44 protein-coding genes and 1 pseudogene are annotated in these 47,573 nt (G+C 64.3%); 19 read left to right on the top strand and 26 right to left on the bottom strand.

Annotated features, from left to right (window positions below; translation table 11 throughout):
* Positions 1-196: pseudogene (locus GCN78_RS06105) on the bottom strand (IS1595 family transposase); the annotation flags it as partial.
* Between the two features lie 94 nt (positions 197-290).
* The gene (locus GCN78_RS06100) at positions 291-911 is read right to left on the bottom strand and encodes a hypothetical protein (protein WP_226939497.1); all 621 of its coding nucleotides are present in this window, start codon (positions 909-911) and stop codon (positions 291-293) included.
* A 709-nt stretch (positions 912-1,620) separates the two neighbouring features.
* On the opposite strand from GCN78_RS06100, the gene GCN78_RS06095 reads away from it, so the two are divergent.
* The 12 genes from GCN78_RS06095 to GCN78_RS06040 all read left to right on the top strand — a co-directional run bounded on the left by GCN78_RS06095 (position 1,621) and on the right by GCN78_RS06040 (position 14,289).
* The gene (locus GCN78_RS06095; protein WP_152250879.1) at positions 1,621-4,152 is read left to right on the top strand and encodes a M4 family metallopeptidase; all 2,532 of its coding nucleotides are present in this window, start codon (positions 1,621-1,623) and stop codon (positions 4,150-4,152) included.
* A gap of 243 nt (positions 4,153-4,395) precedes the next feature.
* Positions 4,396-5,589, top strand: a complete 1,194-nt coding sequence (locus GCN78_RS06090; protein ID WP_152250878.1) for a type II secretion system F family protein — start codon at positions 4,396-4,398, stop codon at positions 5,587-5,589.
* Between the two features lie 10 nt (positions 5,590-5,599).
* Positions 5,600-7,297, top strand: a complete 1,698-nt coding sequence (locus GCN78_RS06085; RefSeq protein WP_152250877.1) for a GspE/PulE family protein — start codon at positions 5,600-5,602, stop codon at positions 7,295-7,297.
* Positions 7,284-8,072: a hypothetical protein gene (locus GCN78_RS06080; protein WP_152250876.1), complete on the top strand. Its 789-nt coding sequence runs from the start codon at positions 7,284-7,286 to the stop codon at positions 8,070-8,072. Before GCN78_RS06085 ends, GCN78_RS06080 begins: the two co-directional genes overlap by 14 nt.
* A complete protein-coding gene (locus tag GCN78_RS06075; protein WP_152250875.1) occupies positions 8,063-8,605 on the top strand; it encodes a hypothetical protein in 543 nt (180 codons plus the stop codon). The genes GCN78_RS06080 and GCN78_RS06075 overlap by 10 nt, the downstream gene beginning before the upstream one ends.
* A complete protein-coding gene (gene pilO, locus GCN78_RS06070) occupies positions 8,593-9,213 on the top strand; it encodes a type 4a pilus biogenesis protein PilO (RefSeq protein ID WP_152250874.1) in 621 nt (206 codons plus the stop codon). The genes GCN78_RS06075 and pilO overlap by 13 nt, the downstream gene beginning before the upstream one ends.
* Positions 9,210-9,749, top strand: coding sequence for a hypothetical protein (locus GCN78_RS06065; protein WP_152250873.1), 540 nt, complete (start codon positions 9,210-9,212; stop codon positions 9,747-9,749). The genes pilO and GCN78_RS06065 overlap by 4 nt, the downstream gene beginning before the upstream one ends.
* Before the next feature lie 17 nt (positions 9,750-9,766).
* Positions 9,767-11,641, top strand: a complete 1,875-nt coding sequence (locus GCN78_RS06060) for a secretin and TonB N-terminal domain-containing protein (protein ID WP_152250872.1) — start codon at positions 9,767-9,769, stop codon at positions 11,639-11,641.
* Complete coding sequence (locus tag GCN78_RS06055; RefSeq protein WP_152250871.1) at positions 11,638-12,108, top strand: type II secretion system protein; 471 nt, start codon at positions 11,638-11,640, stop codon at positions 12,106-12,108. Before GCN78_RS06060 ends, GCN78_RS06055 begins: the two co-directional genes overlap by 4 nt.
* A gap of 5 nt (positions 12,109-12,113) precedes the next feature.
* Positions 12,114-12,497 (top strand): type IV pilin protein, encoded by a 384-nt coding sequence (locus GCN78_RS06050; RefSeq protein ID WP_226939492.1) that lies wholly within the window; start codon positions 12,114-12,116, stop codon positions 12,495-12,497.
* Positions 12,484-13,020, top strand: a complete 537-nt coding sequence (locus GCN78_RS06045) for a type II secretion system protein (protein WP_226939491.1) — start codon at positions 12,484-12,486, stop codon at positions 13,018-13,020. Before GCN78_RS06050 ends, GCN78_RS06045 begins: the two co-directional genes overlap by 14 nt.
* A gap of 45 nt (positions 13,021-13,065) precedes the next feature.
* Positions 13,066-14,289 (top strand): M24 family metallopeptidase, encoded by a 1,224-nt coding sequence (locus tag GCN78_RS06040; protein ID WP_152250869.1) that lies wholly within the window; start codon positions 13,066-13,068, stop codon positions 14,287-14,289.
* Here the strand turns inward: GCN78_RS06040 and GCN78_RS06035 are convergent.
* From GCN78_RS06035 to paaA, 21 genes are all read right to left on the bottom strand, one after another.
* A complete protein-coding gene (locus tag GCN78_RS06035; protein WP_152250868.1) occupies positions 14,286-15,866 on the bottom strand; it encodes a methyl-accepting chemotaxis protein in 1,581 nt (526 codons plus the stop codon). The two genes, GCN78_RS06040 and GCN78_RS06035, sit on opposite strands and share 4 nt — an antisense overlap.
* 61 nt (positions 15,867-15,927) lie before the next feature.
* Entirely contained in the window at positions 15,928-16,335 is a 408-nt protein-coding gene (locus GCN78_RS06030; RefSeq protein ID WP_152250867.1) for a type 2 periplasmic-binding domain-containing protein, read from the bottom strand.
* 10 nt (positions 16,336-16,345) lie between these two features.
* Positions 16,346-17,608: a hypothetical protein gene (locus tag GCN78_RS06025; RefSeq protein ID WP_152250866.1), complete on the bottom strand. Its 1,263-nt coding sequence runs from the start codon at positions 17,606-17,608 to the stop codon at positions 16,346-16,348.
* 357 nt (positions 17,609-17,965) lie between these two features.
* Positions 17,966-19,441, bottom strand: a complete 1,476-nt coding sequence (iaaH, locus tag GCN78_RS06020; RefSeq protein WP_152250865.1) for an indoleacetamide hydrolase — start codon at positions 19,439-19,441, stop codon at positions 17,966-17,968.
* Between the two features lie 79 nt (positions 19,442-19,520).
* The gene (gene paaZ, locus GCN78_RS06015; protein ID WP_152250864.1) at positions 19,521-21,572 is read right to left on the bottom strand and encodes a phenylacetic acid degradation bifunctional protein PaaZ; all 2,052 of its coding nucleotides are present in this window, start codon (positions 21,570-21,572) and stop codon (positions 19,521-19,523) included.
* Positions 21,573-21,667: 95 nt separating this feature from the next.
* Positions 21,668-22,282: a phenylacetic acid degradation protein PaaY gene (gene paaY / locus GCN78_RS06010; protein ID WP_077408581.1), complete on the bottom strand. Its 615-nt coding sequence runs from the start codon at positions 22,280-22,282 to the stop codon at positions 21,668-21,670.
* 10 nt (positions 22,283-22,292) lie between these two features.
* Positions 22,293-23,024 carry an ABC transporter ATP-binding protein gene (locus tag GCN78_RS06005; RefSeq protein WP_152250863.1) on the bottom strand — a complete coding sequence of 244 codons (732 nt, stop codon included), beginning with the start codon at positions 23,022-23,024 and terminating at the stop codon, positions 22,293-22,295.
* Entirely contained in the window at positions 23,021-23,776 is a 756-nt protein-coding gene (locus GCN78_RS06000; protein WP_070254576.1) for an ABC transporter ATP-binding protein, read from the bottom strand. The genes GCN78_RS06005 and GCN78_RS06000 overlap by 4 nt, the downstream gene beginning before the upstream one ends.
* 1 nt (position 23,777) lies before the next feature.
* Positions 23,778-24,761, bottom strand: a complete 984-nt coding sequence (locus tag GCN78_RS05995; protein ID WP_152250862.1) for a branched-chain amino acid ABC transporter permease — start codon at positions 24,759-24,761, stop codon at positions 23,778-23,780.
* On the bottom strand, positions 24,758-25,636 hold the full coding sequence (locus GCN78_RS05990) for a branched-chain amino acid ABC transporter permease (protein ID WP_152250861.1): 879 nt from the start codon (positions 25,634-25,636) through the stop codon (positions 24,758-24,760). The genes GCN78_RS05995 and GCN78_RS05990 overlap by 4 nt, the downstream gene beginning before the upstream one ends.
* 73 nt (positions 25,637-25,709) lie before the next feature.
* Positions 25,710-26,861, bottom strand: coding sequence for an ABC transporter substrate-binding protein (locus GCN78_RS05985; RefSeq protein WP_152250860.1), 1,152 nt, complete (start codon positions 26,859-26,861; stop codon positions 25,710-25,712).
* Positions 26,862-26,955: 94 nt separating this feature from the next.
* Positions 26,956-28,161: a 3-oxoadipyl-CoA thiolase gene (pcaF, locus tag GCN78_RS05980; protein WP_152250859.1), complete on the bottom strand. Its 1,206-nt coding sequence runs from the start codon at positions 28,159-28,161 to the stop codon at positions 26,956-26,958.
* A gap of 22 nt (positions 28,162-28,183) precedes the next feature.
* Positions 28,184-29,512 (bottom strand): phenylacetate--CoA ligase PaaK, encoded by a 1,329-nt coding sequence (paaK, locus tag GCN78_RS05975; RefSeq protein ID WP_152250911.1) that lies wholly within the window; start codon positions 29,510-29,512, stop codon positions 28,184-28,186.
* A gap of 67 nt (positions 29,513-29,579) precedes the next feature.
* On the bottom strand, positions 29,580-30,026 hold the full coding sequence (paaI, locus tag GCN78_RS05970) for a hydroxyphenylacetyl-CoA thioesterase PaaI (protein WP_152250858.1): 447 nt from the start codon (positions 30,024-30,026) through the stop codon (positions 29,580-29,582).
* Positions 30,019-31,584 carry a 3-hydroxyacyl-CoA dehydrogenase PaaH gene (paaH, locus tag GCN78_RS05965; RefSeq protein WP_152250857.1) on the bottom strand — a complete coding sequence of 522 codons (1,566 nt, stop codon included), beginning with the start codon at positions 31,582-31,584 and terminating at the stop codon, positions 30,019-30,021. The genes paaI and paaH overlap by 8 nt, the downstream gene beginning before the upstream one ends.
* A 1-nt stretch (position 31,585) precedes the next feature.
* Positions 31,586-32,377 (bottom strand): 2-(1,2-epoxy-1,2-dihydrophenyl)acetyl-CoA isomerase PaaG, encoded by a 792-nt coding sequence (paaG, locus tag GCN78_RS05960; protein ID WP_152250856.1) that lies wholly within the window; start codon positions 32,375-32,377, stop codon positions 31,586-31,588.
* Positions 32,378-32,428: 51 nt separating this feature from the next.
* On the bottom strand, positions 32,429-33,508 hold the full coding sequence (gene paaE, locus GCN78_RS05955; protein ID WP_152250855.1) for a 1,2-phenylacetyl-CoA epoxidase subunit PaaE: 1,080 nt from the start codon (positions 33,506-33,508) through the stop codon (positions 32,429-32,431).
* 40 nt (positions 33,509-33,548) lie between these two features.
* Positions 33,549-34,094 carry a 1,2-phenylacetyl-CoA epoxidase subunit PaaD gene (paaD, locus tag GCN78_RS05950; RefSeq protein WP_152250854.1) on the bottom strand — a complete coding sequence of 182 codons (546 nt, stop codon included), beginning with the start codon at positions 34,092-34,094 and terminating at the stop codon, positions 33,549-33,551.
* A complete protein-coding gene (gene paaC / locus GCN78_RS05945; protein ID WP_152250853.1) occupies positions 34,094-34,846 on the bottom strand; it encodes a 1,2-phenylacetyl-CoA epoxidase subunit PaaC in 753 nt (250 codons plus the stop codon). Before paaC ends, paaD begins: the two co-directional genes overlap by 1 nt.
* 14 nt (positions 34,847-34,860) lie before the next feature.
* Complete coding sequence (gene paaB, locus GCN78_RS05940) at positions 34,861-35,145, bottom strand: 1,2-phenylacetyl-CoA epoxidase subunit PaaB (protein ID WP_034746356.1); 285 nt, start codon at positions 35,143-35,145, stop codon at positions 34,861-34,863.
* A gap of 30 nt (positions 35,146-35,175) precedes the next feature.
* Positions 35,176-36,165 carry a 1,2-phenylacetyl-CoA epoxidase subunit PaaA gene (gene paaA, locus GCN78_RS05935; protein WP_152250852.1) on the bottom strand — a complete coding sequence of 330 codons (990 nt, stop codon included), beginning with the start codon at positions 36,163-36,165 and terminating at the stop codon, positions 35,176-35,178.
* 267 nt (positions 36,166-36,432) lie between these two features.
* On the opposite strand from paaA, the gene paaX reads away from it, so the two are divergent.
* On the top strand, positions 36,433-37,362 hold the full coding sequence (gene paaX, locus GCN78_RS05930; RefSeq protein ID WP_152250851.1) for a phenylacetic acid degradation operon negative regulatory protein PaaX: 930 nt from the start codon (positions 36,433-36,435) through the stop codon (positions 37,360-37,362).
* Between the two features lie 111 nt (positions 37,363-37,473).
* Here paaX and GCN78_RS05925 read toward each other — a convergent pair whose 3' ends face one another.
* Complete coding sequence (locus tag GCN78_RS05925) at positions 37,474-37,728, bottom strand: hypothetical protein (protein ID WP_077408596.1); 255 nt, start codon at positions 37,726-37,728, stop codon at positions 37,474-37,476.
* Between the two features lie 141 nt (positions 37,729-37,869).
* On the opposite strand from GCN78_RS05925, the gene GCN78_RS05920 reads away from it, so the two are divergent.
* The 3 genes from GCN78_RS05920 (at position 37,870) to GCN78_RS05910 (ending at position 42,443) form a co-directional block, all read left to right on the top strand.
* Positions 37,870-38,994 (top strand): M14 family metallopeptidase, encoded by a 1,125-nt coding sequence (locus GCN78_RS05920; RefSeq protein ID WP_034746346.1) that lies wholly within the window; start codon positions 37,870-37,872, stop codon positions 38,992-38,994.
* A 367-nt stretch (positions 38,995-39,361) separates the two neighbouring features.
* Entirely contained in the window at positions 39,362-41,059 is a 1,698-nt protein-coding gene (locus GCN78_RS29965) for a methyl-accepting chemotaxis protein (RefSeq protein ID WP_152250850.1), read from the top strand.
* Between the two features lie 265 nt (positions 41,060-41,324).
* Positions 41,325-42,443 carry a cytochrome-c peroxidase gene (locus tag GCN78_RS05910; RefSeq protein ID WP_226939489.1) on the top strand — a complete coding sequence of 373 codons (1,119 nt, stop codon included), beginning with the start codon at positions 41,325-41,327 and terminating at the stop codon, positions 42,441-42,443.
* A gap of 39 nt (positions 42,444-42,482) precedes the next feature.
* On the opposite strand, the gene pmbA is transcribed toward GCN78_RS05910, so the two are convergent.
* Positions 42,483-43,835 (bottom strand): metalloprotease PmbA, encoded by a 1,353-nt coding sequence (pmbA, locus tag GCN78_RS05905; protein ID WP_152250848.1) that lies wholly within the window; start codon positions 43,833-43,835, stop codon positions 42,483-42,485.
* Positions 43,836-43,927: 92 nt separating this feature from the next.
* Here pmbA and yjgA point away from each other — a divergent pair, with 92 nt between their 5' ends.
* The 3 genes from yjgA to GCN78_RS05890 all read left to right on the top strand — a co-directional run bounded on the left by yjgA (position 43,928) and on the right by GCN78_RS05890 (position 45,913).
* The gene (gene yjgA, locus GCN78_RS05900; RefSeq protein ID WP_152250847.1) at positions 43,928-44,527 is read left to right on the top strand and encodes a ribosome biogenesis factor YjgA; all 600 of its coding nucleotides are present in this window, start codon (positions 43,928-43,930) and stop codon (positions 44,525-44,527) included.
* Between the two features lie 88 nt (positions 44,528-44,615).
* Positions 44,616-45,248 (top strand): molybdopterin adenylyltransferase, encoded by a 633-nt coding sequence (mog, locus tag GCN78_RS05895; protein WP_152250846.1) that lies wholly within the window; start codon positions 44,616-44,618, stop codon positions 45,246-45,248.
* Positions 45,245-45,913 (top strand): alpha/beta hydrolase, encoded by a 669-nt coding sequence (locus GCN78_RS05890; RefSeq protein ID WP_152250845.1) that lies wholly within the window; start codon positions 45,245-45,247, stop codon positions 45,911-45,913. The genes mog and GCN78_RS05890 overlap by 4 nt, the downstream gene beginning before the upstream one ends.
* A 56-nt stretch (positions 45,914-45,969) precedes the next feature.
* Here GCN78_RS05890 and GCN78_RS05885 read toward each other — a convergent pair whose 3' ends face one another.
* Complete coding sequence (locus tag GCN78_RS05885; protein ID WP_226939488.1) at positions 45,970-47,529, bottom strand: S1C family serine protease; 1,560 nt, start codon at positions 47,527-47,529, stop codon at positions 45,970-45,972.
* Positions 47,530-47,573 lie beyond the last annotated feature (44 nt).

Here is a 47,573-nt window from a genome sequence, read left to right as displayed (position 1 = left end):
GCGCATGGCCATGCCGGTGCAGGTGGGGCGAGTGGCAGGCTGGGCAGGCCAAGCGCGAATGCGCCACACCCTCCAGCAGCGCGACGGTCGCGTCGTGTGGCGTGTTGCCACGCAGCAGGGCCATGCCCGCCTGCCGCTGGCGCCGGTTCAACTGCGCAAACTGGGCGATAAAGCTGATCCATTCGGCTGGCTGCATGATCGGCTCCCTGTTTGATGGGTATGCAGAGTCATACAGCACCGTCATGGGAAGATTCCGGCATTTCCCCTATTTTACGAGGACAGAGCCTTTTTCATTGCGCGACGATGGTCGACAATACGGAAAAGGCCGCCCCCGTCTGCGACGCCTCCAGCAGCAAGGTCAGCTCCGTATACGTGCAGATGATGTTGATCAGGTTGATGCGCTCCCAGGCCAGGCGCTTGAGGATGGCGTGATACACGCCCGGCGTATAGCAGGTTTCGGCCGCCAGGTGCAGGGTCACGGCCGTCACCCGTTCCAGGCGCGCCAGTTCCTGCTCGCTGCCAAAGACTTCTTCCACCAGTGCATGCAGGCTGCGGCTGCAGATCACCATCACCTCGTTGACGCCGCGCGTGATCGTGATGAAGGTACCGCGCTGGGGCGCGGCCAGCGCCAGCAGCTGGCGCTGGCAGGCATACGTCTGGTCGGAGTAACGGTAGGTGAAAATCATCAGCTCGCTGCGCGTGCTCAATTCTCCCGCGCGGTGCGCCAGCACGATCTCGCCGCTCTTCTGTTGCGGCATCCGTTCGGCCAGTCGGCGCAGCGCCATCACCACGGCGGCCTGCCCCACGGGTTTCCATAAGTCGCTCTGCAATTGCGGCTGCAGCTGGCGCGCCAGTTCCGACAAGTTCAGCAAGCCCCGGCCCAATCCCTCGCTGAGAAAGGCCGATTCCATCACGATCTGTTCCACTTTGGTCGCTATCGAAAGCATAGTTCGTCGGGCCGGTGATTCCGGTGCACGCACCAGGAGCCGGCAACCCTTCCTGAAAAAAGGATGCGCTGCGCTATCGGCCGCGCCAGGCGGCGCGGTCGGACTCACTGAAAAAAATCCCCTCGTAGGGGAAGGGCCGGGTAACGGCGGCTAGGAAGGCGGATGCAGCATGAGGGCCGTCCCAGAAGGGAAATGACTGAAACCAACAGCAGAAAACAGAACTGACGTCATGTGAAACTCCCGATTTTTTTCCCGATGCGCTGTATCTGGACGCGGTCATTGCCGCGTGCGCTTTTTTTGTCTGCGCGCGGCCCGCTGGGGACAATGCGAAGAGCTAGTGTAGATCGCAACATTCAGAAAAGGCAACAGTGTTTTTCCAACAGAACACGCCATTTTGAGCACTAGTCCAAAACAAAAGTTGCAGCTTGTGATAGATCAAACTTTCCAATGATGCGGCGCCGATAAATGTTCAATTCTTAACAAAAATTCGCCTGGTGACCCATTTATTGAATTTTTTGACATGGCGATCTCGACAAGTTTAGTGTCCCCCTACCCGGCGTCATGCCACCACAAAACGGCAGGCTATCCGCCCGCCGCCAGGCACGCCGGGGTGGCCATCAGGCATTGCGGCCAGCTCATTCACCATTTCCTTAACCGATACCATGGAGCAGAAATGAATTTACGTTTGACGATAGTTGCCGCATCCATCGCCGCCCTGCCGCTGATGGCCACCACGGCCAATGCCGCCACGCCGCTGCCACAGACTTTGATGGCCGCCCCGGTCACCCTGGCATCTCCACAAGAGAACGCCAGCCTGGTCAACAAGCTGGCTGCGCAGGCGCGCAGCCGCGGCCTGAATACCGAACATGGCTTTGCCGTCGGCGCCCAGCATCCGGGCGTCAGCGGCACGCGCGTGAGCCGCGTACAGCACACCTACAAGGGCTTGCCCGTCTTCGGCTCCGAGACAGTAGTGGTCAGCAACAGCGCCGGCGACATCGTCAGCGAATCCGTGTCGGACCGCGCGTCCGGCCTCGGTAGCGGTGGCGTCAATGCCGTCACCCGCAGCGCCACCACCGATATCGACACCACGCCGGCCGTCAGCGCCGCCGCCGCCATCGCCGCTGCTGTGAAAAGCATCGGCGTGCCGGCCGTCGACCATGTGCCGCCGCACGCGCAGCTGCTGATCTACCCCGTGATGAAAACGGTGCGCGTGGCCGGCGCCGAGAACAAGTCGGAAGCCGCGCTGAACGCCCTCGACGTGCAGGACGTGGTCGACCACTACGAGCTGGCCTACCTGGTGCAGACCCGCATGATCAGCGGCAGCAAGCCGGTCTACTACGACACCGTCGTCAGCGCCAGGGATGGCCGCATCCTGCGCCAGTGGAAAGCCCTGAAAACCGTCGCCGGCATCGGCAACAGCCAGTACAACGGCCAGGTGCCGCTCAACACCACGCTCACGGGCAGCACCTACACCATGAAGGACCCCAGCCGCGGCACCGGCGGAAGCTTCGGCGGCATGGCCATCACGAACGCCAACCACGGCACCAGCTCGGGCAGCGTGTACAGCAGCACCAGCAATACCTGGGGCGATGGTCAGCAATACATCAGCGGCGGCAGCACCACCAACGCCAACGGCCAGACGGCGGCCGTGAACGCGATGTGGGGCTTGATGAACACCTACGACACGCACAAGAATGTGCTGGGCTGGTCCAGCCTGGACGGCAACAACACGGCCACCCACATCGCCGCCCACGTCAACACGGCCTACGACAACGCCTATTACGACAGCAGCTGCAAGTGCATGTACATCGGCGACGGCGGCAGCTCGTTCAACAACCTCGGCTCCATCGACGTGATCGGCCATGAAATGGGCCACGGCATCACGGACGCCACCTCGGGCCTGATCTACTCGCAGGAGTCGGGCGGCTTGAACGAATCGAGCTCGGACATCGCCGGCGAAATGGTGGAAGCCTATGCGCGCGCCGGCGGCACGGGCACCAGCATCCCCAACACGGGTAACGATTGGATGACGGGCAAGGAAATCGCCAAGAATGGCCAGCCGCTGCGCTGGCTGTACAAGCCGAGCAAGGATGGCAGCAGCCCGAATGCGTGGAGCAGCACCATCAAGAACCTCGACGTCCACTACAGCAGCGGTCCGAACAACCGCATGTTCTACTTCCTGTCGCAAGGCTCGAATTCCACGTCCAGCAGCGACTACTACAGCTCCTACCTGAACAAGAGCCCGCTGGCCATGACCGGTATCGGCAGCGACAAGGCTTACCGCATCTGGTTCAAGGCCGCCACCACCAAGTTCACCTCGTCGACCAACTACGCCGACGCGCGCAACAAGGTGCTGCAGGCAGCCGAGGAACTGTATGGCGTGGGCAGCGCCGAAGCGACGGCCGTCAAGCGCGCGTATGCGGCCATCAACGTCGGTACTGACGTCGATGAATCGACCACGGGCGGCGCGGTGACCATCACCAGCCAGCCGGCCAGCATCACCGTCGCACCGGGCGCCACCGCCTCGTTCGCCGTGGGCGCGGGCGGCGGCACGGCACCGTACACCTACAAGTGGTACCGCAACGGCGCCGTGATCAGCGGCGCCACGTCGCCCGCCTACAGCTTCACCACGGTGGCGGCCGACAACGGCGCCGTCTTCAAGGCCACGGTGACGGATTCATCCTCGCCCGCCGTGACGGCCACGTCGAACAACGCCACGCTGACGGTGGGCACGAGTAGCGCCACGGAACGCGTGACGAACGGCGGCTTCGAGTCCGGCGCCACGGGCTGGGGCGGCACCACGGGCGCCATCGGCACCTTCACGGGGCAAACCGCGTACGAAGGCACGCAGTACGCCTGGCTGGGCGGCAATGGCGCCACGGCCAGCGAATCGCTGACGCAAAGCGTGGCCATTCCGGCCGCCGCCACCTCGGCCAGCTTGAGCTTCGCGCTGCATATCGACACGGCTGAAACGGGCAATACCGTGTACGACAAGCTGGTCGTCACCGTGAAGAACAGCGCCGGCACGGTGCTGGGCACCCTGGCCTCGTACTCGAACGTGAACAAGGCGGCCGGCTACCAGATCCGCACCTTCGACCTGATCGCCTACAAGGGCCAGACCGTGCAGATCTCGTTTGCCGCCACCGAGGACGCCTCGCTGCAAACCTCGTTCGTGATCGACAAGGTCAGCCTGGTCACCCAGTAAGCGCTTGAACCTGCGGGCAAGCCATCGATTCACGGCTTGTCCGCACAGCACGATTGATTTCCCGGCAATTCCAGTCTACCCTGAGGCAGTGATTGCATCTTGCCTGCTGCCGGTACCCGCGACGAATTGAACTTTTTTTGGATTGTTCCTGACCGATGCCTACTTCGACCTTGTCCGCACGCGCTTTCCCCCATTCCAGCCTGTCCATTTTTACGCCTGCCACCATGCTCGCCTGACGCGGCCATGCAGTTCCACCTCCAGGTGCAGGGCCCGGCGGGCAGCCAGGCGCTGTCCATCGACGCCGCCAGCGAGGCCGAGGCGATCCGCGCCGCCGTGCGCGGCGGCTGGCGCGTGCTGGCCGTCGACGCTGGCGCCGCGCAGGAGGCGGGTACCGCGCCGCGTCCCGGCAAGCAGGGCTTGCCCCTGCTGCAATTCAGCCAGGAGTTGCTGGCCCTGCTCGAGGCGGGCCTGAACCTGGGCGAGGCCATGGCCACCCTGCACAACAAGGAAACGCGCGCGGCCGCCAAGGCCACCTTGGCCGCCATCGTGCTCACCCTGCAGCAAGGACAGAGCTTTTCCGACACCCTGGCCGGTTTTCCAGACATCTTCCCCGACATCTACATCGCCACCGTGCATGCGGCCGAACGCTCGGGCAACCTGCCCGAGGCGCTGGCGCGCTTCGTCGGCTACCAGCTGCAATTCGACGCCATCCGCAAAAAACTCATTTCCGCCGCCATCTACCCGTGCATGCTGCTCGTCGTCGGCGGCCTGGTGACGCTGTTCCTGCTCGGCTACGTGGTGCCGAAATTCAGCGTCGTCTACGAAAGCTCGGGCCGCGAGATTCCCTGGATGTCGCAGATGTTGCTCGGCTTTGGCCAGACCCTGGCCGCGCATCCGCTGCTGTGCGCCACGGCGCTCGCCGCCGCCGTCGGCGCCGTGGTCTTCGGCATCGCCAATGCCGGCGCGCGCCAGGCCCTGGTCTTGCGCCTCTTGCGCCTGCCCGTGCTGGCCGGGAAGGCGGCGGAGTTCCGCCTGGCCCGCTTCTACCGGGCTCTCAGCCTGCTGCTGCATGCCGGTATCCCGCTGCACAAGGCGCTGGCCATGGTGGCCCCCATGCTGCTGCCGGCGCAGCAGGAGCAGCTGGCGCAGGCGCGCCGCGCGGTGCAGGAGGGCATGCCGTTTTCCACCGCGCTGGAACAGGCCGGCATGGCCACGCCGGTGGCGCAATCGCTGCTGAAAGTAGGAGAGAACACGGGCCGCCTGGGCGACATGCTGGAACGCTCGGCCAAGTTCCACGACGAGGAATTCGCCCGCTGGGTGGACTGGGCCTCGCGCCTGCTCGAGCCGCTCTTGATGACCATCATCGGCGTCGTCATCGGCGGCGTGGTGGTGCTGATGTACATGCCGATCTTTGAACTGGCCGGGAGCTTATCTTGAAGTTCATGTCATGAACGCGCGCGACGAAGAACGCACCATCCTCGATGCGGCCATGCTGCGCCGGGCCCACGCCAGCGCGCTGAAACAGGGCCGTCCACAGATGGCCGTGCTGCAGGAAACGGCGGCCCTGCCGCCCGAAGTCTTTTTGCGCCAGCTGGCCACCCTGTTCCGCTATCCGGCGTGGACGATGGCCGAGCTGCAGGCTGCCTTGCCCGCCTTTGCCCTGCTGCCCTACACGGATTGCGCGCAGCGCGACTGCGTGCTGCTGCAGCCGGGCGTGCCCGGCGCGCCGCCCGTGCTCGTCGTCGGCAACCCGTTTGCAGAAGACTTGCTGCAGTGGGCCGACTTCGCCCTATCCACCCCATTCACGGTGGCGCTGGCGCACCCGGACGACCTGGCCGCCTATCTGCTGCAGCAGGAAAGCGTGCAGCAGGCGATGCAGGAGATGCAGCATGGCGATGACGTGCCGGGACTCGACCAGAGCATCGAGGACATCTCCCTGATCCGCATCAGCGAGGACAGCAGCCCCGTGGTCAAACTGGTCAACTCCACCATCTACGACGCCCTGAAATTCCAGGCCAGCGACATACACCTCGAATGCGACGTGGCCAGCCTGGTTATCAAATACCGCGTCGACGGCGTGCTGGTGCAGGCGGGCCAGGTGCAGGGGCTGGCGATGGCCGAACAGATCATCTCGCGCATCAAGGTGATGGCCGACCTCGATATCGCCGAGCGCCGCATCCCGCAGGATGGCCGCTTCAAGGTGCGCGTAAAAGGTGCGGAGATCGATTTCCGCGTCTCCATCATGCCGAATATCTTTGGCGAGGACGCGGTGCTGCGCCTGCTGGACCGGCGCGCGCTGACGGAGGCGGCGCAGACGCTGCGCCTGGAAAGCCTGGGCCTGAACGAGGACGCCATCGAGCAGATCCGCCGCCTGGCCGCCAAGCCGCACGGCATGCTGCTGGTGACGGGCCCCACCGGTTCCGGCAAAACCACCACCCTGTACGCGGCCATCACGGAGATCAACACTGGACGCGACAAGATCGTCACCATCGAAGACCCCGTCGAGTACCGCCTGCCGCGCGTGCTGCAGATACCCGTCAACGAAAAGAAGGGGCTGACGTTCGCGCGCGGCCTGCGCTCCATCCTGCGCCACGATCCCGACAAGATCATGATCGGCGAAATCCGCGACGATGAAACGGCACAGATCGCCGTGCAGGCCGCGCTGACGGGCCACCTGGTGTTTACCACCGTGCACGCGAACAACGTCTTCGACGTGGTCGGCCGCTTCCTGCACATGGGCGTCGATGCCTACAGCTTTGCGGCCGCCCTGAACGGCATCGTGGCGCAGCGCCTGCTGCGCCTCAATTGCGCCCACTGCGCCGTCGATGCCAGCGCCGAGGTGCTGGCCGATGCGCAGCAGCTGCGCGACAGCGGCCTGGCCCTGCACCAGGTGCAGGACTGGCAATTCATGGCCGGCAAGGGCTGCGGCCATTGCCGCGGCACCGGCTACAAGGGCCGCAAGGCTGTCGCCGAGGTGCTGATGCTCAGCGACGCCATGCGCGAAATGATCTGCACGCGCGCACCCCTGAGCCAGATGAAGGAAGAAGCGGCGCGCAACGGCTTTCGCCTGGCGCGCGAGGCGGGCCTGGACCTGGTGCGGCGCGGCGAAACCACTTTAGCGGAGCTCAATCGTGTCACTTATTGAACGTGTCAGCCGCGCCACCGTGTGCCTGCACCTGGCGCCGCACGGAATGGACGGCGTGCTGCGCCGCGCCGGCCGTCCCGTGGCCGGCAGCGCCTTCCACCTGCCGATCCTGAACCCCGACGCCAGCTGGGAAGTGGCGCTGGCCAGCTTGCGCGGCTGGCTGGAACAGCACAATGAAAAAAAACTGCCGCTGGCCGTCAGCCTGGCCAGCCGCTGGTGCGCCATGCTGATGGTGCCGTGGAGCGGCGCCCTGCTCGAGCGGAACAGCGCACAGCGCTTCCTGCATAGCCAGTTCGCTGCCGTGTATGGCGATGGTGCGCGCGCCTGGCGCCTGGCCGCCGACGACGCGCCGTATGGCAAGCCGCGCCTGGCCTGCGGCATCGATGCGGCCCTGCTGCAAGACGTGCAGGAGGCGGCGGCCGCGCATGGCCGGCGCATCCTCTCCATCGAACCCATCGTCGGGCCGGCCTGGCGCAGCATCGCCGGCGGCAAGCCTGCCGCCTTCGCCCTGGTGGAAGCGGGACGGCTGCTGCTGGCAACGACGAGCGGCGGGCGCATTTCGGCCCTGCACAGCCAATCCTGCGGCGCCGCCTGGGGCGACGAACTGGATCGGGCGTGGCGGCGCTGGAACTTGCGCGCGCCGCAGCTCGACGCCATCGAACACGTGGCGCTGCTCGACTTGAGCGGCGTGCCGCAGGACGATCTGTCCGGACGCTTCCAGCCCCTTCCGGTGGCCGGCGCCGCCCACCTGATGCGGGAGGCCGCATGGGCCTGAGCCGCATCGACTTCGCGTCCCCCGGCGCGGCGCAAACCTTCAGCGGCTGGCGCCTCGCCCTGTGCCTGGCGGGCGGCTTGATGCTGCTGCCGGCCGCCGGGTACTGGCTGGTACAGGCGCAGGAGACACGGCGCCTGGAAGCGCAACTGGCGCAGCTGCAGCCCGCGCGCACCGTGCGCGCCCCCCTTTCGGCGAGCCAGCAGCGCGAACGCGACCTCGAACTGAAACAGGTGGCCGCCGCCGTGCGCCAGCTTAACTTGCCCGTCACGCGCCTGGTCAGGACGGTACAGCCGCCGCGCGACGTGCGCATCGCCCTGCTGGGGCTGGACCTGAATGCGCAGCAGGGACAGGATGGCGCCAGCGTCCTGAAGATCGCCGCCGAAGCGGAAACGCCGCAGGACATGCTCAATTACCTGGCCTTCCTGAACCAGCAGCCCATGTTCGGCTCCGTGTATCTGCTCAAGCACGAGATGAACGCCAACGCGCCCGAACACCCGTACCGTTTTCAGCTGGAGGCGCAATGGCGGCAATAAAACCCGTGTTCAAAGCCGGCGCGCCCGTGGCCCGTCCACGCCTGCAGCTGCGCATGCCGCCGCGCCTGCGGTGGGAAGCGCAACGGCTATGGCGTACCCTGGGCTGGCCCTGCGCCATCGGCGCGGCCTGTCTGGCGCTGGCCGCCTTCGCCCTGCGGCAGGGCGATGCGCTGGCCGCACGCCAGCAGCAACTGGCGGCGCAACTGGCCGCAGCGGCCAGACAGTCGGCGCTGCCGCCAGCGGTCGTCACGCTCGATGCCGATGCGGACAGCCTGGCCGCCTTTCACGCCTACCTGCCCGCGCATGACAGCATTCCCGACCAGTTGAAGGCATTGCTGGAGGTGGCGCAAAAGAGCGGCGTCACCCTGGCCAAGGCCGACTACAAACCGCAGGAAGACGGCAACACGGCCTTTTTGCGCTACCAGATCACCCTGCCCGTGAAGGCCGAGTACGCGCAGCTGCAAGCCTTTATCGTCGACGCCCTGCAGGCGCTGCCCACCCTGACGCTCGACTCCGTGCTCTTCAAGCGCGAACAGATCGAAGCGGGCGAGATCGACGCGCGCATCCAGTTCATCCTGCTGGTGAAAAAGGCGGAGGTGCGCCGATGAAAAAAGCCGTACTGGGAGGCGCCGCCGTGGCGACCTTGCTGGCCGCCCTCTTCGCCCCCGAGGACGAAGGCAGCATCGTTGGCCCGGCCACGGCCACGCCGCGCCAGGTGGAGCGGGTGGCGGTCGCGCCTCTCGCCGCAGCCACTGCCGCTGCGCCAGCCCATCGCGCGTTGACCATCGAACCGCGCCGGGCGCTCGAGGACGACGAAGCGGCCACCCTGTTCGCCAAGCAAAGCTGGCAGCCGGAGACGCCGAAAAAGATCATGCTCAACCAGCAGGCGGCCCAGGCCGCGCTGCCCGCCGCCCGCGTCGATGCGAACGCGCCGCCACCGCTGCCCTTTCAATTCCTCGGCCGTTTCGTCGACGAAGGCAAGGCGGCCTACTTCCTGCAGGCGGGCGAACGCAACGTGGTGGCGCGCCCCGGCGACACGCTGGAAGAGCGCTACCGCTTCGACGGCGTGGTGCAGGGCGCCCTGCAATTTACCTATCTGCCGCTCAACCTGAAACAGACACTCGCCGTAGGGGACCTCAATTGAAACGACGCGCCGCACGTATGTCACGCACTGTCATCGCCCTGCTGCCGATGCTGTCCCTGCTGGCCGCCTGCGCCGGCAACCAGGCCTACAACGATGGCCAGGCCATGCTGGGCGCCGGCCGCACGGAACAGGGCCTGGCCCTGCTGGAACAGGCGGCGCAGGCCGAACCGACCAACGCCAAGTACCGCATCGCCGTCACCAACGGCAGGATGCGCGCGCTGAACAAGCTGAATGGCGCTGCGGAAGCGCTACGCCAGCAGGGCAAGCTGCCCGAAGCGCAAGCGCTGTACCAGCAGGCGCTGGCGTTGGACGCCAGCAACGACGTGGCGCAGCGGGGCATGGCCGGCGTAGCGCAGGAGGAACGGCACAGCAAGCTGGTGCAGGAAGCGCAGGCCAGCTACCAGCGCGGTGGCGAAGCGAATATCGCGCAGGCGCAGGAAGCCTTGCGCCAGGTGCTGCAGGAACGCCCCGCGCAGCGCGAGGCGCTGGCCCTGAAAAGCCGCATCGGCGACGCGCAGGCCAGCGCCCGGCCGGCCGGCGGCAAGCTGGCGGCCGCCTACCGCAAACCCGTGACGCTGGAATTTCGCGATGCGCCGCTGCGCTCCGTGTTTGACTTCATCAGCAAGGTGTCGGGCCTGAACTTCGTCTTCGACAAGGAAGTCGACCCGGCCCTGCGCGCCACCATTTCCGTGCGCGACACCAGCATCGAGGAAGCCATCGCCATGCTGCTGGGCGCCAACCAGCTCGAGCAAAGCGTCACCAGCGACAAGTCGATCACGATCTACCCGAACACGCCGCAAAAGGTGAAGGATTACCAGCAGCTCGTGGTGCGCACCTTCTTCCTCGCCAATGCGGACGTCAAGACGGTGGCGTTTTCCATCAAGACCCTGCTCAAGGCCAAGGACGTCGTCACCGACGAGCGCCTGGGCATCATCATGCTGCGCGATACGCCGGAAATGGTGCGCATGGCCGAACGCATCATCAATGTGCAGGACCTGGCCGACCCGGAAGTGATGCTGGAAGTCGAGGTGCTGGAAGTGAAGCGCACGCGCCTGATGGAGCTGGGCATACGCTGGCCGGACCAGGCCAGCCTGACCCTGGCCGGTGCCGCCGCCAATGGCCTGGGCGGCCTGAAAGTGGCCGACCTGCGCCGCATCAATGGCGACAACATCAACCTGGGTATCGGCGGCGTCACCCTGAACGCCAACAAGACCGATAGCGACAGCAATATCCTCGCCAACCCACGCATCCGCGTGCGCAACAAGGAAAAGGCCAAGATCCTGATCGGCGACCGCGTGCCCGTCATCACCGTCACGACGAACAACGGCGTCAGTTCCGACAGCGTCAACTACATCGACGTGGGCCTGAAGCTCGACGTGGAACCGAACGTCTACCTGGACGACGAGGTGGCCATCAAGATCAACCTGGAAGTGTCGAACGTGGTGAAGGAAGTGATCAGCAAGACGGGCACGCAGGCATACCAGATCGGCACGCGCAGCGCCTCGACCGTGTTGCGTTTGAAAGATGGCGAGACGCAGGTGCTGGCAGGCCTGATCAGCGACGAAGACCGGGGCACGGCCAACAAGGTGCCCGGCGTGGGCGAACTGCCCGTGCTGAACCGCCTGTTCGGCAGCCAGAAGGACGACGCCATGCGCAGCGAGATCGTGCTGTCGATAACGCCGCGCCTGTTGCGCAGCATCCGCCGCCCGGACCTGATGACGGCAGAATTCAACTCGGGTACCGAGGCGTCCGTGGGCGGCCGCGCCAGCGTCGGCGGCAGCCCCGAGGCCATCGCCGCGCCCGAGCAAGCCGCACCGCGCAGCGGCTCGCCCATGACGGGCGGCGACGAGGCGCCGGCGGCCGGCGACAAGTCAGGCAAAGGTGGCCAATGAAGCAACAAGGCTTTACCTTCATCGAACTGATGATCACCCTGGCCATCATGGCGACCCTGGCCACGGTGGCCGTGCCGATGGCGCAGGTAGCCCTGCAACGGGCGAAGGAACAGCAATTGCGCAGCGCCCTGATCGAGATGCGCGAAGCGATCGACTCCTACAAGCGTGCCTCGGACAATGGCCGCATCAAGCTGTCGCTGGGTGCTTCCGGCTATCCGAAAAAGCTCGAGGAACTGGTCGAGGGCGTGCCCGACCAGCGCAGCCCCTCGAAGCAGAACATCTATTTCTTGCGCCGCCTGCCGCGCGACCCGTTCCAACCCAGGGAAGACGGCAGCGCGGCCGACAGCTGGAGCAAGCGCGCCTACGCTTCGCCGCCCGACAATCCCAGCGAGGGCGAAGACGTGTTCGACGTCGCCTCGCGCTCGACCAAGGTGGGCCTGAACGGCGTGCCGCTCAAGGAATGGTGATCGCCATGCAGACAACTGGCCCGCGGCGCGGCTTTACCCTGGTCGAACTGCTGGTGGTGCTGGCCATCATCTCGCTGCTGCTGACGATTGCCATTCCCCGCTATTTCGGCTCGGTGGAAAAATCGAAGGAAGTCGCCCTGAAGGAAAACCTGCAGGTGCTCAGGAGCGGCCTCGATAAATACTATGCCGACAAGGGCGAGTATCCGGCCGCGCTGGCCGACCTGGTGACCCACCACTACTTCCGCAGCGTGCCGCTGGACCCCGTCACGGAGTCGTCCGCCACCTGGCAGCTGATCCCTTCGCCCAATGGCGAAATTAGCGGCGTGGCCGACGTGCGCAGCGGCGCCAAGGGCAAGACGCGCGAGGGCATCCCCTTTGAGCAGCTCTAGTTTCCGGCGCCGCGCACGGGGCTTCGCGTATATCTGGACCCTGATGCTGGTGGCCTTCATGGGCGTGGGACTGGTGCTGGCCAGCGAATTGCATGCCACGGCCGCGCGGCGCGAAAAAGAGCGCGAGTTGCTGTTCATCGGCCATGAATTCCGCAATGCGCTGGGCCGCTACTACGACAGCACGCCGGGCGACGGGCGACCCCGCTATCCCTTGACCTTGCAGGAACTGCTGCGCGACCCGCGCTTTGCCAACGCCCGACGGCACTTGCGCCGCCTGTATGCGGACCCCGTCACGGGCAAGGCGGAGTGGGGCCTGCTGCGGCAGGAGGGACGCATCGTCGGCATCCATTCGCTGTCGCCGCAGATCCCCATCAAGCAGGACAATTTTCTCGACGAAGACACCAGCCTGCGCCGCAAGCAGCGCTACGCGGACTGGCACTTCACCTATCCGCACGACCTGGTGCTGGCGCCGCCCGATGCCGCCGGCGGCGCACCGGGACTCAAGCCGAAAGGCGCGAACTGATATCATGCCCGCATTCCATATTCAGCATCGAGCAAAGGAGCAGGCATGAGCATAGGTGGCACTTCCATCGAACAGGCATTGGCATCGCTGTCGGACATGACGGGCGGCATGGCCGCCATCGGCAAGGACGAACATGCGCAACGCATCGCCAGGGCGCAAGCATTCATGCGCGAGCAAGGCATCGCTGCCATCTATCTGAACGCGGGCGCCAACCTCACCTATTTCACGGGCACCAAATGGTATGCCAGCGAACGCATGGTGGGCGCCATCCTGCCGGCCAGCGGCGACATCGAATACATCGCCCCCGCCTTCGAGGAAAGCACCCTGCAAGGCTTCATGCTCATCGAAGGCCGTGTCAATTGCTGGGAAGAGCATGAAAGCCCGTACCAGCTGTTCGTCGACGTATTGGCGCGCATGGGAATCGCCCAGGACGCGCATCAGCCGCCGCGCGTGGGCATCTGCGAAAGCGCCGCCTTCTTCATCTACGACGGCATCCGGCCGCTGGCCGCCGGCTACGCGCTGGAAAACGCGCGCGCCGTCACGGCGTACTGCCGCAGCCGCAAGTCGGCGGCGGAAATCGCCCTGATGCAGCGCGTGATGGACATGACCCTGGCCGTGCATGTGGCCACGGCCAGCATGCTGTATGAAGGCATCACGACGGTGGAAGTGGAGGAATTCATCCAGCGCGCGCACCGCAAGGTGGGCGCGCCCCGCTCGTATTTCTGCATCGTGCTGTTCGGCGAAGCGACGGCCTACCCGCATGGCGTCAATTACGTGCAAACCTTGAAGGCGGGCGACACGGTGCTGATCGACACGGGCTGCCAGGTGATGAACTACATCTCGGACATCACGCGCACCTATGTGTTTGGCGCCATCAGCGAACGCCAGCGCAGCGTGTGGAACAGCGAAAAAGCCGCGCAGGCAGCCGCCTTCGCCGCCGCGCGGCTGGGCGTGCCCTGCGGCGACGTGGACCGCGCCGCGCGCGTATCCCTGGAAGCGGACGGCTACGGCCCCGGCTACAAGCTGCCGGGACTGCCGCACCGCACGGGCCACGGCATCGGCCTCGATATCCACGAATGGCCTTACCTGGTGGGCAACGACACGACGCCGCTCGACGTGGGCATGTGCTTCTCGAACGAGCCGATGATCTGCATTCCCGGCGAATTCGGCATCCGCCACGAAGACCATTTCTACATGACGGAAAACGGGCCGCGCTGGTTCACGCAGCCGGCGCACAGCATCGATGATCCGTTCGGGCTGCAGGCCTAAGCCGCTTTCGCCAACGCCAGCCGCCGTTCCGCCGGCACGGCGGCGATAGGCGCCAGACTGCCCTGCGCCAGCTTGAACACGGCCAGCGCCGTGCCCAGTTGCACGGCCTGTTCCTGCAGCGATTCGGCCGCCGCCGATGCCTCTTCCACCAGCGCGGAATTTTGCTGCGTCATTTGATCCATGCTGCCGATGGCCACGCCGATGTCGCCGATGCCGGCGCTTTGCGCCTGGCTGGCGGAGCTGATCTCGGCCATGATGTCGGCCACCTTTTTCACGGAATCGACGATCTGGCCCATGGTCAGCCCCGCCTCGTCGACCAGCTTCGAGCCGACATTCACCTTGTCCACCGAATCGCCGATCAATTGCTTGATTTCGCGCGCCGCTGCCGCGCTGCGCTGCGCCAGGTTGCGCACTTCGGATGCCACCACGGCAAAACCGCGTCCCTGCTCGCCCGCGCGCGCCGCTTCCACGGCCGCATTCAAGGCCAGGATGTTCGTCTGGAAGGCGATGCCGTCGATGACGCCGATGATATCGACGATGCGTCTGGATGAATCGTTGATCTCGCCCATGGTGGTGACCACCTGGCTGACCACCTGCCCGCCCTTCACGGCAACCGAGGAGGCCGACAGCACCAGTTCATGCGCCTGGCCCGCGTTGGCGGCGTTGTCGCGCACGGTGGAGGTCAGGCTGTCCATGCTGCGCGCCGTCTGGTCCAGGCTGCCCGCCTGCGATTCCGTGCGCGCGGCCAGGTCCGCATTGCCCTGGGCGATTTCCGCGCTGGCCACCTGGATGGTTTCGGCCGACGCCTTGATATCGGAGACCATGCCACCGAGCTTGGCGCGCATGTCCTTCAGCGCCGCCAGCAGGCTGGCCTGGTCTCCCGCCTCGGTGGCGATCTCCATCGAGAGGTCGCCATCGGCCACGGCGCGCGCGATCTGGCGCGCATATTCGGGTTCGCCGCCCAGCTGCTGCCAGATGGCGCGCACGACGAAATGCGACACGGCCACCAGGCAGACGATGACGGCCAGCGCCACGGCGATGCTGGTATTGAGCGCATTGCGCACGTTGGCCGCGCTGCGTTCGATGCCCTGCTTGAACTGCGCTTGCGCCTGCTCATTGGTCTTTGCCAGGTCCGTGTTGAGCACCGCCAGCGCGCCCTGCATGCGCGCCACGGTCGCTTGCGGGTCGCCCTCTTCCATTTCCAGCATGATGCGCGCCGCGCTCAGCGCCGGCGCATAATAGGCATCGAATTCCCTGGCCAGGCGCGCGCCCTGCTCGCTCTGGCCGGGGATCGCCGCGAAGGCGACCAGTTTTTCGCGCAGCTTGACGGCCTGGCCGCCGACTTGCCCGATACGCTCCTTGTCGCCTTCGCTGACGGCATCGCGCAGGGCGTCGCCGACGGCGGCCACGTCCAGGGTCAGCGACTTGGCCATGTCGAGCACCGGGTAATCGGCGCTTTCGGTGGCGTGAATGGAATTGAGCGTGGCCGTGGACAGATAGGCGCTGACGGCCAGCCCCAGACCGAAAATCACGGCCGAGACGACGGGCAGCGCCCATATCTTGCGTTTGATGCTCATTGCTGTCTCCTGATGTGGATGATGTATCGGGCCGCCGCATGGCGCGCGGCCCGAACCGGCTTTATGGCGCCGTCAGCACCACTTTGACGGTACCGTCGACGGCACTCTTTTCGATATAGCCAATGGCTTTCGGATCGGCCGCGACGGCCTTCTTCACGTCGGCGCTATTGGCCACTTCCTTCGGCAAGGTCGCCTTGCCCGTAAAGACCAGCTTGGACCACAGGGCCTTCGCTTGCGATGGCTCCTTGTCCGCCACTTTCTTGTAGAACTCGGCGCGCACGGGAGCACTTTCCGGCTGGTCGATCGGCGTCATGGCCGTCGATTTACCGAGAAAAAATTGCGCCACCTGTTCGTTCGTCATGGCGCCGGCGGCGCTCTTCGGATTGACCACCACGACCACTTCGGCCATGGCGGGAACAGCGCTCGACAACGCCAGCAAGGCAGCCACATTCAAGATCAATGGTTTCATGCGGCGCTCCTTAGAAAACGAAATCGATGGAGACCGCGGCCACCGTGACGGGGCCATGGAAGCCTGGCTTGGCTTGCACGAACAGGCCCGGGCCATTCTTCGGCATGATGCGGTCGATCTGCACTTTCAGCGCGGCCGAACGGTGGAAATCCCAGCGCACGCCGATGCTGTCCGTCGATTGCTCCAGCTGGTTGCGCATGGTGGCCAGGGTCTCGACGCCGGCCGACAGCGCGCGCAGGGTCGGCGTGCAGGCGGCCGGATAACCGGCCGGGCAGGCAGCCGGCACGGTGTTGTTCACGCGGCCATCGGCCTTCAGGCTGGCGTGGCTGTAATAGGGCAGGAAGGCGCCGATGCGGTAGCCGCCCATCACGTACCACGAGGTGCTGTCGCTGACGTAGCTGTCCGTCTTGCGCTGCGCATATTCGGACTGCAGCAGCACATTGTTCCAGTCCAGGCCCAGGCCCACGGACGTGAACGACGCCTTCTTGTCCTTCACTTCCAGCGCATCGGCCAGCTCGCCCAGCTGGCCGATCCTGTAGCCGCCGCCGGCCGCGCGCAAGCTGCCCATCAAGGTATTCAGGCTGGGCGAATCGTTGATCGTCAGCCTGGTCTCGGCCCGGCCGAAACGCACGGTGACGGGACCATGTTCGGCCACCACGTTGAGGCCGACGATGGACTTGCCTTCCACCTGCACGGTCGAAGCGGGACCCGTGGCCAGGGTGGCCTTGGTGCGGCCCAGCGCCAGTTGCGTGGTGATGCCGGTGTCGCCCGCGCTGAACTGGTAGGTGCCGTCGATGCCGTCGATGCTGTTGAGGGGCACCTGCGAATACATTTCGCCGGGCGGGCGCAGCATGGTGTTGGCGTAGCCGACGTTGCGGTAATCGGAAATCATGAAGACGGGCAAACCCATGCGGCCGACGCGTACGCTGAAGCTGTCCGATACCTTGGCCTTGGCAAAGGCCCACGCCAGTTCGGCGCCAACATCATCCTCGCCATCCTTGCGCGCCAGTCCCTGCACGGTGGCCGACAGCCACGGGTTGACGGTGACATTGGCCTGCAGGCCCAGGTTGGAATCGATGCCGGTGCGGGCGGTGCGGCCGGCGCCGGCGGCCTGATTCGGGCGCGCGAACTGCGCGCTGTCGGTATCGGCCATGGTCAGGGCGGCACTGCCGTAACCGCTGATCTTGACCGCGGGGCCGGTGACCTCTTCGGCATAGGCATGGCTGATGGCCAGGGGCATGGCCAGCAGGAAAATCAGGACGTGTTTATTCATAGTAATTAAATACCCGTAGCGGTGAACGTGGATTGGGCTCGAGGTCGTTGGCTCACCGGCCGTAAAAGGCCGGGTCCGTTTTTTCTGCGCCGCCAGCGCGGCGTGGAGCGTGCCAGGCGGCGTGACCAGTGAGTAAAACCATGCTACAGAGAAAAGGTTTTACGTTGGAAAGTTTTCTTGAGGCAAGGCGCAATTTCGCCGATTTTGAAGGAAAAAGCACGCATTCTAGAGGGGTTTATCTAAATAGCACGCCGCGCAAAACCACACATTCGCTATATTTTTCATGCACTTGTGGATAGTTCAGCGGGCAGGAAGCGCTGGCGCCCGGCCTGGCGCGCCAGTACGCTCGCTATCGCGTCAAGTGCACGCCGACGGCGCCGGCAAGGTGCCGAACAGGCCCTCGAGCGACAGGCCGATGGCCAGCAGCCGGCTGTCGCTGCCCAGCGGCCCGTCGATCTCCATCCCCACCGGCAGACCGGTTGCCGTGATCCCCGCCGGCAGCGACAAACCGGGAATGCCCGCGTTGCTGGCCGGGTCCGTATTGCGGATCAGGGTGGTGAACGCGTCGCCGGCCGCGCCACCGGCCACCGCGATCGTCGACGAGCCATGCACGCCGTCGATGGGCACGGCGCACACGGGCGTGGTGGGGAAAAAGATCGCGTCCAGCCGGTGCCGCGCGAAATAGTCGCGGTACAGCGCCTGCAGGCGGGGCCGCTGCACCTGCAAGGCGTCGGGATACGCGGCGCCAAACGCATCGGCGATGATGGCGCCAAACGCGTGCCGTACGTCGGGGCTGGCCACCTGCGCGGCGATATCGTCCAGCGTGATCTGCGCGCCGCCAGCGGCCAGGTAGGCGGGAATCGCCTGGCGCGGCTCGTGCAGCGCCAGCGGGAACGATACCTTGCCGTTGACTTCCATCACGTCTTGCATGCCGATATCGACCAGCACGACGCCCGCCCGCGCCAGGGTCTCGCGGGCCTGCGTCATCACGGCCGCCACGTCGGCATCGAGCGGCTGCCAGAAAGCGGCGGGCACGCCGAAACGCAAGCCCGCCAGCGGTTCCGGCGATGGCAACATCCGGCCGGACAGCACGCTGTCGAGCAGTGCCAGGTCGGCCACCGTACGCGCCATCGGCCCCACCGTGTCGCGCGTATGGCTGATGGGGACCGTGCCGCTGGAATCGTAGCGGCGCTCGGCGCCGCCATCACCGACCGACGGGCGCAAACCGGCGATGCCGCACAGGGCGGCCGGCACGCGCGTGGAGCCGCCCGTGTCCGTGCCCAGGCCGGCCGGCGCGATGCGCGCGGCGATGGCTGCCGCCGTGCCGCCGGAAGAACCGCCCGGGATGCGCGCGCCGTCATACGGATTCTTGACATGCCCGGCGAAGCTGGAAAAATTCGTGCTGGTGGCGCCAAACGCCAGCTCATGCATGTTCGCCTTGCCCAGTACAATGGCGCCCGCGTCAAGCAGCCGCTGCACGCTGGGCGCATGCGCGGCTGGATACCAATCGCGCAAGGCCGGCGTGCCGGCCGTCGTCGGCATGCCGCGCGTATCGATATTGTCCTTGACTACGATAGGCAAGCCGGCCAGCCGCGGCAAGGGCTGGCCCGCCGCGCGCGCCGCATCGACACGCGCGGCGGCGGCCAGCGCCGCATCCGCGTTGAGCGTGATCAGGCTGTTCAAGCCGGCCCGCGCGCGCGCCTGCGCCAGCAGGGTGGTCATGTAATCGACCGCATTCAGGCTGCCGTTGGCGATGGCCGCCACGGCATCGCTGGCGCTCAGGGCCAGTTGCGCCTGCACGGCGATGGAGGGTTGGTCGTCTTCCTTGCGCATTGCATCTCTCCCAAAAAAAAGGCGCCGCCCACGCGAACATCGCAGGCGGCGCCGGTCATATCCGTCCTGCCAGTGTGCCTTACTCGCGCTTGGAAACGAGGGTCAGGATGTCGTAGCTGGCCACCAGTTCCTCGTTCTGGTTGGTCACCTGCACGTCCCACGCGACCACGCCCTGGCCCACGCCGAAGACGTCCTTGCGGTTGCGGTCGACCTTGCGCTTGCAGGTCAGGCGCGCGCGGATGGTGTCGCCGATGGCGACGGGGGCGACAAAGCGCAGGTTGTCCAGGCCATAGTTGGCCAGCACGGGCCCGACGCCAGGCGAGACGAACAGGCCGGCGGCGGCCGACAGCACGAAGTAGCCATGGGCGATGCGCTTGCCGAACTGCGATTCCTTGGCCGCGATTTCGTCGAAGTGCATGTAGAAGAAATCGCCCGAGATGCCGCCGAAGGCGACGATGTCCGCTTCGCTGACGGTGCGCCGGTGCGTGAGCAGCGAGTCGCCCGTCTTCAAGTCTTCGAAGTGCTTGCGGAACGGATGGATCGGGCTTTCGTTGACGTCCGCGCCGCGCACGTACTCGCCGGTAATGGCCGCCAGCATGGTCGGCGAGCCTTGCACGGCCGCCCGTTGCAGGTAGTGGCGCACGGCGCGCACGCCGCCCAGTTCCTCGCCGCCGCCCGCGCGGCCAGGGCCGCCGTGCTTCAGTTGCGGCAAGGGCGAGCCATGGCCGGTCGAATCGACGGAGGCCACGCGCTCGAGCACGTGCACACGGCCATGCGTGGCCGCCACTTGCGGCACCACGCGCGCGGCGATCTTCGGATCGCGCGTCACCAGGGTGCTCACCAGGCTGCCCTTGCCGCGCGCGGCCAGGGCCAGCGCTTCATCGATATCGTGGTAGCCCATCATGGTGCTGACGGGGCCGAATGCTTCCACGTCATGCACGGCGTCGTTGCCGAAGGCGTCGCGGCACAGCAGCAATGTCGGCGAGAAGAAGCTGCCGTCAACGGCGCCATCGCCCAGAGGATTGAAACCGTCAGCCGCGCCGAACACCACCTCGTTGCCCTGCGAGAGCGTGGCGACCCGTTCCGCCACGTCGTTCTGCTGCTCTTTCGAGGCCAGCGCACCCATGCGCACGCCTTCGATGGACGGGTCGCCCACCACCACCTTGGCCAGGCGTTCACGCAGACGCGTGCCGACGGCGTCCATCAGGTGCTCGGGCACGATGATGCGGCGAATCGCCGTGCACTTCTGGCCCGACTTGCCCGTCATTTCGCGCACGACTTCCTTGACGAACAGGTCGAATTCCACATCGTCGGGCGTGACGTCCGGCGCCAGGATGGCGCAGTTGAGCGAATCGGCTTCACCGTTGAAAGGCACTGACTGGGCGATCAGGTTCGGATTCGTGCGCAGCTTGGCGGCCGTCGCGGCCGATCCCGTAAACGTGACGAAGTCCTGGCCGTTCAGGCGGTCCAGCAAGTCGCCCGTGGAGCCGATCACCAGCTGCAGGCTGCCGGCCGGCAGCAAGCCCGATTCATGCATCATGCGCACGACGGCCTGCGTCAGATAGCTCGTCGCCGTGGCCGGCTTGGCGATGCAGGGCATGGCCGCCAGGAAGCTGGGCGCGAATTTTTCCAGCAAGCCCCAGATGGGGAAGTTGAAGGCGTTGATGTGCACGGCCAGGCCGCCGCGCGGTACCAGGATGTGCGTGCCGGCGAAACCGCCCTTCTTGCCCAGCGCGATGGCCGGGCCTTCATGCAGCACGTTCGACGACGGCAGCTCGTTGCTGCCCATGCTGGCGTAGGCGAACAGGGTACCCGTGCCGCCTTCGATGTCGACCCAGCTGTCGGCGCGCGTGGCGCCCGACAGGTGCGAGATCGCATACAGTTCTTCCTTGCGCTCGACCAGGTACAGGGCCAGCGCCTTCAGGCGCGCGGCGCGCTGCTGGAAGTCGAGCGCCATCAGCCCCGGCACGCCGGTCTTGCGCGCATACGTGACGGCTTCGTCGAAGTCGATCTTTTCCGCGTGCGTGTGATAGATGACACGGTTGTTCAGGGCGCTGTGCAGGGGCACGGCGGCGCTTTCGCCCAGCCAGCGGCCGGCGATCAGGCTTTGCAGGGTGGATATATGAGCCATGTGGTTTCTCCGTAAAACGAGGGTGTTGGTGACGTTGGTGTGGTGTCGGATTACGTGGGGCGCTGCCCCGCTAATCCGACCTACGCCCATATTGTTTATTGCGCTGCGGCGTTCTTGTGCAAGTGCAGCGGCAAGGCGGATTCAAAATTGAGGCGCTGGCGGTTCGCCTCGACTTCCGTCAGGGCTTCCACTTCGCGCATCGTCTGCATGGAGCGCACGGCCAGTTCGTGGTACTGGCCCGTGCCCGAGCTTTTCCATTTGATTTCATCGTCGGTCAGCGCGCGGATGATCTTGGCGGGCGTGCCCACCACCATGCTGCGCGGCGCGACGATCATGCCCGCCTTGACGAAGCTCATGGCCGCGACGATGGATTCCTCGCCGATGATGGCGTTATCCATCACCACCGCGTTCATGCCGACGAGCGCGTTGCGGCCGATGCGGCAGCCATGCAGCACGGCGCCATGGCCGATATGGCCGTCGACTTCGACCACCGTGTCGCAGCCGGGAAAACCGTGCATGACGCAGGTGTCCTGCAGGTTCGCGCCTTCTTCCAGGATCAGGCGGCCGAAGTCGCCGCGGATCGAGGCCAGCGGACCGATGTAGCAGCGCGGGCCGACGATCACGTCGCCGATCAGCACGGCCGACGGGTGCACATAGGCGCTGGGGTGGACGACGGGGGTGACGCCGTTGATTTCATAGACCTTGACCATACAGACTCCCTTACATGCCCAGATAGGCGCTTTGTACCTGCTCGTTATGCAGCAATTCAGGGCCGGGACCGGACAGCGTGATGGCGCCAGTCTCGATCACATAGCCCACGTCGGCGATCGACAGGGCGGCGTGCGCGTTCTGCTCGACGAGGAAGATGGTGATGCCCTGGTCGCGCAGTTCGGCCACGATGCGGAAGATTTCCGCGATCAGGAGCGGCGCCAGGCCCATGCTCGGTTCGTCGAGCAGCAGCAGTTGCGGGCGGCCCATCAGCGCGCGCGCCATGGCCAGCATCTGCTGCTGTCCGCCGGAGAGCGTACCGGCCAGCAACAGGCGCTTTTCCTTCAGGATGGGGAACAGGCCGTACATGCGCTCCATGTCGCCCGCCACGTCTTGCGCGGGACGCGTGAAGGCGCCCAGGCGCAGATTGTCTTCCACCGTCATGGGGCCGAACACTTGCCGTCCTTCCGGTACCTGGCAGATGCCGGCGCGCACGCGCCTGTCGGCGCTCATGCGGCTCACGTCCTGGCCGGCGAAGACGATGCTGCCGGCACTGATCGGCTGCACGCCGGAAATCGCCCGCAGCAGGGTCGTCTTGCCGGCGCCATTCGCGCCCACCAGCGCCACGAGCTGGCCCTGGCGCACCTGCAGGTCGATGCCGTGCAGGGCCTGGATGCGGCCGTAATGGCTGGTCAAGCCTTTGATATCGAGTACCAGCGGTGATTGAGGCTTTTCCATCGTCATGCTGCCACTCCCAGATATGCCGCCACCACGTCGGGGTTCGCGCGCACTTCGGCGGCGGTCCCTTCGGCCAGCTTCTTGCCATAGTCGAGCACCAGGATATGGTCCGACAGATTCATCACCAGTTTCATGTCATGTTCGACCAGCACCACCGTCACGCCCGACTGCGCCACCTTGCGGATCAGCGCTTCGATCTCGCCCGTCTCCGTGTGGTTCAGGCCAGCCGCCGGTTCATCGAGCAGCAGCACTTTCGGCTTGGCCGCCAGCGCACGGGCGATTTCCAGGCGTTTCAAGGCGCCATACGACATCTGCCCCGCCTCGTCATCGATATGCCGGCCCACGCCAACGAATTCCATCAGGCCGGCCGCCTCGTCGCGGCAAGCGGCATCCGCGCGGCGTACGGACGGCAGGCGCAGCATGGAGGCGAACAGGTTCTGGTTCAGGCGCAAATGCGCGCCCACCATCACGTTGTCGATGGCCGTCATGTTCATGCACACCTGCAGATTCTGGAAGGTGCGGCTCATGCCGCGCCGCGCCAGCGCATCGGGCGGCATGGCGGCCACGTTCTCGCCATTGAGCAAAATCTCGCCCTTGCTCGGCGTGTACACGCCCGTGATCAGGTTGAACAGCGTCGTCTTGCCGGCGCCGTTCGGCCCGATCACGGAATGGATATTGCCTTCCTTGACGGTAAAGCTGACATCCTGCACCGCGTGCACGCCGCCAAAGCTCTTGCTCAGATTGTTGATCGTCAGCATGTCACACCTCCTGCGCGGATTTGACGGGCGCCTTGGGTGTGGCGGCCCGCTTGCGCGAACGGCTGGCCAGGCTCGGTACCAGGCCCTTGGGCATGAAGATCATGGTGGCCATCAGGATCACGCCGAAGACCACCGTTTCCCAGCCTTCAAAACTGGACAGCAGCTGCGGCAGGACCGTCAGCAGGGCCGCGCCGATGATGGAACCGAAGATCGACGCCATGCCGCCCACCACCACCATCGTCACCAGCTCGATCGAGTGGAAGAAGCCGGCCAGGTTGGGCGTGATGAAGCCGATGTAGTGGGCGCTGATGCTGCCCGCGATGCTGGCGATCACCGCCGACAGCACGAACACGCGCACCTTGAAGCGGGTCGTGTCGACGCCCACCACGCGGGCCGCCACTTCCGAGCCGTGGATGGCCTGCAGCGCGCGCCCGACGGGCGAATCGATCAGGTTCAGCGCCAGCCAGGTGACGAGCAACAGCAGCACGGCGCACACCAGGTACCACGATTTTTCACCGGCGATTTCCAGGCCGGCGACACTGAAGGCGGACACGCCGATGCCGTCCGGGCCGCCCGTCCACTGCGTCTCGTTGTTGATGACGATGGAAATGATGATGCCCAGTCCCAGGGTCGCCATGGCCAGGGTATGGCCTTTGAGCTTCAGGACGGGACGCGCCAGCAGCAGCGCCAGCAAGCCCGTGGCAACGGCGCCGGCGGCCAGCGCGGCCAGCGGCGGCCAGTTGTAGTGCGTGGTCAGCACGGCCGACGCATACGCGCCCAGGCCATAGAAACCCGCGTGGCCCAGGCTGATCTGGCCCGTGTAGCCCATCAGCAGGTTCAGGCCGATGACGACGATGGCGTTCAGGGCGATGCGGATCACCACGTCATAGTAGAACGCATTGCTGAGGAACAGCGGCAGGATGGCCAGCACGAGAGCCAGCACCAGCAAGCCGCCGTGGCGCGAGCGTGTAAAAAAGTTGGTCATACACGCTCCGAATTTTTAGCGCCAAACAAGCCTTGCGGCAGGAAGAACAGGATCATCAGAATCAGCACGAAAGGCACCGCGTCCTTGTAGGCCGAGGAGATGTAGCCGGCCGTCATGGCTTCGGCGATGCCGAGGATCAGGCCACCGGCAATCGCACCGGCGCCGCCACCGAGGCCACCCAACACGGCCGCGACAAACCCTTTCAGGCCCAGCATGATGCCCGCGTCATACGAGGTATACGTGATCGGTGCGACGAGGATGCCGCCCGCCGCGCCCAGCAGGGCCGACAGGCCGAACGAGAACAGCAATACCTTGCGCGTGTTGATGCCCACCAGTTGCGCGGCCAGCTTGTTGTGCGAGGTGGCCAGCATGGCCTTGCCCATCAGGGTGCGGCCGAAGAACCAGCCCAGCACCAGCACGATGACGACCGTCACGCCCAACACCCACAGGCTTTGCGGCAGCAGGCTGGCGCCCAGAAATTCGATCGGCGCATCGCCGGAAAACGCCGGCAGCGAATGCGTATCCTTGCCCAGCCAGATCTGCACGAGGCCGCGTAGCACCAGCGAGGCGCCGATCGTGATGATCAACAGGGTGATGACCTGCGCGTTCTGCGCCGGCTCGATCACGGTCTTTTCCATCAGCAGGCCGACCAGGCCCGTGGCGATGACGGCCAGGATGATGGCCAGCGGCAGCGGCACGCCGGCGGCCGACATCACGGCGGCCAGCATCCCGCCCAGCATGATGAATTCGCCCTGGGCGAAGTTGATCACGCCGCTGGTGTTGTAGATGATGGTAAAGCCCAGCGCCGCCAGCGCGTAGGCGGAACCGACCGTCATCCCGGAATACAGAAATTGTAGAAATTGAGCGACTTCCATGGTGTCTCCATTGTGTTCGGCGATGCGCGGGCCGCCGTCAAGGACGGCCTCGCGCAGGTACTTCCGGCTTACATTATTTCGACAATTGCCATTCGCCGTTCTTCACTTCCACCATGCGGAACGCCGACAGGTCCAGGCCCATGTGGTCTTTGGCCGACATGTTGAAGACACCGGTCGTGCCGACAAAACCCTTGGTCGTTTCCAGCGCCGTGCGCACTTTTTCACGGTCCGTGCCGCCGGCGCGCTTGATGGCGTCCACCGACAGGTTCAGGGCGTCGAGCGCATAGCCGCCAAAGGTCGACGGGTCGATCTTGTAGCGGTCCTTATACGTCTTGTCGTAGCCGACGACGACGGCCTTCTGCGCGTCGCTGTCTGGCAGCATGGCGCCGATCAAGAGCGCCGGCGTCGGCAGGCGCACGCCTTCGGCAGCCTTGCCCGACAATTTCAGGTATTCGTCCGATGCCACGCCATGCGACTGGTACAGCGGCAGCGCGGCCATGCCCAGCTGTCCATAGTTCTTGGTCACGACGGCCGGGCCCTGGCCCAGGCCGAAGACGAAGACGGCTTGCACGCCAGCGGTGTTCTTGATGCGCGTGAGCTGCGCCGTGATGTCCGTGTCTTTCGGACCGTAGGTTTCATCGGCCACCAGCGTGATGCCATACTTGGACGCGACGATCTGCGACTCCTTGCGGCCCGAGGCGCCGAAGCCGCTCGTTTCCGACAGCAGGCCCACCTTGCTGATGCCGCGCTTCTTCATGTCCTCGAACACCTTCTCGGCCGCCATGCGGTCCGTATGCGGCGTCTTGAAGACCCATTTCTTGACCGGGTCAATGATCACCACGGCGCCCGCCAGCGAGATGAACGGCATGCTGGCGCGCTCCACCAGCGGCGCCATCGCCATCGTCGCGCCGGTGGTGGTGCCGCCGATCAGCACGTCGACCTTGTCCGACTCGATCAGGCGCTTGGTGAAACCGTTGGCCTTGGCCGCGTCGCTGCCGTCATCGTAGTGCACCAGTTCCAGCTTGCGCCCCAGGACGCCGCCGGCCGCGTTGATCTTTTCGATATACAGCTGCAGGGTTTTCAGTTCAGGGTCGCCCAGGAAGGCGGCAGGTCCCGTGACGGACAACACGGAACCGATCTTGATGTTCTCGGCCGCATACGCGCCCGCGGCGGACATGGCCAGCACGCCGGCGATCAGGGTTTTCTTGAAGATATTGGCAATCATTGTGGTCTCCACCAGGTTGGCACTACGGTCAATGTATGGTTGGCGCTTTTTTACAAGCCTGCGCCTTTTTTGTTTTTACTTTGTTTTTACTCGTTTATACGCGTTCAATGACGACGGCGATACCCTGCCCCACGCCGATGCACATGGTGCACAGCGCATAGCGCCCGCCCGTGCGTTCCAGCTGGTTCAATGCGGCCATCACCAGGCGCGCGCCCGAGGCGCCCAGCGGGTGGCCGATGGCGATCGCCCCGCCATTCGGGTTCATGTGGGCCGCATCGTCCGCCAGGCCCAGGTCACGCGTGACGGCCAGGGCCTGCGCGGCGAACGCTTCATTGAGTTCGATGACATCCATCTGCTCGATGGTCAATCCTGTTTGCGCCAGCACCTTGCGCGACGCGGGAGACGGGCCAAAACCCATGATGCGCGGCGCCAGTCCTGCCGTGGCCATGCCCAGCACTTTTGCGCGCGGCGTCAGTTTGTATTTATCCACGGCGGCGGCGGACGCCAGCAGGATGGCGCAGGCGCCATCGTTCAAGCCCGAGGCATTGCCGGCCGTGACCGTGCCGTCAGCCTTGACCACGCCTTTCAGTTTCGCCAGCATCTCGATCGAGGTGTCCGGACGCGGATGTTCATCCGTCGTCACCATTTTCGGCTCGCCCTTTTTTTGCGGCACGGCGACGGGCACGATTTCACGCTCGAACACGCCGGCCGCGTGGGCGGCTGCCCAGCGCTGCTGGCTGCGCAAGGCCAGAGCATCCTGGTCGGCGCGGCTGATGCCAAATTCCACGGCCACGTTTTCCGCCGTTTCCGGCATGGTGTCGATGCCGTACTGGGTTTTCATCTTGCCGTTCACGAAGCGCCAGCCCAGGGTCGTGTCCTCGATCTTCGCCGCGCGCGAAAAGGCGCTGTCGGCCTTGCCCATCACGAAAGGCGCGCGCGTCATGCTTTCCACGCCGCCGGCGATGATCAGTTCCGCCTCGCCCGCCTTGATGGAGCGGGCAGCGAGACCCACGGCGTCCAGGCTGGAGCCGCACAGGCGGTTGATGGTATTGGCCGGCACGTCGGCCGGCAAGCCGGCCAGCAGCGCGGCCATGCGGCCCACGTTGCGGTTGTCTTCGCCGGCCTGGTTGGCGCAGCCGTAGAACACGTCGTCGATGGCGGACCAGTTGACGGACGGGTTACGGGCGATCAGCGCGGCGATCGGCAGCGCGCCCAGGTCGTCGGCGCGCACGCTGGACAGCGCGCCGCCATAGCGGCCAAAGGGCGTGCGCACGGCGTCACAAATAAAGGCTTCGTTCATGTTGGCTTCCTTGTTCAGGCTATCAGGAGAAAATCTTCGGGCGCTGGTCGACCACGCGGCGGGCCTTGCCCGTCAGGGTGCGTTCGATGCCGGCGGCGGCCACCAAGCGCACGCGCGTGCTCACGCCCACGTGCGTCTTGATGCGGTGTTCCAGCTCGCGCGCCAGGGCGTCCGTTTCGCTGGCCGAGATGGTGGCGGTCAGGTCGATGCGCAGCTCGGCGATCACTTCGAGTTTGTCGAGGTGGCCGTCGCGCGTGACCACCAGCTGGTATTGCGGCGCCAGTTTCGGCATTTTGAGGATCAGCTCTTCGATCTGCGTGGGGAAGACGTTCACGCCGCGGATGATCAGCATGTCGTCAGAACGGCCCGTGATCTTGCCGATGCGGCGCATCGAACGCGAGGTCGGCGGCAGCAAACGGGTCAGGTCGCGCGTGCGGTAGCGGATGATGGGCAGCGCTTCCTTCGACAGCGAGGTAAACACCAGCTCGCCCTCCGCGCCGTCGGGCAGCACTTCGCCCGTTTCCGGGTCGATGATCTCCGGGTAAAAATGGTCTTCCCAGATGACGGGACCGTCCTTGCTTTCGATGCATTCGGACGCCACGCCAGGCCCCATCACTTCGGACAGGCCGTAGATATCGACGGCGTCGATGCCGGCGCGCGCCTCGATTTCCGAACGCATGGCGTCCGTCCACGGCTCGGCGCCGAAGATGCCCACCTTCAGCGACGATTCGGCCGGATCCAGACCCTGGCGCGTGAATTCCTCGATGATGTTGAGCATGTACGATGGCGTCACCATGATGATGGACGGCTTGAAATCCTGGATCAATTGCACCTGCTTTTCCGTCTGCCCGCCGGACATCGGGATGACCGTGCAGCCCAGACGTTCGGCGCCGTAGTGCGCGCCCAGGCCGCCCGTGAACAGGCCGTAGCCGTAGGAGATATGCACCATGTCGCCAGCGCGGCCGCCGCCGGCGCGGATCGAGCGCGCCACCACGTTGGCCCAGGTATCGATGTCGTTCTGCGTGTAGCCGACCACCGTTGCCTTGCCCGTCGTGCCGCTCGACGCGTGGATGCGCACCACTTGCTCGCGCGGCACGGCGAACAGGCCGAACGGGTAATTGTCGCGCAAGACCTTTTTATCGGTGAACGGGAATTTCGACAAGTCGGACAAGGATTTGAGGTCGTCCGGATGCACGCCTGCGGCGTCAAAAGCGGCACGGTAATGGGGCACGTTGTCATACGCGTGCTTGAGCGTCCATTTCATGCGTTCGAGCTGCAGCGCCTGCAGTTCATCCTTGCTGGCGCGCTCGATCGGCTCGAGGTCATTCGGGGCGGGAATTCGTTGGACCATCATTGTCTCCTAATTGGTTCTTTAACTATTTAAAGCTGCAGCGGCAGTTCAAGCCTGCTCTTGTACTTCAATCACTAATGACTGCACCCGCCACGCGGATCGACTTGCCGCGAAACAGCGCGATGGCGCGGCCGTCCTGGTTGCTGACCTTGACGTCGTAGACGCCGCTTTTTCCCGCCAGCGCCTGCTCGACGGCGTGCGCCGTGAGCACATCGCCCTCGCGGCCCGGCGCCAGGTAATCGATGGTGCAGCCGGCGCCCACGGTGTTCATGTTGTAGCTGTTGCAAGCAAACGCGAAGGCGCTGTCGGCCAGGGCGAAGATGAAGCCGCCATGGCAGGTCTGGTGGCCATTGAGCATGTCGGCGCGCACCGTCATCGTCATGCGCGCATGGCCGGGGCCCACTTCGGCCAGGGCGATGCCCATGGCGGCGGTGGCGTTATCGCGCGACAGCATGGAGGCGGCGGCCGCTTCGGCCAGGGCCTGGGCGGCGTGGAGATGGTCTTCCTTATGCATGAAACGGTGCTCCATTAGCGAGTTTGCGGCGCAGCAGCGGCGAGACGCGGTAGCGGTCTTCGCCATAGCCTTGCGCCAGGTGATGCAGCACGGCGACGATGTGCTGGACGCCGACGGCATCGGCCCAGGCCAGCGGTCCGCGCGGGTAGTTGACGCCTTTCTGCATGGCGATATCGACGGCGGCCACCGTGCATACGCCCTGGTTGACGGCGTCGGCCGCCTCGTTGGCCAGCATGGCGACCGTGCGCATGACGGCCAGGCCAGGCACGTCGTCCAGGCGCGTGACGATGAAACCGGCCGCCTGGAACAGGCCGACGACGGCCGCATAGGCGGCGTCGCTGCACTGGTCGGCCCGGGCCACGGCGATGCGCTTGGCCCCGGCGTAATCGAGCGCCAGGTCGAACAGCACCGTGTCCGGATGCTGGTTGTCGTGCGCGCGCTGGGTGGCGCTGCGCCCGTCCGTCAGATAAATCGCGGCGCCATGGCAATGCAGGGCGGGCGCCTCGTCGGGCGCCTGGCCTTCCTGCGTCACACGCCGGCTGACCGTGATGCCGGCCTGCTCCAGGCGCTGCACCAGGCTGCGAATGATGCCGCTGTGGCCACGGCCATCGCCGCCGACGGCTGCCGACAGGGCGACGAATTCGGGCTTGGGCTGTGGGCCTTCCGCCTGCGCCACGGGGGCAGCGGCGCCTTCGCCGTACAGGTAAAAGCCACGGCCCGATTTGCGGCCGAGGAAACCGGCGTTGACCATTTCCTGCTGCAGCACGGACGGCGTGAAGCGCGGATCATTGAAGTAGGCGCCGAACACGGATTGCGTGACGGAGAAATTGACGTCATGGCCGATCAGATCCATCAGCTCGAATGGCCCCATGCGGAAGCCGCCCGCTTCGCGCAGCACGGCATCGATGGTGGCGGCGTCGCCCGCCTGTTCGCTCAACAGGCGCCAGCCTTCCGCGTAGAACGGACGGGCCACACGGTTGACGATGAAACCGGGCGTCGATTTCGCATGCACGGGACTCTTGCCCCAGGCGATCGATGTGTCGTACACGGTGGCGGCCACTTGTTCGCTGGTGGCCAGGCCACTGATCACTTCGACCAGCGCCATCAGGGGCACAGGATTAAAGAAATGCATGCCGACCAGGCGTTCCGGACGACGCAGCTTGGCGGCGATGGCCGTGACGGAGATCGACGAGGTGTTCGTCGCCAGGATGCACTCGTCGCTGACCAAGGCTTCCAGTTCGGCGAACAGGCCGCGCTTGACGTCGAGGTTTTCCACGATGGCTTCCACCACCAGCGCCGCATCTGCCACATCGGCCAGGCTGCCGGCCGCCTGCAGGCGCGCCGTGGCGGCAGTGGCTTCGTCGGCCGTCATGCGGCCCTTTTCGGCCAGCTTCGCATACATCTTGCCGATGTCCGCCAGCGCCTTGCTCACCGCTTCCGCACGCGTGTCGTACAGTTTCACGCGGTAGCCGGCGGCCGCGGCCACCTGCGCGATGCCGGCGCCCATGGCGCCGCTGCCGATGACGGCGACGATACTGTTGTTGTCCAAAGCTGCCATATCAATGTCCCTTGAATTGCGGTACGCGCTTTTCCATGAAGGCGGCGACGCCTTCGCGGTAATCGTCGCTGTTACCGAGATCGCTCATCATGCGCGCTTCCAGCGCCAGTTGCTGCGGCAGGGTATTGGCGCCACTCAGAGCCAGCGCCTGCTTGGTATACGCCAGGCCCTTGGTCGGTGCGGTAGAGAAGTGCACGGCCAGCTTGCGCGTTTCCTGCGCCAGTTCGGCGTCGTCTACGCATTTCCAGATCAGGCCCCAGTCTTCCGCCTTTTCCGCCGTCAGTTTTTCGCCGAGCATGGCCAGGCCCATGGCGCGCGCGGAACCGATCAGGCGCGGCAGGAAGAAGGTGCCGCCCGTGTCCGGGATCAGGCCCAGTTTGCAGAACACTTCGACGAAGCTGGCCGACTTGCCGGCGATGACGATGTCGCAGGCCAGCGCCAGGTTGGCGCCCGCACCGGCGGCCACGCCGTTGACGGCGCAGATCACGGGCATAGCCAAGGCCTTCAAGGCCAGCACCAGCGGCGCGTAATTCTTTTCCACCGACTCGCCCAGGTCCACGCCCTTCGAGCCCGGTTCCACGGCGCGGTCGGACAAGTCCTGGCCCGCGCAAAAGCCACGCCCCGCGCCCGTCAGCACGAACACGCGCACGCTACTGTCGGCGTTGACTTTGGCGATGGCGTCACGCACTTCCTCGTGCATGGCTTGCGTAAAGCTATTGAGCTTGTCGGGACGATTCAGGGTGAGCGTCGCGATGCCGTGCTCGATGGTGAAGAGGATGTTTTGGTAGGTCATGGCGTCTCGCTTTTATAATGGATACGGCAGGGCATCAGCCCTGCGCCGGCTTTATTCTGCCTGGTCGAAGTCGACCACGACCTTGTCGGTCAAGGGGAAACTCTGGCAACTGAGGACGAAGCCGCGCGCCACTTCGTAGTCTTCCAGCGCGTAGTTGACGTCCATTTCGACCTTGCCGTCGAGGATCTTGCAGCGGCAAGTCGAGCACACGCCGCCCTTGCACGAGTAGCGCATGTCCAGCCCCGCTCGCAGGCCCGCGTCGAGGATGGATTCCTTGTCCTTGTCCATCGTGAAGGTGGTGTGGTTGCCATCCATGATGACGGTCACTTCCGTTTCCTGCACGGCGCCCGCGTCGAACTGGGCGCGCGGTTTGTGGGCGTTTTTCGGGATGCTGGCGGCGAACAGTTCGATCTTGATGTTCTGCTTCGGCATGCCGGCCGCCTGCAGGGCGGCGGAGACGCCCAGCATCATGTCTTCCGGGCCGCAGATGAAGGCGTTGTCGTAGTCTTCGACACGGATCCAGTGCTGCAGGAACTGCTCGCATTTTTCCTGCGTGATGCGGCCGTTGAACAATTCGATGTCCTGCTGCTCGCGGCTCATCACGTAGACCAGGTTCAAACGCTCCAGGTACACGTCCTTCAGGTCCGTCAATTCTTCCTTGAAGATGACGGACGACGAGGCGCGGTTACCGTAGAACAGGGTGAAGCGGCTCAAAGGTTCCGTCAGCAGGGTGGTCTTGATGATGGAGAGGATGGGCGTGATGCCGCTGCCGGCCGCGAACGCCAGGTAGTGCTTGCGGTTGACGCAGTCGAGCGGCACGTTGAAGTGGCCCATGGGCGGCATCACCTCGATGGTGGTGCCGGCTTTCAGGGTGTCATTCGCCCAGGTGGAAAAAGCGCCGCCGGGCGTGCGCTTGATGGCCACGCGCAGCGTGCCGTCCTGCACCGCCGAACAGATGGAATACGAGCGGCGCACGTCTTCCGCATTGATGTTGGCGCGCAGGGTCAGATGCTGGCCCTGCTGGAAGCGGAACTGCTGCTGCAGTTCGGCCGGCACGTCGAACGTGACGGCGATGGTGTCGCGCGTTTCGTTGCGCACGTTCGCCACGCGCAGCGGATAAAATTTACTCATGCTTCATCTCCAGTTTCTTCGGAACGTGTGCCTGATTTTTTTAGTGGCACTTGAAGTAGTCAAACGGCTCGCGGCAATCGATACACTTGTACAGCGCCTTGCACGGCGTGGAGCCGAACTGGCTGGTCAGCTGCGTATGCGTGGAACCGCAGTTCGGGCAGATCACGTCCAGCTTGGGGGCAGCCTGGCGTTTTACTCCGCCTGCTGTTCCTCCACGCAGGCCGCTGATGTCGATCACCTGCTGCTGCGGCGGCGCGATGCCATAGCCTTTCAGCTTGGCCTTGCCCGCCTCGCTCATCCAGTCCGTGGTCCAGGCGGGCGCCAGCTGGTTCACCAGGGTCACCTTGGCCACGCCATGGCTGCGCAGGGCATCCGTGACGGCGTCGGCGATCACCTGCATGGCCGGGCAGCCCGAATACGTGGGCGTGATCGTCACGACACATTCCTCGCTGCTGACCACATCGACGGCGCGCACGATACCCAGGTCCACCACCGAAATGACGGGGATTTCCGGGTCCGGCACGTCGCCCAGCCAGGCCCAGACCTGGGCGGCGTCCAGCGGCGCGGCACCAGCGGCGGCGTTCATTACCACTCCGCCCCGGGATAGGCGCGCTGCAGGAACTGCATCTCGGCCAGAATAAAACCCAGGTGCTCCGTGTGCGTGCCCTGCTTGCCGCCCTTTTGCATCCAGGCGTCGGGCGCCGGCATGCTCAAGGTGGCTTCGGCGAAGATCTCGGCCACATGTTCGAGGAAGGCCTGGCGCAAGATATCCGATGGCGGAGCAATGCCGGCGGCGACCATGGCCTGGTCGACGGTGTCGTACTTGAACATCTCGCCCGTGAACATCCACAGCTTGTCGGCGGCGGCCTGCGTTTTCGCGTGGCTTTCTTCCGTGCCGTCGCCCAGGCGCACGATCAGGTCACCGCTGCGGCGCAGGTGATACGTCACTTCCTTGATCGACTTTTGCGCCACCTCGACGATGCGCGCATCCGTCGATTTCGTCAGTTCCAGCAGCTGGAAGTAGTGCCAGCTGTCGAAGAAGAACTGGCGCATCATGGTGTCGGCGTAATTGCCGTTCGGCTGTTCGACCAGCAGGCAGTTCTTGAAGTCGTGGGCGTCGCGCAAAAAGGCGATGTCGTCCTCGTCGCGGCCCGCGTTTTCCAGTTCGGCCGCATAGCTGAACCACAAACGCGTCTGGCCCAGCAAGTCCAGCGCCACGTTGGTCAGCGCCATGTCCTCTTCCAGCGCGGGACCCTTGCCGCACAGCTGCGACAGCTGCTGGCTGAGGATCAGGGCGTTGTCGCCCAGGCGCAGCAAGTAGTTAACTTTGTCATCCATTGCAGGCGCTCCCATCACAGGTTCTTGACTTCTTCCGGCATCGGGAAGAAGGTGGGATGGCGGTACACCTTGCTGTTCGACGGTTCGAACAGGGCGCCCTTGTCGCCGGGGCTGCTGGCGACGATATCGGCCGCGCGCACCACCCAGATGCTCACGCCTTCATTGCGGCGCGTGTAGACGTCGCGCGCATGGTTGACCGCCATGGTGGCGTCGGAAGCGTGCAGGCTGCCCACATGCTTGTGCGCCAGGCCGTGCTGGCTGCGGATGAAAACTTCCCACAAAGGCCATTCTTTGCTCATGTTGCTATCCCCTATCTGTCTTATTGATATTCAGGCTGCCGCTTTGCTAGCGGCTTGCTTGTCGGCGTAGGCGACCAAGGCATCGCGGAACCATTCGCCGTCCGCATACGCTTTCACGCGCGTTTGCAGGCGTTCGCGGTTGCACGGGCCATTGCCCTTCAGGACATTATTGAATTCGGCCCAGTCGATCTCGCCGAATTCATAATGGCCCGTTTCCGCATTGAACTTCAGGTCGGGATCGGGCACGGTCAAGCCCAGGTATTCGATTTGCGGCACGGTCTGGTCGACCATGCGCTGGCGCAATTCGTCGTTCGAGAACAGCTTGATGCGCCATTGCGCCGACTGGGCGCTGTTGACGGAAGCGGCGTCGGACGGACCGAACATCATCAGCGATGGCCACCACCAGCGGTTCAGCGCATCTTGCGCCATGGCTTTCTGCGCCGGCGTGCCCTTGCATAGCGACATCATGATGTCGTAACCCTGGCGCGCATGGAACGATTCTTCCTTGCAGACGCGGATCATGGCGCGCGCATACGGCCCATACGAACAGCGGCACAGGGGAATCTGGTTGATGATGGCGGAACCGTCGACCAGCCAGCCGATGGCGCCCATGTCGGCCCACGACAGGGTCGGGTAGTTGAAGATGCTGGAATATTTGGCTTTGCCCGAGTGCAAGGCGGCCAACAGGTCGTCGCGCGACACGCCCAGGGTTTCCGCGGCGCTATAAAGATACAGGCCGTGGCCCGCTTCATCCTGGATCTTGGCCAGCAGGATGGACTTGCGTTTCAGGGTCGGCGCACGCGTGACCCAGTTACCTTCGGGCAATTGGCCGACGATTTCCGAGTGCGCGTGCTGCGAAATCTGGCGGATCAGGGTCTTGCGGTAGGCGTCCGGCATCCAGTCCTTGGCCTCGATCTTGATGCCTTCGTCGATGCGCGCCTGGAAAGCGCGCTCTTCCTGGCCCATGTCGTCGATGGAGCGGACGTTCTTGAGGCCGGTTTCAACCATTTGTGCGTACATGATCTGTCTCCCATGTCTTTGATTTTGCGCAGCAACGCGGTGCGATGAACAGATAATACGATACAAAAAACGATTTGCATACACTTGATGTGAGTCATTTTAAAAATTCGTATCTTGTGCAGCTTTTTTGTGCGTATGATATTGCTTATGAGAAAACACTGTGGAGCGCCACCAGCGCTTCCGGCAAATTATTGCCGCGCTACCCGCGCGGCCAAGTAAACTGCTGCTTTTATTGAACCGACCGCAACACGGCCAGACCGGAACCACATGAAGAACACCCGCTGCACGGCATGGATAGCCGATTTCCTGGAAAGCGACCCACCGCGCTCGAAGTCCCTGGTGATGACCATCTTTGGCGACGCCATCGTGCCGCGCGGCGGCGCCATCTGGCTCGGCAGCCTGATCGAACTGCTGGCGCCATTCGGCGTCAATGACCGCCTGTTGCGCACCAGCGTGTTCCGCCTGGCGCAGGAGGGCTGGCTCAGCTCGCAGCGCGACGGCCGCCGCAGCGCCTATACGATACGCCCGGAAGCGCTGGCCCGCTTCGAACGCGCCTATCGCCGCATCTATGCGCCGCTGGTGGTGCACTGGGATGGCAGCTGGACCCTGGTGATCGGGCCGGCCGGCAGCATCGGCGCCGCCGAGCGGGGGGCGCTGCGCAAGGAATTATTGTGGGCCGGCTACGGCTTGATCTCTCCCGGCATCTTTGGCCACCCGGCCAGCAATACGGAGGCGCTGGAAGATATCCTCGTGCGCAACGAGGTACAGGGCAAGCTGTACGTCTGCCACACCACGGAATTGCCAGGTGTCAGCACGCGTCCCCTGCGCGACATGGTGGGCGACTGCTGGGACTTGTCGGAAGTGATGGCCGGCTACGAAAAATTCATCGCCAGCTTCCAGCCGCTGCTGACCCTGCTGCAAGAGGCGCCCGAGTTCGATGCCGAGCAAGCGTTCGTCATCCGCTCGCTGCTGACGCACGCCTACCGCCGCGTGCAATTGCACGACCCGCAACTGCCCGTCGAACTGCTGCCCGAACCGTGGCCCGGCACGCAAGCCTATGCGCTGGCGCGCGACCTCTACCGCATCACGTATGCGGCGGCCGAGGAACATATCCTGGCCACCCTGCGGCGCGAGGATGAACAGGCGCCGGATGTGGAGCCCTGGTTTTTTGAACGTTTTGGCGGACTGAACACCTGACAAAACGTCCATGGCGGCGTTGCAGGGCCTGGGCCTACGTTCGTACTGCCTGCGGCCCTGCGCCTTGCCCTGGCCATTTTTCAGACGTTCAGGATTTGCTCACTGCTGCGTTCACTGCTTGGCGACGACCTGCTTGGCCCCTGCCAGCAAATCCTGCCCCAGCTTTTCCAGAGCGTTGGCCTGTACCAGCATGGTGTCGAGGATGGCCACGTTGAAGGTGAATTCGGCCGGCGTCGTATAGCCGGGGAAACGTATGATGCGCAGCAATTCCTGCAAGGTCGTGCCCTTGCCCAGGTGCGCCAGCGCATCGCTGAGGGCGCTGATTTTCTTTTCCAGTTCGCGGATGTGTTTGCCGTTGTCGTCCATGATGCTCTCCCTGTGTCGGAGCTTCCACGTTAGCAAAGCATGTCCCGCCTCGTTTGCGCCAGCACAAAGGCCACCGCAAAACAGGTATCATCGCGCCATTGCACACGATGCAAAACCCATACGTTTTTATCAGGAACACTCATGACCATTAAAATCAGCCAGCAATTCGACGCCGGCGCGATCGAGGTGCTGCGCGCCGACGATGCCCAATCCATCGAGCTGAACATCCGCAAGGATTCCCACGCCGACATCACGCAGTGGTTTTACTTCCGCCTGCAAGGCGCGCAAGGCGAGGCGTGCACGATCCGCTTCATGAATGCCGGCAAGTCGGCCTACCCGGACGGCTGGAAAGACTACCAGGCCGTGGCCAGCTACGACCGCGAAACCTGGTTCCGCGTACCGACCAGCTTTGACGGCACGGTGATGACCATCGAACACACGCCGGAAGAAGAAAGCGTCTACTACGCCTACTTCGAGCCGTATCCATGGGACCGCCACCTGGCCCTGATCGACAGCGCGCAAGCGTCGCCGCTGGTGCGCCTGATCGACCTGGGCAGCACCGTGGAAGGCCGCGACATGAATCTGCTGGTGGTCGGCGACGCCGATGCCGAGAAAAAAGTCTGGGTCATCGCGCGCCAGCATCCGGGCGAGACGATGGCCGAATGGTTTGTCGAAGGCATGCTCGAAGCGTTGCTGGACCAGGCCAATCCGTTTGCCCGCCAGTGCCTGCAAGACGCCGTCTTCTACGTGGTACCGAACATGAACCCGGACGGTTCCGTGCATGGCAACCTGCGCACCAACGCGGCCGGCGCCAACCTGAACCGCGAATGGATGACGCCAACCATGGAACGCAGCCCGGAAGTGTTCCTGGTGAAACAGAAAATGCATGAAATCGGCTGCGACCTGTTCCTCGACGTGCATGGCGACGAAGGCTTGCCTTACGTCTTCGTGGCCGGCAGCGATGCGCTGGAAAATTTCACGCCAGCACAGAAGGCCGAGCAAGACCGCTTCATCGCCGACTTCAAGGTGGCCAGCCCCGACTTCCAGGATGAGCACGGCTACGAAGACGGCCCGTTCACGCCGGAAGTGCTGACCATGGGTTCGCCCCACATCACGCACGCCTTCGGCTGCCTGTCGCTGACCCTGGAACTGCCGTTCAAGGACAACGCCAACGATCCCGACCCGCAAACGGGCTGGAGCGGTGCCCGCAGCGCCGCCCTGGGCGCGGCCGTGCTGCAACCTATCCTGTCCACCTTGCGCGCCTGAGCGCCACGGCCGAAGCGGCCTGCTTGACCCCATGCCCCGCTCGCCGGGGCATTTTTTTTGGCCGCACGGCAAGCGTTGCTGGCGGAGCAGTTTTTTTTCCGAACATCTTGCTTACCAGAAATTATCGTCCTACACTTGACAACAGAATCGGGCCGCGCCTGCGCCGCCCCGCAAGAATATATCGCCGGGCGGGTCGCCACGACTTCCCGGCCATCGAAAATATCCATCCACGGCCTTATCCCTGCCGAGTTAGCTTTCTGTATCGCACACTGACCGCATCAGCATCGTCATGCACGGACGCCGCTTGTCCTCTAGAAGATGCCCCGCGCACGCTTTCTTTTCGCTTTTCGCCGAGGATGACCGACCCATGTCTAAGCTCAAAATCAGTACCCGCCTGGCCTTCAGTTTCAGCCTGATCATTGTCCTGCTTGCCATGGTGGCATTTGTTTCCATCAGCCGCATCCGCAACATCAATGCCTCGACGGAAAATATCCTCAACGACCGCTATGCCAAGGTCATGCTGTCCAATACGATCCAGTCCGAAATCAATATCCAGGCCCGCCTCCTGAGCAACGCCATCATCGGCGCCAACGATACCGACGAAGTCAGCAGTTCCGTGGCCAAGATTCAGGCGTCGGCCAAAAAGAACGTGGAACTGCTGGCGCGCCTGAAAACCCTGATCAATACGCCCAAGGGCCAGGAATTGTTCCAGGCCGTGACGACCAGCCGCGAAAGCTATGCCAGGACGCGCGATGCGAATATCAAGCTGTTGCAAGAAGGCAAAGCGGAAACGGCGGGCATCTTCCTGTTGACGCAGCTGCGCTACCCACAGGAAAAATTCCTGACGGCACTGGCAGCCATGGCCGGCTTCCAGGAATCGCTGATGGCAGCCGAAGGCAAGCAAGCGCTCGCCGATGGGCGCATGGCCATCATTCTGACCCTGTCCCTGTCGATTGCCGCGACGGTCATCGCCATCGCGCTGGCCCTACTGATCAGCCGCTCCATCAGCCGTCCCATAGCCGAAGCCGTCAAGGTGGCGCAACGGGTGGCGGCCGGCGACCTGTCGGGCAGCATCGACGCGCGCGGCGACGATGAAACGGGTCTGCTGCTGCGCGCCCTGAAGGAGATGAATGACAATCTGCAAGGCATCGTGGCCCGCGTGCGCCATGGCACGGACGCCATCGCCCACGGCTCGCGTGAAATCGCCTCCGGCAATATGGACCTGTCGTCGCGCACGGAACAGCAAGCCAGCTCGCTGGAAGAAACGGCGTCGTCGATGGAGGAACTGACGTCGACCGTCAAGCAGAACGGCGAGAACGCACGCCAGGCCAACCAGATGGCGCAATCGGCTTCCAGCGTAGCCAGCAAGGGCGGGCAAGTGGTGGCGGAAGTGATCACCACCATGGATTCCATCAATGCCTCGTCGAGGAAAATCGTCGACATCATCGGCGTCATCGACGGCATTGCGTTCCAGACCAATATCCTGGCTCTGAATGCGGCCGTGGAAGCGGCCAGGGCGGGCGAACAGGGACGCGGCTTTGCCGTCGTCGCCACGGAAGTGCGCAACCTGGCCCACCGCTCCGCCTCGGCCGCCAAGGAAATCAAGATCCTCATCGACGACTCCGTGCACCAGGTCAATCTCGGCAGCACCCTGGTGAACCAGGCGGGCAGCACCATGGAAGAGATCGTCAACAGCGTACGGCGTGTAACCGACATCATGGCCGAGATCACATCCGCCAGCAACGAGCAGGAGGCGGGCATCGAGCAGATCAACCAGGCCATCACGGAAATGGATGCCGTGACACAGCAAAATGCGGCCCTCGTGGAAGAGGCGGCCGCCGCGTCCGAAGCCCTGCAGGATCAAGCGGGCATCCTGGCCGAAGCCGTCAGCGTGTTCAAGCTCGACGGCACGCAAGCGCTGCCGCCCGTCGTGCCGGCTTCGCGTCCCGCGCCACGCGCCACTGTCGCCAGGGTGGACAAGCCCCGTCTCGTCGCCAGCGCGCCCGTCAGCCGCAAGCACGCCACCCCCGCCGCAGTGGCGGAAACAGAATGGGAACAGTACTGACCGTGCCGCGAACAGCCGCCCTTGCCGCCCTGCGGCGCGGCGAGGGCAGCCTGCAGCGTAGCGGGAGCGGCGCGCTGCCATGGCGCAGCGCAACATCGCTAATCGTTGCCACATCGGCCATTGCTGCCTATACTGGGCGCAGCATTGCCTGTCCCTCCACTTGCCGATCACTACCCTGCATATGACCATCAAAGACCAGCCACGCGCTGAGGCGCGATTTTCACCGACCCGATTTGCACACGTGTGCACATTCTTGTTTCTTGGCTTGCACGTCATACCAAGCACGACGGCTGAACTCAGCCCTGCCGCACAGCTGGGGCGCAGTATCTTCCACGATGCCAGCCTGTCCGCCTCGGGCAAGCAGTCGTGCGCCAGCTGCCACGACCCGGCCCACGCCTATGCGCCCGGCAACAAGCTGGCCGTGCAACTGGGCGGCGCCGATGGCCAGGCGTCCGGTTACCGCGCCACGCCATCGCTGCGCTACCTGGAACACACGCCGCCCTTCCGCTTTGATGAGGAAGGCGCGCCCAACGGCGGCATCAACTGGGACGGCCGCGCCGCCAGCCTGGCGGAACAGGCGGAACGGCCGTTCCTGGCGGCGCATGAAATGGCCAATGCCAGCACGGATGAAGTGGTGGAACGGCTGCGCAACGGCAGTTACGCGGAAGCATTCCAGCGCGTCTTTGGCGACGCCATCTTTGCGCAACCACAACAGGCATTCAAGCGCATCACCTATGCCTTGCAGCAATTCCAGCAGGAAGAGCCGGACTTCCACCGCTACGATTCCAAATATGACCTCTACCTGGCCAACAAGGTTCCCCTGGAACTGGCGGAATTGCGGGGACTGGCCCTGTTCAACGATGAACGCAAGGGCAATTGCGCCGCCTGCCACCCCAGCGTGCGGGGCGAACATGGCGCGCCCCCCTTGTTTACGGACTTCAGTTTCGACAATCTGGGCGTGCCGCGCAATGCGCGCATTCCCGCCACGGCCGACCCGGCCTATTTCGACCTGGGATTGTGCGGCCCCGACCGCACGGACCTGGCGACGAAAAGAGACTTATGCGGCGCCTTCAAGGTGCCCAGCCTGCGCAATGTGGCCACGCGCCAGGTATTCTTTCATAACGGCGTGTTCGACAACTTGACGGATGCGCTGCGTTTTTATGTGCGGCGCGATACGCATCCGCAAGAATGGTATCCGCGCGACAAGCGGGGAAAAGTGCAGAAATTCAATGACGTACCCGCCAGATACCGCGCCAACGTGAACGTCAGCGAGGCGCCGTTCGACCGCAAGCGTGGCATGGCGCCCGCGCTGACGGCGGGCGAGATCGAGGACATGGTGAAGTTCCTGGCCACCCTGACGGATGGCTATCAGGTCCAGCAGTAAAGCCGCTGCCCGGCATTGTCGCACCGGACAGGCAAGCGCTCAACCGCCGGCCACCACCATGCTTTCGATGAGGATGGAGCCGGTTTCCTTGGTGCCGCGGCGCAAGACGTCGGCGCCCACGGCGACGATATTGCGCAGTATGTCCCGCATGTTGCCAGCGATGGTGATTTCTTCCACCGGATACTGGATCACGCCATTTTCCACCCAGAAACCGGCCGCGCCGCGCGAATAGTCGCCCGTCACGTAATTGGTTCCTTGTCCCATCAGTTCCGTCACCAGCAAGCCCGTGCCCAGCTTCTTCAGCATGGCACTAAAATCGTCGCTGGCGGCCGTCAGGTTCGAGGTCAGATACAGATTATGCGAGCCGCCCGCGTTGCCCGTCGTCTGCATGCCCAGCTTGCGGGCCGTGTAGGTCGACAGGAAATAGCCTTGCACCACGCCATCCTTGACGACGTCGCGGCTGACGGTTTTCACGCCCTCCTCGTCGAACGGCGCGGAACCGACGCCGCCGATCACGTGCGGGTCCTCAAAGATCTGCACGTGCGAGGGCAGCACTTGCGTGCCCAGGGAGTCGTTCAGGAAAGTGGATTTGCGATACAGCGCGCCGCCCGAGGTCGCTTGCACATAGGTCCCCAGCAAACCGGCCGCCAGCGGTGCCTCGAACAGCACGGGACAGGTGCGCGTGCCCAGTTTGCGCGCGTTCAGGCGCGACAGGGCGCGCTCGGCGGCGTAGCGACCGATGGCTTCCGGGCTCGACATCCTGGCGGCGTCGCGCACGGACGAATACCAGTCGTCGCGCTGCATCTTTGCCCCTTTGCCGGCGATGGGCGCCACGGACAGCGTGTGGCGCGAAAACGGGTAGCCGCCGATGAAGCCGCGCGAATTGGCGGACACGAAATGCGATTGCTGCACGTGCACGCTGGCCCCCTCGCTGTTCGTGATGCGCGGATCGACGGCGAACGCGGCCGCTTCGGCACGCTGGGCCAGCACGACGGCTTCCTCGGTGGAAATGAGCCAGGGATAGAACAGTTGCAAGTCGCGGGGGGACATTTCCAGCATCTCGGCGTCGGCCAGGCCCGCGCAATCGTCCTCGGCCGTGAAGCGGGCGATGTTGTAGGCGGCGTCCACCGTGGCGCGCAAGGCGGACGGCGAAAAGTCGGACGTGCTCGCATTGCCGCGCTTCTTGCCGACAAACACGGTCACGCCCATGCCCTTGTCCTTGTTTTGCTCGATCGTCTCGATCTTGCCTTTTCGGACAGAAACGGACAAGCCACCGCCTTCGCTGACTTCGACGGCCGCGTCGGTGCCGCCCGCTTCCCGCGCAAAAGACAACACATCACGGGCCAGTTGCTGCAATTGCTCTTGACTATGGGTAAATACGGAGTCGTTCATGCGCTGTTTTCTTCGGAAAGCCGCTAAAAAGGTTATCATAGCAGTCGTTTACAGTTTACAGGTGCGGCCTACGCGGCCAATCCCGCCTTATCATGCCAAATCCAAACCGGGGAGCTTGCGGCTTCCAATCCACCGAATTCGAACAGGAATATGAACGTCCTTCGAAGTCGGAACTCAAGCGCCAGATGACCGTCCTGCAAAAGCTGGGCGAAGAACTCGTCAATGAGGCCCGCGACCGCGTCAAGCGCGTCCCGATGCCGGAAGACGTGCGCGACGCCATTCTCGAATGCCAGCAAATCAAGGATCACGAAGGCCGCCGCCGGCAGCTGCAATACGTGGGCAAGAAGATGCGCACCCTGGATGAGGAAGAAGTTGCCGCCATCCAACGCACCATCGATAGCTGGAAAGGCTTGTCGAAAGCCGACACGGCTAATATGCACGCGATGGAACGCCGCCGCGACAAACTCTTGACGGACGACAAGGCCCTGACCGTCTTGCTGTCGGAAAACCCGGAACTGGACGTGCAGCACCTGCGCACTCTGATCCGCAATGCCCGCAAGGAGCAGGCCGAGAACAAGCCGCCAAAAGCCTACCGTGAAATCTTCCAGATCTTGAAAGAGATCGACAAGAAGAAAAACAGCGGCAAGAAAGATGCCGACGCAGATGGCGCAGAAGCAGAAGACGACGAGTAATTTGCCGTTTGCGCCCAAGGATGGACAAAAAACCGGGATAATCCCGGTTTTATTGTTTTTACGCCACTCCAGACTCTATAGGTGACCGATGTCCACCACTCTCGAAGACGAATTGATTATCGGCCTCGTGTCGATCTCGGACCGCGCCAGCGGCGGCGTGTATGAAGACCTGGGCATCCCCGCCCTGGAAAGCTGGCTGTCCGCCGCCATCCGCACGCCTTTCCGCCTGGAAAAACGCCTGATCCCGGACGAGCGCTCGCAAATCGAAAACACCCTGATCGACCTGGTCGACCTGAGCCACTGCCATCTGATCCTGACGACGGGCGGCACAGGCCCGGCGCGGCGCGATGTGACGCCGGACGCGACCTTGTCCGTCGGGACCAAGGAAATGCCCGGTTTCGGCGAACAGATGCGCCAGATCAGCCTGCAATTCGTGCCGACGGCGATCCTGTCGCGCCAGGTGGCCGTGATCCGCGAGACACCCGAGCGCGCCGCCCTGATCATGAACTTGCCAGGCCAGCCGAAAGCCATCAAGGAAACCCTGGAAGGCTTGAAGGATGCCGATGGCGTGCAACTGGTCAATGGCATCTTTGCCGCCGTGCCGTATTGCATCGACCTGATCAACGGCCCCTACATGGAAACCGACCCGGCCATCTGCAAGGCCTTCCGTCCCAAATCGGCGCTGCGTCCGGCGCAACCTTTACCTGAGGAAAATACATGAGCACCTTGCTGGAAACCATAGAACTCGACAGTGCACCGAATCCCACCGTCTCCATCATCTGGATGCACGGCCTGGGCGCCGACGGCAACGACTTCGTGCCCCTGGTCAAGGAACTCGACCTGCGCGGCTGCCCCGCCATCCGCTTCATTTTCCCCAGCGCCGGCACCATGCCCGTCACCATCAACAACGGTTATGTGATGCGCGCCTGGTACGACATCCTCGTGAACGACCTCGTGCGCCGCGAAGACGAGGGCGGCTTGCGCGCCTCGCAGGCGCAGGTCGAAGCGTTGATCGCGCGCGAAAAGGCGCGCGGCATTCCCGCCAGCCGCATCATCCTGGCCGGCTTCTCGCAAGGCTGCGCCATGACTTTGCAAACGGGCTTGCGCCACGCGGAACCGCTGGCCGGCCTGATGTGCCTGTCCGGCTATCTGCCGCTGGCCGACAAGACGGCTCTTGAACGCACGCCGGCAAGCCTGCAGACGCCGATCTTCATGGCGCACGGCACGGCCGACCCCGTGGTGCCGCTCGCCCGCGCACAGCAGTCGCGCGACTTGCTCACCGGCATGGGATACAAGGTGGAATGGCACGAGTACATGATGCAGCATTCGCTGTGCCAGGAAGAAATCGACGCCATCGGCGCGTGGCTGAAAAAAGTGCTCGCCTAAAATAAAACAGGCGCGGTGTACGCCGCGCCTGCTGTCGTATGCAACGCCGGGAACGATCAGTTCGCCGGCGTTTTCTCATTCCAGATTTTCAGCATGTCGGGCGACGCTTCCGAGCGGATGCCGTTGTCCGTCAGCACCGATTCCGTCGCGGCCAGCATGTCCTTGCGGGGCACGACCACCATTTCCGCATCGCGCTGCTGGAAGCGGAAGGTCAGCAACTCATCCGTCTGGTCGCGCAGCAAGGCCACCAGGTGCGCCAGGCTGCGCACGCGCACGCCATTGACGGAATCGACGACCGAGAAGAAACGCGTGCTGTAGCCATTCATCAGCTTGTGCGGGAAGAACGGCGCGGCGATCACCACCAGTTCTTCACGCTCGCTGTCGGGCGCATCGCCGCGCCGCGTGGCCAGCGGATTGCCGGCAAACGCCATGCCGCCCAACATTGCCGGGTTGCCATTCGGCGCGGCCATGAATTCCGTGCTGGCGCGCGAAAACACCATCGGGCCGAAGATGAAATAGGATGGGTAATTGCCCTGCAAGCCGCTGATGAGCATCGGGTGCGCCGCCGAGACGGGCACCTTGATTTTCAGCGACGCGCCCTGGCGCACCACCGTCAACGGCAACTGGCCGTCTTTCGCCAACTGCTGCACCCGGTACTGGAAGCGCACGCGGCTGTTGGCATTCAGCTTGACCATGCCTTGGTTGTCGATGGGAAAATCGCCGATATGCGTGATGACATCCCACTCCTTGAGCGGATAGGCGGCATCCTTGCTGGCCGGCGTCATCACGACGGCGCCCTCGACACCCCTGGCCAGCTTCAGGTAAGTGCGCAACGCGGGATTTTCCAGCGTTTGCGTGACGTCGCACATGGCCGGCTTGCCCTTGGGTGCGCCACTGTCCTGGTCGCGCAGGAACAGCTCGATTTCCTCGTTGGGGATGATGTAGCCGATGTTTTGCGCGTTGAGCATGCCGGCAAAGGCCAGGCCGATCATCTTGTCGCCGGCGATCACGGGGCCGCCGCTATTGCCTGGATTGATGGCCGCATCGATCTGGATGCGCAGGCCGGACACGGGGAAGTTGTAGCGCACGAATTCGATGCGCGAGACGATGCCCTTGGTGATCGACAACGACGTGCCGCCCGTCGGGTAGCCATACGCCAGCACGGCGTCGCGCACATCCGGCAAGACATTCGCGCGCGGCACGGCTTTGTGGCTGGCGAAAAAACTGTCGTCGTCGATCTTCAGCAAGGCCAGGTCCATGCCGCGCGAGATGGCCAGCACGGTCGCCGGTATCTTGTCGCCGGCGCCATTGGCCTGAATCTGCACCTGGCTGGCGTAGCCGACCACGTGCGCATTGGTGAGGATGCGGCGCCCTTCGATGACGACGCCGGAACCCGTCACCTCCTGCGGCGCGGCCTTGCTCCACGGCTTGTACGGATCCGGCCCGCGCAGGGTGGAAAACACCTTGACGACGGAATTTTCCAGGGCGGAAGCGCTGGGGTTGGCGGCAGCAGCGGTCTCGGCGGCAAGCGCGCGCACCGTCATCACGGGCAAAAAAGAAAGGGCCAGCGCCAGGAAGGCGCGGCCCATCAGGGTGAAGCACGGACGAGTTTTCATTGAGCTGATTGGCAATGGAAGGGAAGTAAAATTATATATTGAAT

This window comes from Janthinobacterium rivuli (genome assembly GCF_009208735.1).
Taxonomy (GTDB): domain Bacteria; phylum Pseudomonadota; class Gammaproteobacteria; order Burkholderiales; family Burkholderiaceae_D; genus Janthinobacterium.
Note: the sequence above shows the minus strand (reverse complement) of the source record. Positions and strands in the feature narration are given on the sequence as shown.

Coding starts and splice junctions, on each gene's coding strand:
- GCN78_RS05990 (WP_152250861.1), bottom strand. CDS start 25,636: ATGGAAGTCGCTCAATTTCTACAATTTCTGTATTCCGGGATGACGGTC.
- pcaF (WP_152250859.1), bottom strand. CDS start 28,161: ATGAACGAAGCCTTTATTTGTGACGCCGTGCGCACGCCCTTTGGCCGC.
- pilO (WP_152250874.1), top strand. CDS start 8,593: ATGGCGGCAATAAAACCCGTGTTCAAAGCCGGCGCGCCCGTGGCCCGT.
- paaB (WP_034746356.1), bottom strand. CDS start 35,145: ATGAGCAAAGAATGGCCTTTGTGGGAAGTTTTCATCCGCAGCCAGCAC.
- paaZ (WP_152250864.1), bottom strand. CDS start 21,572: ATGGCTCATATATCCACCCTGCAAAGCCTGATCGCCGGCCGCTGGCTG.
- paaD (WP_152250854.1), bottom strand. CDS start 34,094: ATGAACGCCGCCGCTGGTGCCGCGCCGCTGGACGCCGCCCAGGTCTGG.
- GCN78_RS05995 (WP_152250862.1), bottom strand. CDS start 24,761: ATGACCAACTTTTTTACACGCTCGCGCCACGGCGGCTTGCTGGTGCTG.
- GCN78_RS06085 (WP_152250877.1), top strand. CDS start 5,600: ATGAACGCGCGCGACGAAGAACGCACCATCCTCGATGCGGCCATGCTG.
- paaG (WP_152250856.1), bottom strand. CDS start 32,377: ATGACCTACCAAAACATCCTCTTCACCATCGAGCACGGCATCGCGACG.
- GCN78_RS06005 (WP_152250863.1), bottom strand. CDS start 23,024: ATGACGATGGAAAAGCCTCAATCACCGCTGGTACTCGATATCAAAGGC.
- GCN78_RS06060 (WP_152250872.1), top strand. CDS start 9,767: ATGTCACGCACTGTCATCGCCCTGCTGCCGATGCTGTCCCTGCTGGCC.
- paaI (WP_152250858.1), bottom strand. CDS start 30,026: ATGCATAAGGAAGACCATCTCCACGCCGCCCAGGCCCTGGCCGAAGCG.
- GCN78_RS06030 (WP_152250867.1), bottom strand. CDS start 16,335: ATGAAACCATTGATCTTGAATGTGGCTGCCTTGCTGGCGTTGTCGAGC.
- mog (WP_152250846.1), top strand. CDS start 44,616: ATGTCCACCACTCTCGAAGACGAATTGATTATCGGCCTCGTGTCGATC.
- GCN78_RS05925 (WP_077408596.1), bottom strand. CDS start 37,728: ATGGACGACAACGGCAAACACATCCGCGAACTGGAAAAGAAAATCAGC.
- GCN78_RS05890 (WP_152250845.1), top strand. CDS start 45,245: ATGAGCACCTTGCTGGAAACCATAGAACTCGACAGTGCACCGAATCCC.
- GCN78_RS06035 (WP_152250868.1), bottom strand. CDS start 15,866: ATGAGCATCAAACGCAAGATATGGGCGCTGCCCGTCGTCTCGGCCGTG.
- GCN78_RS06090 (WP_152250878.1), top strand. CDS start 4,396: ATGCAGTTCCACCTCCAGGTGCAGGGCCCGGCGGGCAGCCAGGCGCTG.
- paaY (WP_077408581.1), bottom strand. CDS start 22,282: ATGGTCAAGGTCTATGAAATCAACGGCGTCACCCCCGTCGTCCACCCC.
- GCN78_RS06100 (WP_226939497.1), bottom strand. CDS start 911: ATGGAATCGGCCTTTCTCAGCGAGGGATTGGGCCGGGGCTTGCTGAAC.
- GCN78_RS06000 (WP_070254576.1), bottom strand. CDS start 23,776: ATGCTGACGATCAACAATCTGAGCAAGAGCTTTGGCGGCGTGCACGCG.
- paaX (WP_152250851.1), top strand. CDS start 36,433: ATGAAGAACACCCGCTGCACGGCATGGATAGCCGATTTCCTGGAAAGC.
- paaH (WP_152250857.1), bottom strand. CDS start 31,584: ATGGCAGCTTTGGACAACAACAGTATCGTCGCCGTCATCGGCAGCGGC.
- GCN78_RS06050 (WP_226939492.1), top strand. CDS start 12,114: ATGCAGACAACTGGCCCGCGGCGCGGCTTTACCCTGGTCGAACTGCTG.
- GCN78_RS05885 (WP_226939488.1), bottom strand. CDS start 47,529: ATGAAAACTCGTCCGTGCTTCACCCTGATGGGCCGCGCCTTCCTGGCG.
- paaA (WP_152250852.1), bottom strand. CDS start 36,165: ATGTACGCACAAATGGTTGAAACCGGCCTCAAGAACGTCCGCTCCATC.
- GCN78_RS05920 (WP_034746346.1), top strand. CDS start 37,870: ATGACCATTAAAATCAGCCAGCAATTCGACGCCGGCGCGATCGAGGTG.
- paaC (WP_152250853.1), bottom strand. CDS start 34,846: ATGGATGACAAAGTTAACTACTTGCTGCGCCTGGGCGACAACGCCCTG.
- GCN78_RS29965 (WP_152250850.1), top strand. CDS start 39,362: ATGTCTAAGCTCAAAATCAGTACCCGCCTGGCCTTCAGTTTCAGCCTG.
- GCN78_RS06055 (WP_152250871.1), top strand. CDS start 11,638: ATGAAGCAACAAGGCTTTACCTTCATCGAACTGATGATCACCCTGGCC.
- paaE (WP_152250855.1), bottom strand. CDS start 33,508: ATGAGTAAATTTTATCCGCTGCGCGTGGCGAACGTGCGCAACGAAACG.
- GCN78_RS06065 (WP_152250873.1), top strand. CDS start 9,210: ATGAAAAAAGCCGTACTGGGAGGCGCCGCCGTGGCGACCTTGCTGGCC.
- iaaH (WP_152250865.1), bottom strand. CDS start 19,441: ATGCGCAAGGAAGACGACCAACCCTCCATCGCCGTGCAGGCGCAACTG.
- pmbA (WP_152250848.1), bottom strand. CDS start 43,835: ATGAACGACTCCGTATTTACCCATAGTCAAGAGCAATTGCAGCAACTG.
- GCN78_RS06040 (WP_152250869.1), top strand. CDS start 13,066: ATGAGCATAGGTGGCACTTCCATCGAACAGGCATTGGCATCGCTGTCG.
- GCN78_RS06025 (WP_152250866.1), bottom strand. CDS start 17,608: ATGAATAAACACGTCCTGATTTTCCTGCTGGCCATGCCCCTGGCCATC.
- paaK (WP_152250911.1), bottom strand. CDS start 29,512: ATGGTCCAACGAATTCCCGCCCCGAATGACCTCGAGCCGATCGAGCGC.
- GCN78_RS05985 (WP_152250860.1), bottom strand. CDS start 26,861: ATGATTGCCAATATCTTCAAGAAAACCCTGATCGCCGGCGTGCTGGCC.
- GCN78_RS06075 (WP_152250875.1), top strand. CDS start 8,063: ATGGGCCTGAGCCGCATCGACTTCGCGTCCCCCGGCGCGGCGCAAACC.
- yjgA (WP_152250847.1), top strand. CDS start 43,928: ATGCCAAATCCAAACCGGGGAGCTTGCGGCTTCCAATCCACCGAATTC.
- GCN78_RS06095 (WP_152250879.1), top strand. CDS start 1,621: ATGAATTTACGTTTGACGATAGTTGCCGCATCCATCGCCGCCCTGCCG.